Origin of the sequence: Aeromonas enteropelogenes (assembly GCF_020097295.1) — a bacterium.
Taxonomy (GTDB): Bacteria; Pseudomonadota; Gammaproteobacteria; order Enterobacterales; family Aeromonadaceae; genus Aeromonas; species Aeromonas enteropelogenes.
On record NZ_CP083625.1, the window covers coordinates 1,130,001 to 1,183,731 of the forward strand.

The window sequence follows — 53,731 nt, forward strand, 5'->3', positions numbered from 1 at the left end:
AGAGACAGACCACGGGAGGCCAACACGTCCTTGATCTCAGTCAGGGACTTCTTACCGAGGTTAGGAGTCTTAAGCAACTCAACTTCGGTACGCTGTACCAGATCACCAATATAGTGGATAGCTTCTGCCTTCAGACAGTTCGCAGAACGAACTGTCAGCTCCAAATCATCGACAGGACGCAGCAGAATCGGATCAAACTCGGGTTTCTCTTCTTTCTTCTCGGGCACGCTGACATCGCGCAGATCCACGAAGGCTTCCAGTTGCTCGGCCAGAATGGTGGCAGAACGACGGATGGCCTCTTCAGGATCCAGGGTACCATTGGTCTCCATGTCGATGACCAGCTTGTCCAAGTCGGTACGCTGCTCCACACGTGCTGCCTCAACATTGTAGGCAATACGAACGATGGGGCTGAACGCGGAGTCCAGCAGCAGGCGACCGATAGGACGCTCTTCATCATCGTTGTGAACACGAGCAGAAGCAGGCACATAACCACGACCGCGCTGAACTTTCAGGCGCATGCTGATTTCAGCATTGGCACCAGTCAGGTGGCAGATTACATGCTCCGGGTTTACGATCTCGACTTCATCACCGTGAGTGATATCACCAGCGGTAACGGGGCCTGTTCCAGACTTGGTCAGGGACAGAGTTACCTCGTCCTTGCCTTCCAGCTTCACAGCGATACCTTTCAGGTTGAGCAGGATTTCAAGAATGTCTTCCTGTACACCTTCTTTGCTGCTGTACTCATGCAGTACCCCGTCAATTTCGACTTCAGTAACTGCACAACCGGGCATAGAAGACAGCAAAATACGACGCAGGGCGTTGCCCAGCGTGTGACCAAAGCCACGCTCGAGTGGCTCAAGAGTCACTTTCGCATGAGTCGGGCTAACTTGCTCGATGTCAACTAGCCGCGGTTTAAGAAAATCTGTTACAGAACCCAGCATTGTGTCCTCTCTTTAGAAGCTAGCTTTACTTGGAGTAAAGCTCGACGATCAGCTGTTCGTTAATGTCGGCAGACAGGTCGGAACGCTCCGGCAGGCGCTTGAAGGCACCTTCCATTTTAGCGGCATCAACCTCTACCCAAGTCGGCTTCTCGCGCTGACCAGCAACCTCAAGGGCAGCTTTGATACGCGCTTGCTTCTTAGCCTTCTCACGAACGCAGATCACGTCCTCAGGGGAAACCTGGAAAGAAGGAATGTTCACAACGCGACCGTTGACCATGATGGCCTTGTGGCTCACCAGCTGACGAGACTCAGCACGGGTAGCGCCGAAGCCCATACGGTAAACAACGTTGTCCAAACGACCTTCCAGCAGCTGCAACAGGTTTTCACCGGTGTTACCCTTTTGACGGGCAGCGTCGCGGTAGTAGTTGCGGAACTGTTTTTCCAATACGCCGTAGATACGACGAACTTTTTGTTTCTCGCGCAGCTGAACACCGTAGTCAGACAGACGCGCTTTACGCGCACCGTGTTGACCAGGAACGGTGTCAATCTTGCACTTAGAATCAATCGCACGAACACCAGACTTCAGGAAGAGGTCGGTGCCCTCACGACGGCTAAGCTTAAGCTTAGGACCGATATATCTTGCCATCTTCTTTCTCCAACAATCCTAGACCAAGTAGCTAAACGCGTTACACGCGGCGCTTCTTGGGAGGACGACAACCGTTGTGCGGGATCGGAGTCACATCAGTAATGTTAGTGATGCGGAAACCAGCCGCGTTCAGAGCGCGGATGGAAGACTCACGACCGGGACCCGGACCTTTGACCATGACTTCCAGGTTCTTCACGCCGTATTCTTTGGCGATCTCACCAGCGCGCTCAGCAGCTACCTGGGCAGCAAACGGAGTGGACTTACGGGAACCACGGAAACCGGAACCACCAGAGGTAGCCCAAGACAGAGCATTGCCCTGACGGTCAGTAATGGTCACGATTGTGTTGTTGAAAGATGCATGAACGTGCGCAATACCGTCGCTCACTTGCTTTTTAACGCGCTTGCGAGCACGAGTCGGAGTTTTAGCCATTTTCTACCTTCCCGTTACTTCTTGATAGCCTTGCGCGGACCCTTACGGGTACGAGCGTTGGTCTTGGTACGTTGACCACGAACAGGCAGGCTACGACGGTGACGCAAACCACGGTAGCAACCCAGATCCATCAAACGCTTGATGTTCATGGAAATCTGACGACGCAGGTCACCTTCAACGGTGAATTTACCTACTTGTTCACGCAGACTCTCGATCTGAGCTTCGTCCAGGTCTTTAATTTTCACATTCTCAGCGATACCGGCTGCGGCACAGATGGCCTTGGAGCGGGTACGACCGACGCCATAAATAGCAGTCAAAGCGATGACGGCATGCTTATGGTCAGGAATGTTAATGCCAGCGATACGGGCCACTATTCACTCCTACATATAGTAGATTACGACCACCACAAAGCCCGTGAGCGGATACGTGGCGGTCAACCAATACACAACAAAAGTTGGCTGGCTATATTAGCCAGCACAACTATTTGTTGCAAGTACTAACCGTAAAAAATTAGCCTTGGCGTTGCTTATGCTTAGGCTCGCTGCAAATCACACGCACCACACCGTGACGCTTGATGATTTTGCAGTTACGGCAGATTGCCTTAACGGAAGCACGAACTTTCATTGCTTAACTCCGTAACTACGCCGACCTTTAGCGGCCGTAGCCCTTCAGGTTGGCCTTCCTCAGGACATCACCATATTGATGAGACATCATATGGGTCTGAACCTGAGCCATGAAGTCCATGATAACTACCACGATAATCAGCAGCGAAGTGCCACCGAAGTAGAACTGTACGTTCCAGGCAGTCATCAGGAACTGGGGTACCAGACAGATAAAGGTTATATAGAGTGCACCTGCCAATGTCAGGCGAGTCATAACCTTATCGATATAACGTGCTGTCTGCTCGCCCGGGCGAATCCCCGGGATAAAGGCTCCACTCTTCTTCAGGTTGTCTGCTGTCTCGCGCGGATTGAACACCAGCGCAGTATAGAAGAAGCAGAAGAAGATAATGGCTGCTGCATACAGCATCTCGTAAAGCGGTTGACCCGGCTGCAGGACCATAGAGACCTGCTGCAGAATATCAGCAACTTTACCCTCACCCTGACCAAACCAAGAGGTGATGGTCCCCGGGAACAGGATGATACTGGATGCGAAAATCGCAGGAATCACACCAGCCATATTTACTTTCAACGGCAGGTGTGTGCTTTGCGCTGCGAATACCTGGCGGCCTTGTTGACGCTTGGCATAGTTCACGACGATACGACGCTGACCACGCTCCACGAACACCACAAAGTAAGTCACTGCGAAAACAATCAAGCCCAGCAACAACAACAGCAGGATGTGCAATTCCCCTTGACGTGCCTGTTCGGCCGTAGCGCCAATGGCATGCGGCAGACCGGCAACGATACCCGTGAAAATAATCAGCGAAATACCATTACCAATCCCACGCTCGGTAATCTGCTCACCCAACCACATCAAAAACATGGTACCGGTGACCAGACTCACAACGGCTGTGAAGTAGAAGCCAAGACCCGGATTAGTCACGAGTCCCTGCATCATGTTCGGCAGACCGGTTGCGATACCAATGGCCTGGAAAGTTCCCAAAACCAGCGTGCCCCAACGGGTATATTGGCTAATCTTGCGACGGCCGGATTCACCTTCTTTCTTGAGTTCAGCAAGAGCGGGGTGAACCACTGTCAGCAGCTGGATAATAATCGATGCCGAAATGTACGGCATGATCCCCAACGCAAGAATAGAAGCACGCGAGAGTGCACCACCACTGAACATGTTGAACATCTCAATGATGGTGCCCTTCTGTTGCTGGAACAACTCGGCCAGTACGGCGGCGTCAATACCAGGAATCGGCACATAAGAGCCTGCACGGAAAACGATAATCGCCCCGAGAACGAAGAGCAGACGGCTCTTCAGTTCACTCAGACCACCCTGTGCTTTAACATCCAATCCTGGTTTCTTAGCCATTGTACTGATTATTCCTCGATTTTACCGCCAGCGGCCTCGATGGCTGCGCGTGCACCTTTGGTGACGGACAGACCACGAACAGTCACAGCACGGTCAATGTTGCCAGACAGAACAACTTTAGCGAACACGATGTTTTTGGTAACAACACCGGCTTGCTTCAGAGTGCTCATATCGACCACATCACCTTCTACCAGGGCGATTTCGTTCAGGCGCACTTCGGCAGAAACCAAAGATTTGCGAGAAAAGAAACCGAACTTCGGCAGACGGATTTTCAAAGGCATCTGACCACCCTCGAAACCGTTGCGGACTTTACCGCCACCGGAACGAGAGGTTTGACCTTTCACACCACGACCACCAGTCTTGCCCAGACCGGAACCGATACCACGGCCCGGACGGTGCTTAACGCGCTTGGAACCAGCGGCCGGAGACAGAGTATTCAGACGCATGCTTAGCCCTCCACCTTAACCATGTAGTAAACCTGGTTGATCATACCGCGTACGCAAGGAGTATCTTCCAGCTCAACGGTGTGACCAATGCGACGCAGGCCCAGACCACGCAGAGTCGCCTTATGCTTGGGCAGACGGCCGATAGAGCTGCGAGTTTGAGTTACTTTTACAGTGTTAGCCATGTCACATTACCCCAGAATTTCTTCAACGCGCAGACCACGCTTGGCGGCGATCTGTTCCGGTGATTGACCGTGAACCAGAGCGTCTACAGTAGCGCGAACGACGTTGATTGGGTTGGTGGAACCGTAGGTCTTGGCCAGCACGTTGTGGATACCAGCAACTTCCAGAACGGCACGCATAGCGCCGCCTGCGATGATACCAGTACCTTGGGAGGCCGGCTTCATGAACACGGTAGAACCGGAGTGAACACCTTTCACCGGGTGGTGCAGGGTGCCGTTGTTCAGCTCAACCTTGTTCAGGTTACGCTTGGCCTGTTCCATTGCTTTTTGAATAGCAGCCGGAACTTCACGGGCCTTACCATAACCGTAACCTACACGGCCGTTACCATCACCCACCACGGTCAACGCGGTGAAGGACATGATACGACCACCTTTAACAGTTTTCGAAACACGGTTTACTGCAATCAGCTTTTCTTGCAGTTCGCCGGCTTGAGATTCGACTTTAGCCATCTTCGACTCCTAGCTTAGAACTGAAGACCAGCGTCACGTGCAGCAGCTGCCAGAGCAGCGATGCGACCGTGATACTTGAAACCGGAACGATCGAAAGATACGTTCTGAACGCCTTTGGCAATAGCACGCTCAGCGATAGCTTTACCTACAGCGGTAGCAGCGTCTGCATTACCGGTGTATTTCAGAGCTTCACTGATGGCTTTCTCTACTGTGGAAGCAGAGGCCAGAACTTCGGAACCGTTGGCTGCAATAACCTGCGCATAGATATGACGCGGGGTACGGTGCACAACCAGACGGGTGGCTCCCAGTTCCTGCATCTTTTTCCGAGCACGAGTAGCACGACGGAGACGAGCTGCTTTCTTGTCCATAGTGTTACCTTACTTCTTCTTAGCTTCTTTAGTACGCACTTGCTCGTTGGCATAGCGTACACCCTTGCCCTTGTAGGGCTCCGGAGCGCGGTAAGCACGGATATCGGCGGCGACTTGGCCAACCAGCTGCTTGTCAACGCCACGCAGAACAACTTCAGTCTGGGACGGGCACTCAGCGGTTACACCAGCCGGCAGCTCATGCTCTACCGGGTGAGAGAAGCCCAGAGCCAGCGCGACAGCATTGCCCTTGATGGAGGCTTTGTAACCTACACCAACCAGCTGCAGCTTACGCTCGAAGCCTTGGGTAACACCGATTACCATGTTGTTGACCAATGCACGGGCAGTACCGGCCTGAGCGTCAGCACCAGCGATGCCGTCGCGCGGGGCGAACTTCAGTACATTGTCTTCTTTGGTCACTTCTACAGCGGCGTGGATAGAACGAACCAGGGAACCTTTACCACCTTTGATGGACAGTTCCTGACCGTTCAGAGTCACTTCTACGCCAGCAGGAATAGTGACGGGTGCCTTAGCAACGCGAGACATTTCCGACCTCCTATTAAGCGACGTAGCAGATGATCTCACCACCCATGCTTGCTTTGCGAGCAGCACGGTCGGTCATCACACCTTTAGACGTGGACACGATAGCAACACCGAGACCACCCATTACTTTCGGCAGATCGGTAGTGCGCTTGTAAATACGCAGGCCAGGACGGCTCACGCGTTGGATCAGTTCTACAACCGGCTTGCCCTGGAAATATTTCAGTTCAATTTCCAGTTCCGGCTTCACGTCACCAGCTACGTTGTAGCCAGCGATGTAACCTTCTTCTTTCAGCACTTTGGCAATAGCCACTTTCAGCTTGGAAGAAGGCATGGAAACCGCAACTTTGCTCGCCGCCTGACCGTTACGGATGCGGGTCAGCATATCCGCGATCGGATCTTGCATGCTCATAGTCTAACTCCCGAGATTCTTTACCAAGAGGCCTTTTTCAGGCCCGGAATTTCGCCCTTCATGGCATGCTCACGCACCTTGATGCGAGACAGGCCAAACTTGCGCAGGAAACCGTGCGGACGACCAGTAATATTGCAACGGTTACGCTGGCGGGACGGACTGGAATCACGGGGCAGCTGTTGCAGTTGCAGAACAGCATCCCAACGCGCTTCTTCAGAAGCGTTCATGTCAACGATGATAGCTTTCAGCTCGGCACGCTTGGTCGCGTACTTGGCTACCAGCTTGGCACGCTTTGCTTCGCGCGCTTTCATGGATGTTTTAGCCATAACCCTAACCTTACTTGCGGAATGGGAAGTTAAAGGCAGCCAGCAGAGCACGGCCTTCTTCATCGGTATTCGCGGAAGTGGTGATGGTGATATCCAGACCACGGACGCGATCGACTTTGTCATAGTCGATTTCCGGGAAGATGATCTGCTCACGCACGCCCATGGAGTAGTTACCACGACCGTCGAACGCTTTAGCGTTCAGGCCACGGAAGTCACGGATACGCGGTACGGAGATGCAGATCAGCCGTTCCAGGAACTCCCACATACGCTCGCCACGCAGGGTTACTTTACAACCTATCGGGTAGCCTTCACGAATCTTGAAGCCCGCAACAGATTTGCGAGCTTTGGTGATCAGCGGCTTCTGACCGGAAATGGCAGCCATGTCGGCAGCAGCATTTTCCAGCAACTTCTTGTCAGAGATCGCTTCACCAACACCCATGTTCAGGGTGATTTTCTCGATCCGAGGGACTTGCATGATAGTCTTGTAACCGAACTGCTTGGACAGTTCATTTACTACATCGGATTTGTAGTAATCATGCAGTTTCGCCATCGTTAAACTCCAATTACTTCACAAGTTCGCCGGTGGATTTGAAGAAACGAACTTTCTTGCCGTCTTCAATCCGGAAACCAACGCGGTCAGCTTTGCCAGTGGCAGAGTTGAACAGCGCTACGTTAGATACATCGATGGGGGCTTCTTTGGTGACGATACCGCCAGCCTGACCCAGTGCGGGTACCGGCTTCTGGTGCTTCTTCACCTGGTTGATGCCTTCCACGATTACCTTACCTTTGGCAATCAGGACCTGGGTGACTTTGCCACGCTTGCCCTTGTCTTTGCCGGTAAGAACAATCACTTCGTCTTCGCGACGGATTTTAGCTGCCATCGTTCGACTCCTTACAGTACTTCGGGTGCCAGGGACACAATCTTCATGAACTTCTCATTACGCAGTTCACGGGTCACCGGGCCAAAAATACGAGTACCGATTGGCTGTTGGTTGTTGTTAAGCAACACAGCCGCATTGTTGTCGAAACGGATGACAGAGCCGTCCGGACGACGAACGCCTTTACGGGTGCGTACGACCACCGCGTTATACACATCACCTTTCTTCACTTTACCGCGAGGAATGGCTTCCTTGATGGAAACCTTGATGATGTCGCCGATGCCGGCGTAACGGCGGTGCGAGCCACCCAGAACCTTAATACACATTACACTGCGAGCGCCGGAGTTGTCGGCAACACCCAGCATACTTTGCATCTGGATCATCTTAGTGCTCCGCTTTGTTTACTTCTTATCCCCAACGGGATCTGGCTGCCTTCAAAAGGCGCGAAACTATAACACAGGATTTTTAGAAAAGGTAGCCTAAAAAACAAACGGCCCCTGGAAGGGGCCGTTTGGGCAAAAAAGTACCGATTAGGCCTTTTCTACGACAGCAACCAGGGTCCAGGACTTGGTCTTGGACAGCGGGCGGCACTCGCGGATTTCCACGAGATCGCCAGCTTTGCACTCGTTGTTTTCGTCATGTACGTGCAGCTTGGTAGTACGCTTGATGATCTTACCGTAGATCGGGTGCTTTACCTTGCGCTCGATGGCAACAGTGATGGACTTGTCCATCTTGTCGCTGATTACACGACCCTGCAGAGTACGGATTTTGTCAGTCATTACGCACCTGCCTTCTCAGTCAGTACAGTCTTGATACGTGCGACGTCACGACGCACTTGTTTCAGAGTGTGAGTCTGAGCCAGCTGGCCGGTGGATGCTTGCATGCGCATGTTGAATTGCTCACGCAGCAGGCCCAGCAGTTCCTGGTTCAGTTCTTCGACGCTCTTTTGACGCAGATCTTGGGCTTTCATCACATCACCGTCTTAATTACGAAAGTGGTCTGAACAGACAGCTTAGCTGCGGCCAGGGCAAACGCTTCACGCGCCAGAGCCTCAGGTACACCGTCCATCTCGTACAGAACCTTGCCAGGCTGGATCGGGCAAACCCAGTATTCCACGTTACCCTTACCTTTACCCATACGAACTTCCAGGGGCTTCTCGGTGATGGGCTTGTCCGGGAACACACGGATCCAGATCTTACCTTGACGCTTAACGTGACGGGTCATGGCACGACGGGCTGCTTCGATTTGACGAGCAGTCAGCTGACCACGAGATGTCGCCTTCAGGCCAAAGGTACCGAAGGATACTTCGTTACCAGAGTTGGCCAGACCGCGGTTACGACCTTTGTGGGTCTTGCGGAATTTAGTACGCTTAGGTTGCAACATTTACCGAATCTCCTTACTTGGCAGCGCGGCGCTTGTTGTCACGCTTGGGCTTCGCAGGAGCTTGCTCTTGAGCAGCGGCAGCGTTGACAGCAGCCAGACCACCCAGAACTTCGCCCTTGAAGATCCAAACTTTAACGCCGATCACACCGTAAGTGGTGTGGGCTTCAGAAGTTGCGTAGTCAATGTCGGCACGCAGGGTGTGCAAAGGCACACGACCTTCACGGTACCATTCGGTACGCGCGATTTCAGCGCCGCCCAGACGACCGGAAACTTCCACTTTGATGCCCTTGGCACCCAGGCGCATGGCGTTCTGTACGGCGCGCTTCATAGCACGACGGAACATTACACGACGCTCCAGCTGGGAAGTGATGCTGTCGGCAACCAGTTTGCCATCCAGCTCCGGCTTGCGGACTTCGGAAATGTTGATCTGAGCAGGCACGCCAGCAATTGCGGCTACAGCTTTGCGCAGTTTCTCAACGTCTTCGCCTTTCTTACCGATCACAACACCCGGACGAGCAGTGTGAATGGTCACACGGATGCTCTTGGCCGGACGCTCGATGGTGATCTTGGACAAGGACGCGTTTTTCAGTTCCTTGGTCAGGAACTGGCGTACTTGAAAATCGCTGTACAGGTTGTCAGCGAAGTCTTTGGTGTTCGCGAACCAGGTAGAATTCCAAGGCTTGGTAATACCCAGGCGAATGCCATTAGGATGTACTTTCTGACCCATTGCTTATCTCCCAGCCTTAGCGTCGGATACCACTACAGTGATGTGAGCGGTACGCTTGAGGATACGATCCGCGCGACCTTTGGCACGAGGACGGATACGCTTCATGGAGGGACCTTCGTCAACCATGATAGTGGCAACACGCAGTGCGTCGATGTCGGCGCCTTCGTTGTGCTCAGCGTTGGCAATGGCAGATTCCAGCACTTTCTTCACCAGAACAGCAGCCTTTTTCGGGCTGAAGGTCAGGATGTTCAGAGCCTTGTCTACGGACAGACCACGTACTTGATCGGCTACCAGACGAGCTTTCTGGGCAGAAGTACGGGCATAACGGTGTTTAGCGATAGCTTCCATCATTTATCCCTTAGCGCTTCTTAGCCTTCTTATCAGCAGCATGGCCGCGATAAGTACGAGTAGGTGCGAATTCACCCAGTTTGTGACCGATCATTTCTTCGGTAACGAAAACCGGAACGTGCTGACGACCATTATGGACAGCGATGGTCAAACCGATCATGTTCGGGATGATCATTGAACGACGGGACCAGGTTTTAACCGGCTTTTTATCCCCGCTTTCCACCGCTTTCTCTACCTTCTTCAGCAAGTGCAGGTCGATAAATGGACCCTTCTTGAGAGAACGTGGCATGGTGATTCCTCTATGTTAACAATTACTTGTTACGACGACGTACGATGTACTTGTCGGTACGCTTGTTCTTACGGGTCTTGAAGCCTTTAGCCTTCTGGCCCCATGGGGACACAGGCTGCATGCCCTTGTTACGACCCTCACCACCACCGTGCGGGTGGTCTACCGGGTTCATCGCCATACCGCGAACGGTCGGACGAATACCACGCCAGCGGTTTGCACCGGCTTTACCCAGTTGACGCAACATGTGCTCGGAGTTACCAACTTCACCGATGGTGGCGCGGCACTCGGCCAGAACTTTACGTACTTCGCCGGAACGCAGACGCAGAGTTACATAGTTACCTTCACGAGCCAGGATCTGGATGAAAGTACCAGCGGAACGAGCCAGCTGGGCACCTTTACCAGGCTTCATCTCAACGGCGTGAACGGTAGAACCGACCGGGATGTTGCGCATCGGCAGGGCGTTACCTACCTTGATGGCTGCATCAGCACCAGAAGCGATAGCGTCACCAGCTTTCAGGCCTTTCGGAGCCAGGATGTAACGACGCTCACCGTCTGCGTACAACACCAGAGCGATGTTCGCGGTACGGTTCGGATCGTATTCCAGGCGTTCTACTTTGGCCGGGATACCGTCTTTGTCGCGCTTGAAGTCGACGATACGGTAGTGTTGCTTGTGACCACCGCCGATGTGACGGGTGGTGATGCGGCCGTTGTTGTTACGACCACCGGACTTGTCTTTCTTGTCCAGCAGAGCTGCAAAGGGCTTGCCCTTGTACAGGTCTTGGTTGACGATCTTGACGACGTGGCGGCGGCCCGGAGAAGTAGGCTTGCACTTAACGATTGCCATTTTTCAGAACTCCTCTTACTCGGCTGCGCCCATGAAGTCGATGTCCTGACCAGCTTTCAGGGTCACATAAGCCTTTTTCCAATCGGAACGACGGCCTACGCGTGCACCTGCGCGCTTGGTCTTACCCTTCATGTTCAGGGTACGGACGGTCTCAACTTCGACCTCGAACAGTTTCGCAACTGCAGCTTTGACTTCCGCCTTGGTGGCATCAACAGCAACTTTGAACACGATAGTGTTCTGCTTTTCTGCAACCATGGTGCTCTTTTCAGAGATGTGCGGAGCCTTCAGAACTTTCAGCAGACGCTCTTCACGGATCATGCCAGCATCTCCTCGATTTGCTTAACTGCGTCAGCAGTCATCAGAACCTTGTCGAAAGCGATCAGGCTGACCGGGTCGATACCGGCAACGTCACGCACGTCAACTTTGTACAGGTTACGAGCAGCCAGGAACAGGTTCTCATCGACTTCAGCAGTCACGATCAGAACGTCAGACAGTTCCATTTCTTTCAGCTTGGCGATCAGTTCTTTGGTTTTCGGAGCTTCGATGCCGAACTTCTCAACAACGATCAGGCGCTCTTGACGTACCAGCTCGGACAGGATGCTACGGATAGCGCCGCGGTACATCTTCTTGTTTACTTTCTGGCTGTGATCTTGCGGCTTAGCAGCAAAAGTCACACCACCGGAACGCCAAATGGGCGAACGGATGGAGCCAGCACGGGCACGACCAGTACCCTTCTGACGCCACGGCTTTTTGCCGCCACCAGACACTTCAGAGCGAGTCAGCTGCGCACGAGTACCCTGACGGGCACCAGCGGCATAAGCAACGACAACCTGGTGAACCAGAGCTTCGTTGAATTCGCGCCCGAAGGTAGTCTCGGAAACTTCAAGAGCGCTCTTGGCGTCTTTCATTACCAATTCCATTACTATCTCCTCAGACGTTACGCTTTGACGGCAGGTTTAACGATCACGTTGCCGTTGGTTGCACCCGGTACTGCACCTTTGATGAGCAGCAGGTTGCGTTCAGCGTCAACACGAACCAGTTCCAGGTTCTGAGTCGTTACACGCTCAGCACCCATGTGACCAGCCATCTTTTTGCCCTTGAATACACGGCCCGGGGTCTGGTTTTGACCGATGGAGCCAGGTACACGGTGGGACAGAGAGTTACCGTGGGTCATATCCTGGGTGCGGAAGTTCCAGCGCTTAACAGTACCGGCAAAACCTTTACCCTTGGATGTGCCGGTAACGTCTACCAGCTTAACGTCAGCGAGAAGATCTACTTTCAGCTCGCTACCAACAGTGAAAGTTTCACCGTTGTTCAGGCGGAATTCCCACAGACCGCGACCGGCTTCTACACCAGCTTTGGCGAAGTGGCCTGCTTCCGGCTTGGTTACACGGCTAGCTTTCTTGGAGCCAGTGGTAACCTGAATAGCGTTGTAGCCGTCGGTTTCTACAGATTTGACCTGAGTTACACGGTTAGCTTCAACTTCGATAACAGTCACCGGGATAGAGACGCCATCTTCAGTGAAGATGCGAGTCATACCCACTTTGCGACCTACAAGACCGATTGTCATTGTTATCAACCTCTTTCCGTAATTAACCCAGGCTGATCTGGACGTCTACACCAGCTGCCAGATCCAGACGCATCAGGGCGTCTACGGTCTTGTCAGTCGGCTCAACGATGTCTACCAGACGCTTGTGAGTGCGGATCTCGTACTGATCACGCGCGTCTTTGTTAACGTGCGGGGAGATCAGGACGGTGAAACGCTCTTTGCGAGTCGGCAGCGGGATAGGACCGCGAACCTGCGCGCCAGTGCGCTTAGCAGTTTCAACGATTTCCGCAGTGGATTGATCAATCAGGCGATGATCAAAAGCCTTCAGGCGGATACGGATTCTTTGGTTCTGCATTGACAGAGCTCCAATAGATAAAAGAACATAAATCAACACCGCCCGACCGAGATTACTCCCGCCAGAGGTGTGATTTTTCACGTTTCCTCCCATATCGGGAGGACTGTATGGCTGGTGCCCGTAACCGGGGAAACTCAGCAAGCAGACATATCGTCTGGCTTACCTCATGGGTAAGCGGAGGGGATTATACGGATTTTTCAAATTTGCGCAAGGGAAAGCGAACAGATTGTGCGCAATTTTATGTGACAGATGGATCTCGCACTAACCTGCTCGTTTGGCGCACGAACGGGAGCCACGACAACCTCGCAAGCTGGCTGATACACTGGCCCCCGCCTTCGTCAACGGAACGACTTTCAATGCTTAAAGATCAAAAGAAAGCCTATCAGTACGGACTCTGCGCCGTGGCCCTCTGGTCGACGGTCGCCAGTGCCTTCAAGGTCTCCCTCACCTATTTCGAACCGGTTCAGTTGCTGCTGGTTGCCGCCTTCACCTCGACGCTGACGCTGACCGCCATCGTTGCCAAACAAGGCAAGCTGGCACTGCTGCGGGATTACATCAAAGCTCGCCCCCTCTACTATCTGGCGCTTGGAGTACTGAACCCTTTCCTCTATTACCTGCTGCTGTTCAAAGCGTACGACCTGTTGCCGGCCCAGCAGGCACAGACCCTCAACTACACCTGGGCCATTACGCTCAGCCTGCTGGCCGTCCCCTTCCTCGGCCAGAAGCTGCGCCGCCGCGATGGCGTCGCCATCGTGCTGGGCTACTTCGGTGCCCTGGTGATCGCCACCAGGGGGGATGTCTTCTCCCTGCAGTTTGATAGCCCGCTCGGGGTGACGCTGGCACTGGTGTCCACCCTCATCTGGGCCAGCTACTGGATCCTCAATACCCGTAATCAGGGGGATCCCGTCGTCAGCCTGCTGCTCGGTTTCATCATCAGCCTGCCGTTCATTGTCGTGGCGACCTGGCTGCTCTCCGATTTCGCCATGACCGCCTGGCAGGGATGGGCAGGCGCCATCTATGTGGGGCTGTTCGAGATGGGGTTCGGCTTTGTGCTCTGGTTGATGGCCTTACGCCATGCCACCAACACGGCCCCCATCAGCAACCTCATCTTCATTTCCCCCTTTGCCTCCCTGGTGCTGCTCAACCTGCTGATCGGCGAGACTATCCACCCGGCAACCCCTATCGGGCTGGCGCTGATCGTGGCGGCATTGCTGATCCAGCAGCTGAAATACGGCAAGCGCTATCGCAAGGCGAGCGAACCTCAAGCCTGATAATGCAAGGGGCGTATCACTCGATACGCCCCCTTTTCAATCCATCCACTCCTGCGGCTGATGCTTCGGCAAGCGGATCTCCACCTGCAGCCCTCCCCACTCCGAGCACCCCAGCCGGATGGTACCGTGATGCTGGGCCACGATCCGGGCGACGATGGCGAGCCCAAGGCCGCTCCCCCCTGCGGTGCGCGCCAAATTGCCCTGGGTAAATGGCTTGAGCACTCGAAAGTGGTCCTGCTCCGGGATCCCGGGCCCATCATCAGAGAGGCGCAAGCGCACCCAGTGGCCATCATCCTTCAACTCGCCAAGCAGCCGGGTTGCTCCATAGCGTAATGAGTTACCCGACAGGTTACTCAGCACCCGGCGCATGCTGACCGGATTACACGCCACCCTCACCGCCTCTTCCGGCAGGGCCAGCTCGACCTCCAGCCCCTGCTCGGCATGCATCAGCAAGGCATCGTGCACCAGCTGGGTCAGGTCGACAGGGTCTAGGTTCTTCACCTCGTCCGGACGGATGTAGTCGATGAACTGATCAATGATGGCGTTGGATTCGTCGATATCGGCGTTGATGCTCTCCTTGAGGTACTCATCCCCGGACGACATCATCTCGGTCGCCAGCCGAATGCGGGTCAGCGGCGTGCGCAGATCGTGGGAGACACCGGCCATCATCAGGTTGCGCTCCTCAATCAACCCCTTGATGGAGCTGGACATGTGGTTGAAGGTGCGGGTCAACCGACGCACCTCCCGCGATCCCTGCTCCCCGAGCGCATCGGGGAAGTTACCCCGCGCCACCGAGACAGCCCCGGCTTCCAGATCTTCCAGCGGCCGCACCAGCTGGCGAGCGAAACGCCAGGCGGCAAACAGGGTGATCACCAGCAAGACGCTCATGTAGAGGATCAGCGGCTCTATGTCATCGTCCTCGATCTCGGTCAGGGGAATACGCACCCAGATTTTGCTGGCCTGAGGTGGCTGGATCCAGATGATGTAGTGATCCTGGATCTCGACCCGCACCTTGGTCGGGCCACCCAGCTCCTCGCTGATGTTCTCTGCCAGATAACGATAGGGCTTGGACTCCTTGAGCCCATGTTGTTCCGCCTCGCTCTGGGTGTAGATGTCGCTACCGGTCGCCACATAGACCAGCGCCTCGGCATCGTCGCTCAACTCCAGCTGGTTGCTCTCGACCGGAAAAATCAGTTTGACCTGATTGGCCAGTAAGTGGCTGATCTGCTTGACGGTCGGCGCCAGCAGATAGTTGTAGAAAGTGGCATAGGAGACGATCTGATAGACCACCAGCACGGCAGCCAGAAACCAGAGCATGCGGGAGAACATACTACCCGCTTTTTTCATGTGCGTTCACCGTCCGGGACGAAGACGTAACCCAATCCCCAGACAGTCTGCAGATAGCGAGGCTGGGCCGGATCCTGCTCCAGCATGCGCCGCAAGCGGGAGACCTGCACGTCTATGCTGCGCTCGGTCGCCGTGTATTCGCGCCCCCTGGCCAGATTCATCAATTTGTCGCGGGAGAGCGGCTCGCGAGGGTGACTGACCAGCACCTTGAGCACCGCAAACTCTCCGCTGGTCAGGGCCATGGGCTCGCCATCACGACTCAGCTCCCGGGTCGCCAGATTGAGCTGGTAACCGCCAAAGCTGACCACTTTTTCGGCCGTAGAGGGCGCCCCCGGCAACTCGATGGTGTGGCGGCGCAGCACGGCGCGGATCCGGGCCAGCAGCTCGCGCGGATTGAACGGCTTGGGCAGATAGTCGTCGGCCCCCATCTCGAGCCCGACGATGCGATCCACTTCATCCCCCTTGGCGGTCAGCATCAGCACAGGGATCTGGTTGCCCCCCTCGCGCAGACGACGGCAGATGGAGAGGCCATCTTCGCCCGGCAGCATCAGATCGAGCACCATCAGGCTGAAATTTTCGCGCGTCAGCAGACGATCAGCCTGCTCACCATTGGCCACACCGCGCACCACGAACCCCTGTTCGGTCAGGTAGCGCTCTAGCAGGGAGCGTAATTTCAGATCGTCGTCCACAACCAGGATCTTGTATTGCTGCTGACTCATCGCTTTGCCTCTCAATATCATCTGCCTCAATACTAGGGGCCGTCAGTACGGGAGAAAAGCATAAATGTGTTACCGGTTATTACCTGGAACCTACTTCCCCACCGGGACAAAGTAAACTCAGCCCCCTGGCCACGGACCACGATTTCCCTCGACAGCAGGATGACAAAAGCTAATATTCCCGTGCAGTTAGACTCGACCTCCTCCATTTGACCAGATCACGGATCACCATGAAGACAAAGCTGATCACCCGCGAAGGTTATAACAAGCTGAAGGAAGAACTCGATTTCCTGTGGCGTCAGGAGCGCCCCGAGGTCACCAGGAAGGTGGCATGGGCGGCCAGCCTGGGGGATCGCAGCGAAAATGCTGACTACCAGTACAACAAGAAGCGGTTGCGAGAGATCGACAGGCGGGTGCGCTATCTGCGTAAATGTCTGGAGGAGCTGGGGATCGTCGACTATTCCCCGGCCCAGGAGGGCAAAGTCTTCTTCGGCGCCTGGGTGGAGGTGGAGAGCGAAGAAGGCGAGATCAAGCGCTTTCGCATCGTCGGCTATGACGAAATCTTCGGTCGCAAGGATTACATTTCTATCGACTCCCCCATGGCCCGCGCCCTGCTCAAGAAAGAGGTCGGCGACGAGGCCATTGTGCGCACGCCGGTCGGTGATGCCTGCTGGTATGTCAACGAAATCAGCTACACCAAGTAGCACGCAGGGGAAGGAGCCACTTCCCCTAATCTTGTTTCCCCTTCCCCAGCCGGTGACATATCTCCCAATCAGCTCGAAGCGACGACGCCCGATCCCGGCGTGACAGGGTGGCATCCACCTGCGTGACCCCATATAGTGCTCACACTCGGCGCCGGATGGCGCGAATCGATCAACAGAGGCGCTCAATAGATACCATGACGCAAAGCATTGAGAGACAGATCGCCAGCGAGTTGAACGCTCGCCCGCAACAAATCGAAGCCGCCATTCGTCTGCTGGATGAAGGTGCCACCGTTCCCTTTATCGCCCGTTACCGCAAAGAGGTCACTGGCGGCCTGGACGACAGCCAGTTGCGCACCCTGGAGAGCCGTCTCGGCTACCTGCGCGAGCTGGCAGACCGCCGCCAGGTGATCCTGCGTTCCATTGAGGAGCAGGGCAAGCTCACCCCCGAACTGATGCGCGAGCTGAACGAAGCCGACAGCAAGACCCGGCTGGAAGACCTCTACCTGCCCTACAAACCCAAGCGCCGCACCAAGGGACAAATGGCCATCGAGGCCGGGCTGGAACCGCTGGCCAATCTGCTACTTGATGACCCGATGCGGGATCCGGAGCAGGAGGCCACCGCCTTCCTCAATGCCGAACAGGGCATTACCGACAGCAAGAGCGCCCTCGACGGTGCCCGTTACATCTTGATGGAACGCTTCGCCGAACAGGCCGATTTGCTGGAAAAGCTGCGCGACTATCTGTGGCAGAACGCCACCCTGCGCGCCCGCGTGGTGGCCGGCAAGGAGCAGGAAGGGGCCAAGTTCAAGGACTACTTCGAGCACGACGAGCCGCTGCACAAGGCCCCCTCCCATCGGGTGCTGGCCATGTTGCGCGGTCGCAACGAGGGTGTGCTCAACCTGGCGCTGGTCACAGGCGAGGACGAGAGCGCCAGCCCCTGCGAGGGGATCATCGCCCACCATCTCAAGCTCAATCTGCAAAACCGCCCCGCCGACAAGTGGCTGCAGGGGGTAGTGAGCTGGACCTGGAAGATCAAGCTCTCACTGCAGATGGAGACCGAGCTCATCGGTCGTATCCGTGAGTCGGCGGAAGAGGAGGCGATCAAGGTGTTCGCCATGAACCTCAAGGATCTGCTGATGGCGGCCCCGGCCGGCATGCGTTGCACCATGGGGCTGGATCCCGGCATCCGCACCGGGGTCAAGGTGGCCGTAGTCGATACCACCGGCAAGCTGGTCGATACCGCGACCATCTATCCGTTCGAACCGAAATGCCAGGTGGATCAGAGCATCAAGACCCTGAGCGAACTGTGCCAGAAGCACAAGGTCGAGCTTATCAGCATCGGTAACGGCACCGCCTCGCGGGAGACCGACCGCCTGGTGAGCGACCTGTTCGAACGCTACCCCGCCGCCAAGGCCCAGAAGATTGTAGTGAGCGAAGCCGGGGCCTCGGTTTACTCCGCCTCCGAGCTCGCCTCCCTGGAGTTTCCGGATCTCGATGTCTCCCTGCGTGGCGCCGTCTCCATCGCCCGCCGCCTGCAAGACCCGCTGGCCGAGCTGGTCAAGATCGATCCCAAGAGCATCGGTGTCGGTCAGTACCAGCACGATGTCGGCCAGAGCCAGCTGGCCCGCCGACTGGATGCCGTGGTCGAGGACTGCGTGAACGCGGTGGGAGTGGATGTGAACACCGCCTCGGTCGCCCTGCTCAACCGGGTGTCCGGCCTCTCCCAGACCCTGGCCCAGAACATCGTCGCCTATCGCGATGAACATGGCGCCTTCCAGAACCGTCAACAGTTGCTGAAAGTGAGCAGGCTCGGGCCCAAGGCCTTCGAACAGTGTGCCGGCTTCCTTCGCATTCGTGGCGGCAGCAACCCGCTGGATGGCTCTGCCGTGCACCCGGAATCCTACCCCGTGGTGGAGCGGATCCTCGCCAAACTGGAACAGACGGTGGATAACCTGCTCGGCAACAGCAGCCTGCTGCGCAGCCTGAGGCCCACCGACTACACCGACGAGCAGTTTGGCGTGCCCACCGTGACCGACATCATAGGCGAGCTGGACAAACCTGGTCGCGACCCTCGCCCCGAGTTCAAGACCGCCACCTTCAAGGAGGGCGTGGAGAAGTTAAGCGATCTGGTGCCCGAAATGGTGCTGGAAGGGGTGGTTACCAACGTCACCAACTTCGGCGCCTTCGTCGACATCGGCGTCCATCAGGATGGCCTGGTGCACATCTCCTCCCTGACCGATCGCTTCGTCAAGGATCCCCGCGAGGTGGTCAAGGCAGGCGACATAGTGCGGGTCAAGGTGCTGGAGGTGGATGTGCCACGCAAACGGATCAGCCTGACCATGCGTCTGGACGAGAAGGCCGGCCAGCCGGCACGCAAACCGACACAGCCGCATCACCACCAGGGTGGCAATGCCAAGCCCAGACACGAATCGCGTCAAAATGCCCCTATGGGCGGCGCCATGGGCAACGCCTTTGCTGCAGCCCTCTCCAAGACCAAGAAATAAAGCGCAGCCAGAAAATGCAAAAAGCCCCGCGAGGGGCTTTTTGCACCAGGCGCGAGCTTACTGACTCAAGGTGTTCAGGATGCTCTCGGGATCCTGGTGCTGGGCCAGCACCTCCCGCAGTCGATTGAATGCCTTGCAGGCCTCCTGTGGATACTTGCCATAGGAGACTACACCGGTATGGCTCCAACCCGCCGCCAGCATTACCTTCTTCTTGAAGTGGGTCCCCTCGGTCCCGCCGCCACCCAGCTGCATCAAAAACTGCTCCATCTGGAGGTGAGGCGGAGGAACACGGGAGAAGGTGGTGAAATCTTCCGGTTTGACTTCATCAAAGTGCATGACAGCTCCTGTTAGATAGGATGGGCCTGACCTTCAGATTAGTTGCAAAACCGGGGAACAAAGAAAAGTATCGCGCAGGGAATTCAGACCTGGAGATTAAGGGAGTGGCCAGCCGCCGGACTGACCGCCTGCTGGTAACGACCGGCTATCACCTGATTGCGTCGATCCATGTAAGTACTCAGCACGCCCGTGATCGCGGGATCATGCTCGGCCATCAGCGCCTTGCGGGCCTTGGCCTCTGTTGCGGCCGCACTGCGGGCCACGCTCAAGTCCTGGGCAGAGGGCTCGGCAGGAGCAAGGGCCGCGGCACGAACCTGTTGCATCTTGGCAATGGTGGCTTCGGGATCTCCCGCCACCTCACCAGTATCGATAGACACTTCACCGCCGGTCGCATAACGCTTGCCATCCGGCCCCAATGAAAATTGGTAGGTAGGCGCACCGGCATAAGCGCCCCCCACAGACTGGTGCGCCTGCTCATGGGTACGCACCTCCTGATCTCGGTCACTCAGCTCCTTGACCTGTTGCTCCTGCCGTTGTTGCTGTTCCTGCTGCTTGCGCTGCCCATCTTCACTGGTCGCCTCGACAAAACGGTGATCCAGGGCATGGGGAATCGTGGGTTGAGTTGACTCACGATTGTTCTGGGCCGGCGAGGTGCTGCTGGCCGTCTGGCCGGCTTTCGATTTCTCTTTCTGGGAACCGACTTCGGTTTCGGCGCTGGATGCCTGTCCGGACCGGGTCTGCGGGATCAGCTCGGCCCGGCGATTATCCGTCCTGGCCGCTTCCACCTGGGGTTGCAGCTGGGTAGGGATCAGCGTGGGCAGGCTGACATTGACGTTCATATCACACCCGGATATCGATCAGGGTGCCCATCATATCGCTGGCGGTCTGCATCACCTTGGTGGAGGCGCCGGCCTGAATCTCCGCCACCTTGAGGTTGACCAGCTCATCCGTCACTTGCACCTGATCACCACTCGGGGTGTTGAGGCGGGCGATCTGGCTGGACGCCCGATCGGCGATCTGTTCAGCTCGCTGGAACCCCTGCACCCCGCTGTTGAAGGCAGATTCAATACGCATGATGTAACTCCTCTGGGAACAGATTAATTATCCGTCACCCGGGAGGATTAATGAAGCTTTCAGGCTGTTTTTTAGCCAATAAAATGCCTAATGGCTTCAACAAACTCCGTTGGATGGGAGATAAAAGGCGCATGCGAGGCCTTGTTGAAGGTCACGCTGCGACTGGCGGGGTAACGCTCGTCCAGTAGGGGAATGACCGCCTTGGGCACCAGTGAATCCAGTCGGCCATAGACCCGCAGCCAGGGCAGTGAAAGCGACGCCAACTCATCGCGCAGATCGATGTCGGCCAACAAACCGAGCCCGGCCTCCAGCGCGGCCAGTTGCGGAGCCGGCCGTTCAGCCAGCCAGTGGCGCAGCTGACGGATATCGTCGCGGGCATGTTCGCTGCCCATCGCCTGGATCGCGAGGAAGCGCTCTATGGTCTGGCGAAAATCCCCTGCCAGCATCTGGTTGAAACCGGTCAACACCTTGGGGGCGATCCCGGGCCACTCGTCGCGGGCCATAAAGCAGGGGGAACTGGCTACCGTGATAAGGCTTGCGACATGCTCGGGATGGTTCAGGACAATCTGGCTGGCGACCAGACCACCAAGGGACCAGCCGAGTAGATGGCATTTTTCCGGCAATACGGCCGCAACCTGCTCAGCTAGCCAGGAGAGGCTGTAATCGACCCCATCGGCCAGCGGGCTGTTGCCAAACCCCGGCAGATCCACCAGATGTACCCGGTAATTTTCCGCAAATGACGGAACAATGCCATGCCAGACGGCACCGTTCATCCCCCATCCGTGCAACAGCACCAGATCGGGCCCCTGACCAAACCGCTCTACCGATACGCTCATCTAGACTCAAGATCCTTGTTCATGTCTCTGGGGTCAGCATGTTAAAGCGACTGCTCGTCAAAGCAAGTCCGCTGCTCGGCAGCCATAGTGATTGGCAAGGGAGTTGTCTGCTCTGCCATCAGCCCTGTGATGCCGAGCCCTTGCTGTGCAGCTGGTGCCGAGAGGCACTGCGGCAGCCTCATCCCAGATGCCGCCTGTGTGCCGCGCCCTTGTCGGAATATATGAAAGAGAGCCAATGGGTGTGCGGCCGCTGCCAGCGTCGCCCTCCCCCCTGGGAACGGTTACAGGTCATTGGCGACTATCAGACGCCTTACCCCCTGCTTATCCCCCGGTTGAAATATGCAGGCCAGACCTTGCTGGCCCCCTTGCTCGCCCGCCTGTTGGCGGACCATCTCGATCAAAGCGATCCGCCGGAAGCCATCATCCCAGTGCCCCTGCACTGGTGGCGTCACTGGTGGCGAGGCTTCAACCAGGCGGAAGAGATTGGTCGCGCACTCGGCGAGATAACCGGCATCCCGCTCGACCAGCGGTTGCTGCAGCGCATCAAGGCCACCCCGCAGCAGACCCGGCTCACCGCAGGCCAGCGACGGCGCAATCTGCGCGGCGCGTTCAGAGTCTCTTCCCATCAATATCGTCACGTCGCCCTGCTTGATGATGTAGTGACCACAGGCGCCACCGCGGGCCAGCTCACCCGCCTGCTCCATGAGAGCGGCATCACAAAGGTTGAAGTGTGGGCAATATGCCGTACTCTCAAGCACATCAAGTAACCCTCTGCATGCTACCCAAGCCCGGATAACCGCGTTATCATGAATACCCTAGTCGTACACTCAGGTTTGTGAGGATAGTGATGATCAGCATTTCCGACGCCGCCCAGGCACATTTCCGTAAACTGTTGGAAAAACAGCCTGACGGCACCAATATCCGGGTGTTTGTGGTCAATCCGGGAACCCAGAATGCCGAGTGTGGCGTCTCCTATTGCCCGCCCGATGCAGTCGATCCGGAAGATCAGCACCTGCCCTTCAGCGGTTTCGACTGCATGGTCGATCCCCTGAGTGCCCCCTTCCTGGTGGATGCCACCATCGATTTCGTCACCGATCAGATGGGTTCCCAGCTGACCCTGAAGGCCCCCAACGCCAAGATGCGCAAGGTCGCCGACGATGCCCCGCTGATCGAACGTATCGAGTACGCCCTCATCTCCGAGGTGAACCCCATGCTGGCCGGTCACGGCGGCAAGGTGACCCTGACCGAGCTGACCGAAGATGGTTACGCCATCCTGCAGTTTGGCGGTGGTTGCAACGGTTGCTCCATGGTCGATTACACCCTGAAAGAGGGGATCGAGAAGCAGCTGCTGGAGAAGTTCCCGGGCGAGCTCAAGGGCGTGAAAGACGCCACCGAGCACCAGCGCGGCGACCACTCCTACTACTGATGACGCCTTGCCTTAGTGGCAAAAAAAGGCCCCGCCAACTGGCGGGGCCTTTTGCATCGGGCAATCGGCAGATTACTCGTCCCTCTTGTCTCGTGACAAGAGAGCGATGGCAGCCTCTTTCGGGTTTTTCCCCTCGTAGAGCACCTTGAAGATCTGCTCGCAGATGGGCATCTCGACGCCGCAGCGGGCCGCCAGCAGATGCACCTCCTTGGTATTGCGATACCCCTCCACCACCTGACCGATCTCGGTCATGGCTGTGTCCACATCCTTGCCTGCCCCGAGGGCCAGACCGAAGCGGCGGTTGCGCGACTGGTTGTCGGTACAGGTGAGCACCAGGTCCCCGAGCCCCGCCATCCCCATGAAGGTCTTGCCATCGGCGCCAAGCGCGGCGCCCAGGCGCTGCATCTCCACCAGGCCCCGGGTGATGAGGGCGGTTCTGGCATTGGCGCCAAAACCCAGCCCGTCGGAGAGACCGGCCCCGATGGCGATGACGTTCTTGACCGCCCCGCCCAACTGCAGGCCGACGAAGTCCGGATTGGTATAGACCCGGAACGAGCGGCCGCAATGGAGCAGTTGGGAAAGATCCTCGGCAAAGTCATCGTGGGTCGAGGCGACCGAGATGGCGGTCGGCAGACCGGCGGCCAGCTCTTTGGCAAAAGTGGGGCCGGAGATCACCGCCAGCGGCATGGCATCACCCAGCACCTCGCGGGCCACGTCCTGCAGCAGACGGCCGCTGTCCGGCTCCAGACCCTTGGTGGCCCAGGCGATACGGGTGTCGGGGCGCAGGAAGGGTTTGACCTGGGCCAGCACCTGGCCAAACACATGGCTCGGCACAACCAGCAGCAAAACGGGCGCGGCCTGCACGGCCTGCTGCAGATCTGCAGTCAGCTGCAGATCGGCGGGAAAGGGGACATCAGGCAGAAAAGCCTTGTTGCAGCGGTCCTGTTCCAGCTCGGCGACATGGGCGGGATCGTGGCCCCACAACAGGGTCGGATGGCCATTGCGCGCCAGAGAAATGGCAAGGGCGGAGCCGTAAGACCCCGCCCCCAAGACCGAGATAGCGATCTGGTCAGCCATTATCAGGCTTCCGCGGTCGCCTGCTGGGCCTGAGCTTGCGCCATGTGCTGGGCAAACAGGGCATCGAAGTTGACCGGTGCCAGGTTCAGCTGCGGGAAGGAACCCTTGCTCACCATGTTGGCCACGGCTTCACGGGCATACGGGAACAGGATGTTCGGGCAGAAGGCAGCCAGGCAGTGAGCCAGCTGCGGCTCAGGCAGGTTGCCGATGGTGAAGATGCCAGCCTGCTGCACTTCGCACAGGAAGGCAGTCTCTTCGCCCAGCTTGCAGGTGACGGTCAGGGTCAGTACGACTTCGTAGACGCTGTCGGCCAGGATGTTGGTCTTGGTATCCATGTCCAGCTTGACGTCCGGCTGCCACTCTTTCTGGAAGATGTGCGGAGTGTTGGGCGCTTCGAAGGAGACATCCTTGGTGTAAACACGCTGGATGTGGAATTCCGGTTGTACTTCCTGGTTGTTGATCTCGTCAGCCATTTCGTTTGATTCCTTTTATATGGATAAGTGGGCACAGGCCCTTACATCAGCGTTTCTTGGTGACCGGCAGATTCTCTGCACGCCACTGGGCCATGCCACCGCCGAGCACATATACCTGCTTGAAGCCAGCCTTGCTCAGCTGACGGCCGGCGCCGCCCGCAGTCATTCCCGACTCGCACACCACTATGATGGGGGCATCTTTATGCTTTTCAACCGGACCCAGGTTATTGCTCTGGATCTGGGCGAGCGGCAGGTGCTGGGCACCGGCCAGATGACCCTTGGCATAATCTTCCTGACTACGAATATCCACCACTGTGGCATTCTCACGGTTGATCAGCAGGGTGGCAGTGTGATTGTTGACGGTTTTCACCGGAGACAAACGGGCACGCACAGTGGTGTAAACCAGGGTGCCCGCCAGGCCCAACCAGGCTGCCGTCAGCAGCGGGTTGCGGGCCGCAAAATCCAAATACTCTTGCATCTTCTACTATCCAGGGACCAAGACAAGGGCCCGAGTATACATGGGGGTGTGGCTAAGATCAGCCATCTTGGCGGCAAAGCGCGAGCAGGCTCCCATCATGCGCGAGCCCGATCAGGAGGAGCGGAGAGCCCCCTACTGGACGATGGGAGGCCGCCTTGGCTATCAGGTGACTATTTCGGCAGATGTAGTAATATTACGCTAGTTTCATTTCCCGCATTTTTTCCAATCCGAGAGGACATAGCCTTATGTCAACAGCTAAGAAACCTTTGGTTCTGGTCATCATGGACGGTTGGGGCTACAGCACCAAGCAAGAGCACAACGCCGTCGCCGCCGCCAAGACTCCCAATCTCGATCGTCTGGCTCGTGACTACACCAGCACCCTGATCTCCGGCTCCGGCCTGGACGTGGGCCTGCCGGATGGCCAGATGGGCAACTCCGAAGTCGGCCACGTCAACATCGGTGCCGGCCGCATCGTCTATCAGGAGCTGACCCGCATCTCCAAAGACATCCAGGATGGTCCTTTCTTCAACAACGTCGAACTGGCCAAGGCTGTTGACGCTGCCGTGACCAATGGCAAGGCCGTGCATATCATGGGTCTGATGTCCCCGGGTGGCGTACACAGCCACGAAGAGCACATCATGGGCATGATCGAGATGGCTGCCAAACGTGGCGCCGAGAAGATCTACTTCCACGCCTTCCTGGATGGCCGTGACGTGCCGCCGCGCTCCGCCCAGTCCTCCATCGAGCTGTTCGATGCCCTGTTCGCCAAGCTGGGCAAGGGGCGTTTCGCCTCCATGATCGGCCGTTACTACGCCATGGACCGCGACAACCGCTGGGATCGCGTACAGCAGGCCTATGACCTGATGACCCAGGGCAAGGGCGAGTTTACCGCTGCTTCCGCCACCGAGGCCCTGGCTGCCGCCTATGCTCGCGACGAGAACGACGAGTTCGTCAAGGCGACCCGCATCGGGGAAGCCGCTCCCATGGTTGACGGCGATGCCCTGATCTTCATGAACTTCCGTGCCGACCGCGCCCGTGAAATCACCCGCTCCTTCGTTGATACCGACTTTACCGGCTTTGCTCGTGCCGCCGAACCCAAGCTGAACTTCGTGATGCTGACCGAATACGCGGCCGACATCAAAACCGCCTGCGCCTACCCGCCGACCGCCCTGGTCAATACCCTGGGTGAGTGGCTGGCCAAGCAGGGCAAGACCCAGCTGCGCATCTCCGAAACCGAGAAGTACGCTCACGTCACCTTCTTCTTCAACGGCGGCGAAGAAGCCTGCTTCACCGGCGAAGATCGCGAGATCGTGGCAAGCCCGAAAGTGGCTACCTACGACCTGCAGCCGGAAATGAGCTCTGGCGAACTGACCGACAAGTTGGTCGCGGCCATCAAGAGCGGCAAGTACGACGTCATCATCTGCAACTACCCGAACGGCGACATGGTTGGCCACACCGGCGTGTTCGATGCAGCCGTCAAGGCGTGTGAAGCCGTCGACCACTGCATCGGTCGCGTTACCGACGCGCTGGCCGAAGTGGGTGGCGAGTGCCTGATCACCGCCGACCACGGCAACGCCGAGAAGATGATGGACGAAGAGACCGGTCAGGCGCACACCGCCCACACCAACCTGCCGGTTCCGCTCATCTACTTCGGTCGCAAAGCCGAGGTGGTAGAAGGTGGCAAACTGTCCGATCTGGCTCCCACCATGCTGACCCTGATGGGTCTGCCTGTGCCGCCGGAAATGACTGGCAAGCCCCTGATGATTCTGAAATAATCCTTCCCCATGCGGGGATGCGAAGTTATTTCACAGAAAACCAGTCGCGTCGGCCTGTTGGCCGGCGCGCTGTTTTTTTGCCTGTTTGGCGGCACGGGCCAGGCCTGGGCAACCAACCAGCAGCTGGGTACCATGCAGACCCAGATCAAGGAACAGCAGAAGACCATCAAGCTGAGCAAGCAGGAGCTGACCAAGCTCAATGCCCAGCTCAAGGCCGATGAGCAAGCCATCTCGGCCGCTGCGGCCAAGCTCAACCAAACCAAACAGCAACTCAAGCAGAACCAGCAGAAGCTGGCTGGTCTGCAGCAAGACAAGCTGGATCTGGAAGAGCAGGCCAAACATCAGAAGCAGTTGCTGGCCAGGCAGGCGGAAAGCGCCTTCCAGGCGGGCAGCCACGACTACCTCAAGCTGCTGCTCAACCAGCAGGACCCGGCCAAACTGAGCCGCTCCCTCGACTACTACGACTACCTCAACAAGGCCCGTATCGAAGCCATTGAGGCGCTGCGCGCCACCCGCGCCAAGTTGGCGAAAAACCAGCAGGCCACCAAAGAAACCGAGAGCCGGCTGCAGGCCCTGCTGAGCGAACAGCAGGAACACCACCAGGCCCTGTTGGCCAGCCAGCAGAGCCGCGCCAAGGTGCGCAACCAGTTGCAACAGTCGGTGCAGGATGACGAGCAGAAGCTGGCCAAGCTGGTCAAGGCGGAGAAAGCCCTGAAAGCCCGGCTGGAGGAGCTGCGCCGCAAACGGGAAGAGCAGGAGCGCCGCGAGCGGGAACGCCTCGCCAAGCTGAAGGCCGAGCAGGAACGCCAGCGCAAGCTGGCGGAGCAACGCCGCGCCGAGGAGCAGGCCAGTCAGCAGCAAGTGGCCAGCAAAGAGCCGGAATCCAGCTCCAGCATCAGCGGCGCCGGCCACTACAGCGGCCTCAAGACCAATGGCAATCTGCGCTGGCCAGTGCAGGGCCCCATCCTCATCTCCTACGGCTCACCCCGTACCGCTCAGCTCAAGTGGAAGGGCACCCTGATCGGTGCCAGCGAAGGGACCCAGGTCAAGGCAGTAGCGCCGGGCCAGGTGGTCTACGCCGACTGGCTGGACGGCTTCGGTATGCTGCTGGTGATCGACCACGGTCGAGGCTATATGAGTCTCTACGGCCACAACCAGTCGCTGCTGCGCCAGGTCGGCCAGAATGTGGAACAGGGTGAACCCGTGGCTCTGGTCGGCGACAGTGGCGGCCAGGACAGGCCCGGCCTCTACTTCGAGATCCGCTATCAGGGAGAAGCCATCAACCCCGCCAAATGGCTGGCCAAACGCTGACCAGGGATCCCGGCCTCGCGCTCCCATCGAAAGCGGCGACCCAGGAACGACAAAGCCTGCATAGTGCAGGCTTTTTTATTTGCCACGTGCGGCACAAGAGGCGGTAAAGTGATGAAAAATTACCTATTTTTCGGCCCGCTCAGGGAAAGACAACAAGCCCGATCTGCTCCAGCAGGGTCTGCTGCTGATCTTCATTTATCTGCACCCCGGTCAGATCGACCCGCCGCAGATCCAGCCCGGGCAGATCACACTGGCGCAGGTCACAACCCTGCAGCTTGAAACTGGCCCACTCTATCTGGCCAAACTCGGAACCGCTGAGATCGGATCCCGCCAGCGAAGCCCCCAGCAGGTTTGCCCCCTGCCAGCGGTTGCCGCTCAATTCACATTTTTCCAGCAGGCAACCCTCGAAGCTGGCGTAGCTGAAGTTGTTGCCGGTCAGATGGGCTTCGCAGAAGTAGCTCCTGGCGGTGATCTGGTTGGCAAAGCTGGCGTGACCAAAGTTGATGCCCATCGCCTGACAATCACGCATCTCCAGCCCCAGACACTGGCTGCGGCTGACATCCGCCAGGGTGAGATCGCAGCGCAGGAAGCTTGCCTCCCTCAGATCGCAGCCCTGTAACTGGCAACCCAGCTCGCGCTCCCTGTCATAGAAGCAGCAATCGACGAAGCGACACTCGCCCAGATCCAGCCATGAGAAGTCACACCCGATAAAGTGACACCCGGAGAAATGCTCGCCCTCCACATCCTGTTGCTCGAAGCGAGCCCCTTCGAAATGTTTGCCTCTGATCATCGGAAAATCCTTCCACTACGGTTTCATATGCTGACTTTGTCCGGTAAAAACGGTAATGTTACACGTAACATCCACGCTGGACACCGACATGACGACCACCCGCAAGCGCCGCCCCACCCTGCAAGACATCGCCGACCTGACCGGCGTGACCAAGATGACCGTCAGTCGTTACTTGCGGGATCCCCAGACCGTGGCCGAGGGGACCCGGGAGCGGATCGCGGCGGCGGTGGAGGAGCTCGGCTACATCCCCAACCGGGCGCCGGATATTCTCTCCAACGCCACCAGCAAGGCGATCGGCATTCTGATCCCCTCCCTCTCCAACCAGGTCTTCTCGGCGGCGATCCACGGTATCGAGTCGGTGACCCGTCCCGCAGGCTACCAGACCCTGCTTGCCCACTATGGCTACAACCCGGAACGGGAAGAGGAGCAGGTGGCCTCCCTGCTCTCCTACCATGTGGATGGTCTCATCCTCTCCGACAGCCAGCACACCGAGCGCACCCGCAAGATGATCGCCACCGCCGGCATTCCGGTGGTGGAGACCATGGATCTGCCACAGGCTCCCATCGACATGGTGGTTGGCATGGATCACAAGGCCGCTGCCCGGGCCATGGTAACAGAGATGCTGCTGCGCGGCCGCCGCAAGCTGGTCTATCTCGGGGCCCGCCTCGACGTGCGCACCCAGTTGCGGATGGAGGGCTACTACCAGGCGATGGCGGATTTCGGCCTGGAGGGGCGGCACCTGCTGACCGAGCAGTCTTCCACCTTCACTCTGGGGGGCGAGCTGCTGGATCTGGCACTGGTGCGCTATCCCGACCTGGACGGCCTGTTCTGCACCAACGATGACCTGGCGGTCGGCGCCCTGTTGCAGTGTCAGGCGAAGTGGATCCCGGTCCCCCAGCAGATCGCCATCGCCGGCTGCAATGCCCTCGACATCGGCCATGCCATGACCCCCAAGCTGGCCAGTATCGCCACCCCCCGCGAGGCGATCGGCCGCGAGGCGGCCACCATGCTGCTGGCGCGGCTCGATGGCAAAGCCCTGGCGGAGACCCGCAAGGACATGGGGTTTACCCTCTATCTCGGCGAGAGCCTGGGATAAATCGCCCGCACTGCGCCATAAACAGAACAGGCCACCCGAGGGTGGCCTGTCAGCTTGGCAAGCATGATTATCTGTCAGCGTGTCACCAGTTCAACCGCTTCGCGGGAGAGGCGGGTCACCTCCTCCCAGTTGCCGCTCTTGAGCGCATCGGCCGGCAGCATCCAGGAGCCGCCAACGGTGGCCACGCATTTCAGCGCCAGATAGTCGGCCACATTCTTCGGACCGATACCGCCGGTGGGGCAGAACTTCACCTGGGGCAGCGGCGCGGCGATGGCGGCCAGCGCCTTGGTGCCGCCATTGGCCTCGGCCGGGAAGAATTTCAGGTGGTCATAGCCCGCTTCCAGCGCCTGCATCACCTCGGACGGAGTGGCTACCCCCGGGATCAGCGGGGCCGTGCTGTTGGCCGCGTGGGCCAGCAGCGCCGGGGTCATGCCCGGGGAGATGACGAAGCGGGCACCGGCGGCCACGGCGGCATCAAACTGAGCGCAGTTGAGCACGGTACCGGCACCGACCATGGCATCCGGCATCGCCTTGGCGATAAGGGCAATCGCATTGAGCGCGACCGGGGTGCGCAGGGTGATCTCGAACACAGAGATGCCGCCATCGAGCAGCGCCTTCGCCATCGGCAGCGCCTGCTCAAGTTCGTTGATGACCATCACGGGTACCAGCGGGGAGGCGGCAAACACCTCGGCCGGGGTCACTTTCCAGTTCTGCATAGCTCTTCCTTAGTCAAAGATGGTGGCGCCACACTCGGCGCTCGATACCGCGCGACGCATCACGCTAAACAGTTCACGGCCCCACCCCTCTTGCTCCAGAGTGAGGTCAATCTCGGCCTGGGTACGGCCGCTCAAATCGGTCAGGCAGTCGAGACGGCCGGATTCGGCATCCACCCGCAGCAGATCACCGTCTTGCAGCAGGCCGATGGCCCCGCCGTGCAGCGCTTCCGGGGTGACGTGGATGGCGGCCGGGATCTTGCCGGAGGCGCCGGAGAGACGACCGTCGGTGACCAGCGCCACCTTGTGGCCCGCCTTCTGCAGGTTGCCGAGCACCGGCATCAGCTTGTGCAGCTCCGGCATGCCGTTGGCGGCCGGGCCGTTGTGGCGCACCACGATAACGGCATCCTGATTGAGATCCCCCGCCTTGTAGGCCGCCTCCACCGCATGCTGGGAGGAGAAGACCCGGGCAGGCGCCTCGATGACGCGGTATTCGGGGGCGACCGCAGAGACCTTGACCACGGCGCGGCCCAGATTGCCCGCCAGCAGCTTGGTGCCGCCGGTGGCCTGGAATACGGCCCCCGAGGGGGACAGCACGCTCGGATCCCGGCTCTCGCCGACCGGTTGCCATACCAGCTTGCCATCGACCAGTGCAGGACGAGTAAGGTAGTCCGCCATCTCGCCAAATACCGGCACGGCGTCCATGTTGAGCAGATCGGCCTCGGCCAGCCGGCGCATCAGGCCCGGCACGCCACCCGCCTGTTCGAAGGCGTTCACGTCAGCCGGACCATTCGGGTACATGCGAACCAGCAGTGGCACAACATCGGAGAGATCACTGATATCGTCCCAGGTCAGCACCAGGCCGGCGGCGCGGGCCAGCGCCACCATGTGGATGCTGTGGTTGGTGCTGCCGCCGGAGGCAAGCAGGGCCACCAGGCCGTTGACCAGGGAGCGTTCGTCGATCACCTTGCTCAGCGGACGATAAGCCGCAGAGCCCGGGATCATGGCGCTGATGCGGCGGGCGGCCTCCTCGGTGAGGGCCCGGCGCAGCTCGCTGTGGGGATGCACGAAGGCGGACCCTGGCAGCATCAGGCCCATGGCCTCAAATACCAGCTGGTTGGTATTGGCGGTACCGTAGAAGGTGCAGGTACCGGCCGAATGGTAGGCGCCGCACTCCATCTTCAGCAGGGCATCGCGGCCCACCTCGCCGGCGGCGTACTGCTGACGCACCTTCACCTTCTCGTCGTTACTGATGCCGCTCGCCATCGGGCCAGCCGGCACGAAGGCGGTCGGCAGATGGGCATGGGAGAGCGCCCCCATGATCTGGCCCGGCGCTATCTTGTCGCAGATGCCGAGCAGCAGGGTGGCATCAAAGGTGTTGTGAGACAGCGACAGCGCCGTCGCCTGGGCGATCAAATCGCGGGAGAAAAGGGACATGTCCATCCCCGGCTGGCCCTGGGTCACGCCGTCACACATGGCGGGCACGCCGCCGGCTACCTGGGCGCTGTGGCCCAGCTCGGCCAGCGCCGCCTTGATCTGATCCGGATAGCCCTGATAGGGCTGATGGGCGCTCAGCATGTCGTTGTAGGCGGTGACTATGCCCACGTTGGCGCGAGTCATGTCGAGAATGCGTCCCTTCTCGTCACAGCTGGATGCAGCGACGGCGTGGGCCAGGTTGCCACAGGCCAGGGCGGCACGGGTCTTGCCCTGCTCGGCCTGACGTTGAATGCGGGCCAGGAAGGCCTGGCGACGGCTGGCACTGCGCTCGCGGATGCGGGCAGTAACCTCTGAGATGACGCTGTGTGTCATTCGGCTTGCTCCAACGCGGTGACGGCGCGGTCAACAACCTGTTCGAAGGTGCCGTCTATATCAATATGGAAGACCCCTGCCTCGCCATCCGGGCGCTCCAGGGTATCAAACTGACTTTGTACCATGCTTTCCCGCATGAAGTGGCCCTTGCGAGCCCGCATGCGTTCGAGGATCAGAGGCTGATCGCCATCCAGGAACAGGAAGCTGACCGACTCGTTACCCTCGCGGATCTGGTCGCGGTACTGCTTCTTGAGGGCGGAGCAGACGATGACACCCACCTCGTTCTTCTGTTCCAGGCTGTAGGCCGCATCGCGGATCCGCTCCAGCCAGGGGGCGCGATCCTCATCGTTGAGAGGGGTACCACCGGCCATCTTCTGGATGTTGGCTTTCGGGTGCAGATCATCGCCATCGATGAACTTGGCCCCCAGTGCCTCGGCCACCTTGAGACCGACGCTGGACTTGCCGCTGCCACACACTCCCATCACGATAATGCACTTACCCGCCATAATTTGACCTCTGTCCCACTTTTCAAAAAACCAGCTGTTGATGGGTTCTAATCTAACACGTTACCGGTAACATGTTACCGGTAACTACAAAAAATGTGAAGCCGGCCACAGACAGTAACCCATACTCTCCGGCCTCGTGCTAAATGCCACAGACCAAAACATATCTATAAAAAAATCATGATGTTATGTTTGGTGCTGAGTCCTGCGGCATTGCCACTGAACAACTAAAAAAGGAACAGAGAACAATGTCGGATATCTCTTTGATCATGACGGCAGCCGGATCCATCGTGCTGCTGCTCTTCCTGGTGATGAAGGCCCGGTTGCACGCCGTCGTCTCCCTCATCCTGGTCTCCATGGTGGCGGGTCTGGCCGCCGGCATGAACCCGGCCGATATTGCCGCCACCATCCAGAAAGGGATGGGCGGTACTCTGGGCTTCGTGGCCGTGGTGGTGGCGCTCGGCGCCATGTTCGGCAAGGTGATGGAAGTGACCGGCGCCCTCGACCGGGTGGCACATACCCTGCTTGGCAAGTTCGGCGTCAAGCGCGCCAACTGGGCCATGGCGCTGACCGGCTTCGTCTGTGCGCTGCCGCTCTTCTTCGACGTGGCCGTGGTGCTGCTGATCGGGGTGGCGTTTGCCATCGTGCGTCGTGGCGGCGGCAGCGTGGTGAAGATCGGTATCGCCCTGCTGGCGGGTATCGCCACCTGCCAGGCCTTCCTCATTCCGGCGCCGGGCCCCATCCTGGTGGCCTCCCAGCTGGGTGCCGATTTTGGCTACATGATCCTGTTCGGCCTGATCGCCGCCGTGCCGGCACTGATCCTGGCAGGCCCGTTGTTCGGTGAGTTCATCAGCAAAATCGTCGACGTGCCGCTGCCCGCCGATGCCCAGAACAGCGTCCATGACGACAGCAAGTCCCTCCCCTCCTTCGGGCTGGCCATGGGCCTCATCGGTCTGCCGCTGCTGATGATCGGTCTCAAGACCATCGTCGGGCGCTTTGTCGAGACAGGTTCCACCCTGCACGGCTGGCTGGAATTTGTCGGCCACCCCTTCACCGCCATCATGGTCGCCTGTCTGGCCGCCTTCTATCTGCTGGGCATTCGTCGCGGCATGTCCCGTGACGAGGTGATGAGTGTCTGCAACAGCGCCATCCAGCCCGCCGGCGTCATCATCCTGGTGACCGGTGCCGGTGGCGTGTTCAAGCAGGTACTGGTGGATTCCGGTGTGGGCGCGGCTCTTGGCAACATGCTGGCGGACTCAGGCCTGCCGATCGTCGCCCTGGCCTTCATCCTGGCCGCCGCGGTGCGGGTCATCCAGGGTTCTGCCACCGTGGCCATGCTGACCGCCTGCGGCCTGGTGCTGCCGATGCTGGAGCCGCTGGGTCTGAACGGTGCCCAACTGGCCGCCGTGACCATCGCCATCGGCGGTGGTGCCATCGTGCTCTCCCACGTCAACGACTCCGGTTTCTGGCTGGCTAACCGCTATCTGGGCCTCTCCGAGAAGCAGACCCTGCAGACCTGGACCGTGATGGAAACCATCATCGGCACCACAGGCGGCGTGATGGCGATGATCATCTACAGCTTCCTCTAAACGTTGCTGTCATCCCCCGGAAAAAGGCCTCCTTCGTGAGGCCTTTTTCATCTTTCTGACGATTCTTTCTTTGGCTGGAAGGGCGAGATTGCTAGAATCGCCTATTCATCGCTCCGAGTGGAACGCTTAACCCCGTGATTTCAGGTTTCTCTATGCATTCATCGGCCCATTATCGACAACTGCTTGCACGCCTGCCCCAGATCGCCGTCGCGGCGGATCAGTTTGAAGTGCTCTACAGTGCCCAGGATTTCAAGCGCCGCATTCTTGCGCTCATCGCCAGCGCTACCCGCCGCATCTATCTGGTCGCGCTCTATCTGCAGGATGACGAAGCCGGACGGGAGATCCTCGCCGCCCTCTACGCCGCCAAACAGCGCAACCCCGCCCTCGACATCAAGGTGTTCGTCGACTTCCACCGCGCCCAACGCGGCCTGATCGGCAAGGGCAAGCAGGGGGGCAACCACCTGATGTATCAGGAGATGGCCGACCGCCACGAGCACAAGATCGAAATCTACGGCGTGCCCGTCAAGGGACGCGAGCTGCTCGGTGTACTCCACCTCAAGGGCTTCGTCTTCGACGACGTGGTGCTCTACTCCGGCGCCAGCCTCAACGACATCTATCTGCACCAGCAGGATCGCTACCGCTTCGACCGTTACCACCAGATTGCCAGCCCCGAGCTGGCCCGCAGCCTGGTCAACTATGTGGACGACCAGTTCGTGAAGAGCGAGGCGGTGCAGCGCCTGGATCGCACCGACATCCCCAGCGCCAAGCAGCTGAAGGGGCCAATCCGCCGCTTCAAACAGCAGCTGCGCCGCGGCCAGTACCGCTTCGAAAGCACGCCGGTCAACACCCAGGAGGTGGCGATCACGCCGCTGGCCGGTCTGGGCAAGCGGGGCAACCAACTCAACCAGATGATCCGCAACCTGGTGCGCGCCACCGAGCGGGAGATCTTCATCTGCACCCCCTACTTCAACCCGCCCAAGGAGTTAAACAAGGATATCGAGGAGCTGCTGGCTCGCGGCTGCAAGGTGACGATCGTGGTGGGCGACAAGACCGCCAACGACTTCTTCATCCCGCCGGAGGAGAAATTCTCCACCATCGGCGGCCTGCCCTATCTCTACGAGACCAACCTGCGCAAGTTTGCCGAGCGCAACCAGCATCACATCGATGATGGCCGTCTCAACCTGATGCTCTGGTGCTGCGAGCGCAACTCCTACCATCTCAAGGGGATCTTCGTGGATGACGAGTGGGCCCTGCTCACCGGCAACAACCTCAACCCTCGCGCCTGGGCGCTGGATCTGGAGAACGGCCTGCTGATCCACGACCGTTGCCACCTGCTGCGTCCCCAGTTCAACGCCGAGCGCGAGAACATCCTGACCAACACCAAGCGGATCAGCCACTTCGACCAGGTAGAGCAGATCAAGGACTACCCGGATCAAGTGCGCAAACTGCTGGCCAGGATCCACAGGGTCAAGGCGCATCTGCTGCTCAAGCGCATCATCTGACGCGAGGCGCTACCGCCCCTTCGCAACCTGTCACAAGGCCTGCCATTCCCGGCAGGCCTTGCTCAAAACCGGCCCCTGCCAGCCTCCTCCACCCGTTTCATCCCATCCTTGCCACGGCAACGCGGCTTGCGCCGCAACATCAATAGACCCTATTATCTGGACATATTTACAGTGTTTTCGGGCATCTAATTGATGAAATTGGATAAAATTCCTCTCGATAGCCTCAAGGGTGTCGGCAGCAAGATGCTGGAGAAACTCGAGCGGCTGGGGCTGGCCACGGTGCAGGATCTGCTGTTCCACCTCCCTCTGCGCTACGAGGACCGCACCCAGGTGTGGCCCATCGGCGATCTGCCGCCCGGCCTGCACGGCGCCGTCGAGGGCGAAATCCAGGACACCCAGCTGGTGATGGGGCGCCGCCGCATGCTGGTCTGCCGCATCAGCGACGGCACCGGCACCCTGACCCTGCGCTTCTTCAATTTCACCGCCGCCCAGAAGAACAGCCTGGCCCAGGGCCGGCTGATGCGCTGCTTCGGCGAGGTGCGCCCAGGCAAGTACGGGCTGGAGATGGCCCACCCCGAGTACAAGCTGCTCGGCGACGATCAGGCGGGCCAGACCGAATCGGCCCTCACCCCCGTCTATCCGACCACCGAAGGGCTGCGCCAGCTCACCCTGCGCAACCTCACGGATCAGGCGCTGGCCCAGCTCGATCTCTACGGGGTGGAGGAGCTGCTGCCCGCCGGCCTCTACCCCCATCAGATTGAGCTGGCCGCCGCCCTGCGCCTGCTGCACCGCCCGCCCCCCTCGGTGGCGCTGCCGCTGCTGGAAAACGGCCAGCATCCGGCCCAGCAGCGACTGGTACTGGAGGAGCTGCTGGCTCACAACCTCTCGGTGCTCAAAGTACGCGCCCAGTCGCAAACCCAGCTGGCACGGGCTCTCAAACCGGCCCCCAAGCTGGTCGAACAACTGCTCGGCGCCCTGCCGTTTAAACCGACCGGAGCCCAGAGCCGGGTGGTGGCGGAGATAGGTAAGGATCTGCAGCAGAGCCACCCCATGATGCGGCTGGTGCAGGGGGACGTGGGCTCCGGCAAGACCCTGGTGGCGGCCCTAGCCGCCCTGCAGGCCATCGGCAATGGCTGTCAGGTGGGGTTGATGGCACCGACTGAACTCCTGGCCGAACAGCACGCCATCAACTTCGCCAAGTGGCTGGAACCGCTCGGTATCCAGGTCGGCTGGCTAGCGGGCAAGCAGAAAGGCAAGGCGCGGGAAGAGGCGCTGGCCGCCATCGCCGATGGCAGCGTCAAGATGGTGGTGGGCACCCACGCCATCTTTCAGGAGCAGGTGGTGTTCCAGCGTCTGGCGCTGGTCATCATCGATGAACAGCACAGATTCGGGGTGCATCAGCGCCTCGCCCTGCGCGAGAAAGGGGAGCGGGAGGGGGTGCATCCCCATCAGCTCATCATGACCGCCACCCCGATCCCCCGCACCCTGGCGATGACCGCCTATGCCGACCTCGACACCTCGGTCATCGACGAGCTGCCGCCGGGCCGAACCCCCATCACCACGGTGGCGCTGCCCGACAGCCGTCGCGGCGATGTGATCGAGCGCGTCAAACTCGCCTGCACCGAGGGCAAGCAGGCCTACTGGGTCTGCACCCTGATCGAGGAGTCCGAGGTGCTGGAGTGCCAGGCCGCCGAAGACACTGCCGCCGAGCTGCAAGCCTTGCTGCCCGGTCTGCATATCGGCCTGGTGCACGGCCGGATGCGACCGATCGAGAAGCAGCGGGTGATGGAGGAGTTCAAGGCGGGTATTTTGCAGTTGCTGGTCGCTACCACCGTCATCGAAGTGGGGGTGGATGTGCCCAACGCCAGCCTGATGATCATCGAGAACCCTGAGCGGCTGGGGCTGGCTCAGCTGCATCAGCTGCGCGGCCGGGTCGGCCGGGGGGCGGTGGCCTCCCATTGCGTGCTGCTCTATCATGCTCCCTTGTCCAAAACGGCCCAGAGCCGGCTCGGGGTGCTGCGCGAGACCAATGACGGCTTCCAGATCGCCCAGCGCGATCTGGAACTGCGCGGCCCGGGGGAACTGCTCGGCACCCGTCAGACCGGGCTGGCCGATCTCAAGATCGCCGATCTGGTGCGCGACCAGCCGCTTATCCCCCAGGTACAGAAGATGGCGCGCTTCTTGATGGACAGGCACCCAGATCATGTCGAACCCTTGATCCGACGGTGGCTGGGACTGCGGGATCACTACTCCAACGCTTGAGCAGAGGAAAAAAGGTGGAATGATGTCAAAAGTTCCTGGTGGACAAGCATCCGTTTCATCCCATGTCGACCCGCTGATCCGCCGTTGGCCGGGGCTGCGGGACCACTACTCCAACGCCTGATCACGCAAACAGAAACAGGAGGAAAGCACTCATGAATTCCTGGCTACGCGGCCTGCTCTACACCTTCGCCTTCCTGCTGCTGTTTGTCTGGGTCGCCCTCGGGTTGTTCGACGCCGAACGGGCCAAGGGCCCCATCGCCAGCTGGATCAGCCAGCAGACCGGGGTGCCCGTCAGCATTGGCCGGCTGGTGTTCAACCCGCTCCACCCCTATACCCTGCTGGCCGAACAGGTGCGCTACGGTGATGCGGTCACCCTCGACAAGCTCTATCTGGAGATAGAGAACATTGACTGGCTCAATCGCGACGTGCGCATCGCCCATCTCGATCTCATTCGTCCGACCATCAAGCTGCCGCTACCGAACCGGCTGCCAGACTTGCCGATCCGCTCCCTCACCATCGCCGACAGCACCATAGATCGCCTCAGCCTGCAGAGCGATGCCCTGACCCTGCGCGGCCTCAACGCCACCCTGAGCGACTGGGAGCTTATCGACCCGAAACGCCAGCCACAGGCTAACCTGACCCTCAACATAGGCCAGCTGGAGACACCGCAATTCACCTTCGCCCGCCTCAACCTGAAGGGGCGGCTGGAAGGGGAGGTACTGTCCAGCGACAAGCTGATCACCAACCTGTTCGACGGCCTGCTGGAGACGGGTCTGGTACTGGACTGGCCCGCCCGCAGCCTGCAACTGCGCGATCTCAAGGCACGCGGCATGCGAGTCGAGCTGGGGGATCTGGCACAACATCCCTTCCCCCTGCGCCAGGTCAGCCTGGATCGGGGCCAGTTCGATGAGGTGAGCATCAACGACATCAGGCAGGAGCTCGCCTTCAACAACTTCAGCGGCCAGCTCACCGCCTTCAACTGGCAGACAGGTAGCCAGCCGAGCGGCTATCTGGCCGGCACCCTGGGCGACATGGGGCGTGGCCTGTTCCAGCTGGAAGCCATCAAGGGCAAGCTCGCCTTCTCCCCCCAACAGCTCGAGGGCGAACTGCAGGGCAAAGCCTACGAGGGGGAGTTCAACCTGGAGCTGGCCCTCGATAGCCAGCAGCAGAAGCTGACTTTGAAAGACATGGCCCTGAGCGGCATGGACATCAGCCTGCCCCAGGGGTGGTGGCAGGATTGGCAGAGCTGGCGGCCACAGCAGATCGACATCCGCAAGCTGGCGTTTGACAAGCTCAAGGTACTCTCCTTCGATGACAGCCTGCCCTTGTCGCTGACCGGCTGGCAGCTCTACCTGACCGATTTGAGCCTGCGGGGCAACCAGCCCGGCCCCCTGTTCGGCCGCGCCCGCGTCGAGAGCAAGTGGTTCGAGCTGGTATGGGATGGTCTCAGCGCCCGCAACGGCGAGCTGGATGGGGAGCTGACCCCCAGCACCTGGCAGCTCGACAAGCTCACCAGCTCGCTGCCGGATGAGGGGAGCCTCAACCTGAGCGGCCAGTGGGGACGGGAGCCGGGCCAGCTCAGCCGCCTGCAACTGAACGCCACCAGGCTGGATCTGGATCAGTGGGGCAAGATACTGCACTCCCCCGTCTCCTTCGCGGGCAAGGCGGATCTCAACGCCGATCTGCAGGCGACGCACGGCAAGAGCGCCGGCGAGTGGCGCAGCACCCTGCAGGGAAGCTTCGCCCTCGACGCCGACGAGCCCTTCTGGGACAAGGTGAAGATAGATCCCCTGCTGGATGAGTGGTTCAAGGGGGCAACCCCGCCCACTTTCACCCCGGAGCAACTGTGGCAGGCGATGCAGGAGGGGGATACCCCCTTCTACCGCATCAAACTACAAGGCAAGATCGAGAATGGCCAGCTGAGCGTCGAACAGGCGGGCGCCTCCACCATCACCCACCTGCTGGCCCTGCAGGGGGGGATCGACCTGGTCAACGAACAGTGGCAGCTGGATCTGGGCGTGCTCAATGGCAAGCGCTGCGCCGAACTGACCGGTCAGTGGCGCGGACCGCTCTCGGCGCCAACCCTGACCTGGGCCTTCCCGCAGAAACAGGCGTCATGTGGCTGGGAGGTGGGTGTCCGCTACCCCGCCCAAGGTCGCAGCGCCCCGCTCTGGCGACCGGCTCCCGCGGCAAAAGCCCAGACCGGGCAGGAAGCGCCGGCAGAGCAGTAAACAACAAGGCCTCATCATGAGGCCTTGTTTGCATCGCACAACCGGTTACAGCACCGGTGCCTGACCGCGCCGCTTGATGGGTTGCACCACGTACTGGCCAACGAATTCCACCGCCAGCTTGTCACCGCTGAACAGCTTGATCTTGAGACTGAACTTGGCGGACTCCCCGCTCTTGAGCGGCTCCAGCACAGCGGGCATGCCCTCCCGGGCGACCCGCGCCTCCGGCTCCTCGTCGACCGGGCGGTAGTACTTGATGTTGCCCTCCGCCAGCACTATGTCCCCCATCAGCCCGGCCTCCTTGAGCTGCAGCCAGATCAGGCCCCAACCCGCCAGTACGCACTGGCTGTAGATGCTGCCGGCAAACATGGTGTCGTGCACATTGAGGTTGGCCGCCAGGTTGGCCTTGAGGTGGAAGGTCTGACCGTCGTAGTGGGTGATGTGCATCCCCATCTTCTCGCTGATGGGAATCCCCCTGGACCAGCGGGTGGTGAGATCCTGGCACCACTCGGGGCGGTACTGGATGGTCTGCATGGGGGTCAGGGACTTGATCATCTGACGGTGCGGAATGCGACCGAAGGAGACGGGCCCTTCACCCACCTCGAGAAAGCCGCACCTGCGGTAGAACTCCACCGCCTCCTGACGGGCGTTCATCACCAGTCGTTTGACCTTCTCGCTCAGAGCCAGCTGCTCGAGATCTTCCACCATGCGGGCGCCCAGCCCCTGGCCGCGATATTCCGGGCGCAGCGCCATGAAGCGGATCTGCGCCTCGTCACCGCCGACAAACAGACGACCGACGGCAATGGGAGTACCATCGGGTGCCAGCATCAGGCGGTGAATGGCAACGGAGTCGTATTCGTCCCGCTCGGAACCGAGGGGCAGATTGAAGGGTTTACGCAGTAGTTCCCAGCGCAACTGATAATAGGCATCCAGCTCGTCTGCCGTTTGGGGGGTGACCACCCGGTACATAGTTCCATCCTTGAGTTACACTGGTCGAAAACCATCTTGCCGTGCAAATTCATGGACTTCAATCTGCAAGCGTACCAAGCCGACCACTTATTGCACCTTAGTGTCCAGCCCCGGCGCCGCCTCTCGGTGCAGGAAAATTCCCACCATCGCTGGCTCGAAATCGACGGCGTGGTGCAATCCGCCATGTCACTGAACGACCCTGCGGCCCTCTGCCTGCCCCACCAACAGGTGATCGCCTGCCTGCTGCCACAGCAGGCTGACAACATCCTCGAGCTGGGACTGGGAGGCGGCGATCTGACGCGCCATATCCGGCGCCGCTGGCCCGCGGCCAGGCACGAATGCGTCGAGCTGGACGAGGAGGTGATCACCCTCTATCGCCAGTTTTTCCAGCATCCCGGAGAAGAAGATAACCGCGCCCCCCAGGTGCATCAGGCCGATGCCCTCGCCTTCCTCGAGCAGAGCGAGGCCAGCTACGACCTGGTGCTGCTCGATCTCTTCAGCCAGGATGGCAACCCGCTACAACTGTTTCAGGAGCGGATCTATCGGGCACTGGCTCCCCGCCTGAGCGGGGATCTCATCGTCAACCTGCTGCCCCGCACCCGGCTCGAGCTGAGCCAGGCCCTGCTGCTGCTGGAGCAGTGGGTCGGCCCCACCACCCCCTATCCGGTGCCCGGTTTCGTCAACGTGATCGTCCACACCCGGCCGCGCCAGGGCGACGAATCAGACCTGTAGCCAGAAGGTCACCGGGCCGTCGTTGACCAGCGCCACCTTCATATCGGCGGCAAAGCGCCCCGTCTCGGTCGGGATCTCCCCCGCCCGGGCCTGTGCCACAAAGTAGTCGTAAAGCCGCTCGGCCTCCGCCGGATGGGCCCCGCCGGAGAAGCTCGGGCGCATCCCCTTGCCGGTATCCGCCGCCAGGGTGAACTGGGAGACCACCAGCAGGCTGCCACCGGCCTGGCCCACGTTGAGGTTCATCTTGCTATTCTCGTCGGAGAAGATCCGGTAGCCGCTCACCTTGTGCAGCAGCTTGTCGGCCTTGGCCTCGTCATCTCCCTGCTCCACCCCGAGCAGCACCAGCAGCCCCCGACCGATGGCCCCGGTTACTTCGCCCTCGACGGTCACGCTGGCCTCGGACACCCGCTGAATCAATGCAATCACATCCCTCTCCTCTCAAAACAGAACGACCGCCCTTCGGGAAGGGCGGTCGTCGATGCTACCAATAAAACCGCCGGCAAGGCGACGGCTTAGGCAAGCTCCTCGCTCGCCGGCTTCTCGTATTCACCGAGGCAGGCGGTGGTTTCCGCGCCAAGCAGCACCACCAGCCAGCTCAGATACACCCAGACAAATAGGATCGGAATGGTCGCCAGGGCGCCATAGATGGCCTGATAGGAGGGAAAGTTGGTGATGTAGATGGCAAAGCCGCGCTTGGCCAGCTCAAACAGGGTGGCCGCCACCAGGGCGCCAATGAAGGCGTGCACCAGCCGTACCTTGCAGTTGGGTACCACGGTATAGACCAGCAGGAAGGTGAGCACCGAGAAGAGGAACGGCAGGCTGCGCAGCAGCAGGTAGCCGGCGCCGAACAGACTCTCCTCCGACAGGAAGCGCAGCGACAGTATGTAGGAGGAGATGGCGATGCTGGCCCCGATGAGCACGGGTCCCAGGGTCAGGATCATCCAGTACATGGCGAATGCCTGGGCCAGCGGCCGGCTCTGGGTCGAGCGCCAGATGTAGTTGAGGTTCTTGTCGATGGCCGAAATCAGCATCAGGGCCACCACGATCAGGGCGCCGATCCCCACCGCCGTGGTGTTGGTGGCATTGGCCACGAAGCCGTCGATGTACTCCTTGACCATATCGCCCGCAGTGGGCACGAAGTTGTGGTAGACGAACCGCTCCATCTGCTGCTTGATGCTCTGGAATACCGGGAAGGCGGACATCATGCCGAACACCACGGCGATCATGGGCACTAGGGAGAGCAGAGTGACATAGGCGAGATAACCGGCGGTCACCGTCAGCCTGTCCTGCTGGAAGCGACCCCAGACAAACTGGATGAAGTGGCGGCCATCGTGGCGCAAGAAGGAGAGGGCGTGGGCCAAACGGCCGTGAATTTGCTGCTGCATCTTGATTCTCGTAAGCGTCGTCATGCAGTCATTGTGTCAGAGGGGAGCGCTGTTTGACCACCTCTGCGCCCGGATTGACCTGTCAACACAGGCCCCCTTCACCCCCTCAGCCCAATCCTGCTTATAAAAAAACGGCCCCGATGATGGGGCCGTTTGCACTGACTCAAGAGAGCATATAGTCGGCGGGCAGTTCGGTGCGGGCGACACCGGATTCCACCGCCGCCAGCGCCACGGCGCGGGCGACGCGCGGCAGCAGGCGGGCATCCATCGGCTTGGGAATGACGTAATCCTTGCCGAAGGCGAGCTCGCTCACGCCAGCGGCGGTCAGCACCTCGGCCGGTACCGGCTCCTTGGCCAGACCACGGATCGCCTCGACCGCCGCAATCTTCATGGCATCGTTGATGCGGCTGGCACGGGCGTCCAGGGCGCCGCGGAAGATGAAAGGGAAGCAGAGCACGTTGTTGATCTGGTTCGGGTAGTCGGAGCGACCGGTACCCATGATGAGGTCGCCGCGCACTCCGTGGGCCAGCGCCGGCTTGATCTCGGGGTCCGGGTTGGAGCAGGCGAAGATCACCGGGTTGGGGGCCATCAGGGCCACCGCCTCGGCGGGCAGCACGTCCGGGCCGGAGACGCCGACGAATACGTCAGCCCCGTCGATCACCTCCATCAGGGTACGCAGCGGGGTGTCGTTGGCGAAGCGCTGCTTGTACTGGTTCAGATCGGTGCGACCGGTGTGGATCACGCCCTGACGGTCCAGCATGAAGATGTTGTGCGGCTTGGCGCCACATTTGATCAGCAGCTCCATGCAGGCGGTGGCGGCAGCACCCGCCCCCATGCAGACGATGCGGCTGCTGCCAATCTCCTTGCCCTGCACTTCCAGCGCATTGAGCAGGCCGGCGGCGGTGACGATGGCGGTGCCGTGCTGGTCATCGTGGAACACCGGGATGTCGCAGCACTCGATCAGCGCCTGCTCGATCTCGAAGCACTCGGGAGCCTTGATGTCTTCCAGGTTGATGCCGCCGAAGGTATCGGCAATGGCGGCGACCGTGTCGATGAACTGCTGGCTGGTTTCGTGCTTCACCTCGATGTCGATGGCGTCGATACCGGCAAAACGCTTGAACAGCAGGGCCTTGCCCTCCATTACCGGCTTGGAGGCCAACGGACCCAGATTGCCCAATCCCAGGATGGCGGTGCCGTTGGAGATGACGGCCACCAGGTTGCCCTTGCCGGTATAACGGTAGGCATCGGCCGGGTTGGCGGCAATCTCGCGTACCGGCTCTGCCACACCAGGGCTGTAGGCCAGCGCCAGATCGCGGGCGGTCTCGGCGGGCTTGGTGAGGGCGATGGCAATTTTGCCCGGTACGGGCTGAGCGTGGTAATCGAGTGCTTGTTGACGAAGATCGTGACGCTGATCGGACATGGGTGACCCCGATACGGATGTGAATGAGTGGTGCATTGGCTCGCCGATGGCGAGGGCTGGGGATCATAAAGAAAACCGGCGGGCTTTCACAGAGGAAAGTATCGCCATCATGGCGCCGACAAGCCAGTAATCAGCATGTCATACCAGTCAGTAATACCTATTTAGTTATAGATATGGTTTCAATCCATGACGGGTATCCCCGCCATCGCCTCAGCCTCTCGGGCAATCGCCTCCGTCATCCCCTGAAAGATGAAGAGGTGGAACGGCAACATGGCGAGCCAGTAGGCCAGTCCCCAGGCCCCCTGTGGATGCCAGTGGGCCGTCACCTTGAGCCGAGTCAGGCCAGACTCCTCCGGCAGTATGTTGAACTCAAGCCGCCCGACACCGGGCGCCTTCATGTTGAACAGAAGATCCAGCCTGCGCCCTTCGTCCACCCCGAGGATCTGCCAGGAGTCCAGCATGTCCCCCTTCACGAAACGATCCGGATTGGTGCGACCACGGGTCAGGGCCGGGCCACCGATCAGGTGATCCATCCATTCGCGCACCACCCACAGCTGGTTCATGTAGAAGTAGCGCTTCTCGCCCCCCAGCTGTTGCAACACCTGCCACACCACTTCGGGGGCGGCGAGGCAGATGGCCTCCCCGCTGGCGGTGCGGTCATAGAAGCCGTACTCGGGATGGCGCCAGCGCAGACCGAGCGGCGTCTCTTCCCCCTGCTGTTCGGCCCCGAGCCGCTGCTCCAGCGCCAGGCTCTCCGTCAGCGCCTCGTCGAAGCTGAGCAGCGCTTGCGGCAGCAGGGTCCGCAGCGGACCGTCATCCGCCGGAATATCGTGTTTGAGCCCCCCCACCAGCGCCTTGGCCACCGGCTGCGGCACCGAGGTAACAAATTGCAGCCACCAGGCGGAGAGGCGCGGGCTCAGAAACGGCAGCGGTACTATGGGGCAGCGCTTGCCGATGTGGGCGGCAAACTTCTGCAACTGCTGCTGATAGCTGAGCAGCTCGGGGCCGGCGGCATTGAAGATCTGGCCGTCCACCCCCTCGGCCTCCACCAGCCCGCCCAGATAGTGCAGCAGGTTGGAAAGCGCGATGGGGGGCGTGCGCGAGCGCACCCACTTGGGGGTCACCATCATCGGCAGGTTGAACACCAGATCCCGCATCACCTCGAAGGCGGCAGAGCCGGGCCCTATGATGATGCCGGCGCGCAGCTCCACCGTCGGCACGCCGGCGGCGCGGAACAGCTCGCCGCAGTGACGGCGGGAGTTGAGGTGGCGGCTGTTGCACCGCTCCGGCTGAATGGCGCCAAGATAGATGATGCGGCGCACCCCGGCGGCCCGCGCGGCGGCGGCGAAGTTCTTCACCCCCTGCTGCTCCAACCGGTGAAAATCGGCTCCCGCCCCCATGGCGTGCACCAGATAGAAGACGGTATCTATGCCTGCCAGCGCCGATGGCAGGGTCGCAGGCTTGAGACTGTCGGCGAGACGAAACTCCACTCCGGCTGGCAACCGGCAGGGACGACGCGCCCCGGCAACCACCCTGTAGCCCAGCGTTTGCAGATGAGGCACCAAATAAGAACCTATATACCCCGCCGCACCCATCACCAGACAATCACGCATCACCACCTCCGTCCCGCTCAATTCAGACGCCGCCCAGCCGTCAGCAGAGCTTATACAGGGCGCCATCTCCATACCCGCATGCGGGCCTCACCATCATGCTGTCTGACGGCCACTTTGCAACATCAAGATAACAGAGTCGCCGCTTAGTGCGATTCGGTGTTAATCCCTCTTCTGCATGCGGTCGATAAATGACCAGGTGGATAGCGTCGAGGGCACAGGGATGCGCATCGATCACTACGACCTCCAGGGGGAGGTGCAATACCGGCAGCAACAGGCGCAGGCCCGCAAGGTACGCAACCTGGGGCCCGCGGCTGCGGCTATCAATCCGGCAGGCACGCAAACGCCCGCCACCACCAACGAGGCGCGCACCAGCCTCATGCTGACACAGACCAACTCCCTGATACGGCAAGGGACCAGCCGCGCCGCCACCAGTCAGCCGCAGGCCACCCCCACTACAGCGCTGGCCAAACCCGCCGAAACCGGCAAGAGCGAGGAACAAGACGGCATCCCCAACGACGGACTGGATAACCGCCAGCGCCTCATCAAGCTGATGATCGAAGCCATGGTCGGCCACGAGATCGAGGTGCCCGACCCTATCCAGCAGAGCCATCAGGAGGGGGCAGCTTCCACTCAAAGAGGGTCAACCGGCCAGGCTGCCAGTCAGGATCAGGTGGTGGAGGTGACTGACACCCTGCTGCAACAGGAACAACTCAAGGTGATCGCATCGGCCAGCGTCCAGACCAACGATGGCCAGACCCTGCAGCTGGATCTCGGCTTTGTGCTCGACTGGCGTCAGCTGGAGGTGAGCCAGCGCCGCACCACCCTGAATGCCCTCAAGGATCCGCTGGTGCTCAGCCTGGACGGCAAGATAGCCGATCTGACCGAGGCACGGGTCAATTTCGACATCGATCAGGATGGCAAGGCGGACAGCCTGCCAGGCCTCGGTGAGGGGAGTGGCTTCGTAGCGCTGGATCGCAACGGCAACGGCACCATAGATGACGGAGGCGAGCTGTTTGGCGCCCGCTCCGGCAACGGCTTCGGTGAGCTGGCGACCCTGGATGAAGATGGCAACGGGGTGCTGGACGAGCGGGACAGCCAATTCTCGGCGCTGCAGTTCTGGCAGCCGGAGAAGGCCCCCATCGCCCTGGTGGAGCTGGGGATCGGCGCCATCCTGCTGCGCCCCCTCGATACCCCCTTCAACCACCTCGGCGAGGGCGGCAGTCAGGGGGTGTTGCGCCAGTCCGGCCTCTATGTGATCGAGCAGGGCAAGGGGGGCTGGGTGCAGCAGGTCGACCTGAGGGTCTGAACCCGGATGCAAGATCGCAAGCTTGGCCACTGACGAGACGTGCCAGTGACCGCTTGAACCGGCTTAGCTCAGCTCGGTGGGATCGATATCCAGACTCCAACGCACCTTCTTGGTCTCGGGCCAGCCCTCCAGCTCTTTCACCGCCCAATCCAGCAGCTGGGCCAGGGTTGCCCGGCTGGGCCCCTGCACCAGCAACTGCATGCGGAACTTGCCCGCCTTGCGCTCCATGAAACCGCTGATGGGCCCGAGCACCTGCAGATGGGGATAACGGGCGCTGCGTAGCGTCTCGGCGAGACGGGTAAGAAACAGCTGCACCTCGTCACGGCCGTTGGCCTCGGCCCGAAACAGCCCCTGATAGCTGAACGGCGGCAGCCCCAGCAGGCGACGCTCTTTCAGCGCCGTATCGGCAAAGTGGCCATAGCCATTCTGGGTCAGATCCTGCAGCAGGGCGTGCTCCGGGTGATGGCTCTGCAATACCACCAGCCCCGGCTTGCTGGCGCGACCGGCACGACCCGCTACCTGGGTATAGAGCTGGGCCAGCTTTTCGGCGGCCCGAAAATCGGCGCTGAACAGGGCGCCATCCACATCCAGCAGTCCTACCAATGTCACGTCCGGAAAGTGATGGCCCTTGGCCAGCATCTGGGTACCGATCAGGATCTTGTACTTGCCCGCCTTGATGTCGCCGAGATGGGCCTCCAGCTCCCCTTTGCGGCGGGTGTTGTCCCGATCGATGCGCACCACAGGGTATTGCGGAAAAACCGTGGTGAGCAGCTGCTCAAGCTGCTCGGTGCCGACACCTGAGCCGATCAGTTCGCTGCTGCCACACTCGGGACAATGATGGGGTAAAGGACGAATACTGTCGCAGTGATGACAGTGCAGCCGTCGTCCGGCCTGGTGCCAGGTGTACCAGGCATCGCACCGCTCGCAGGCGGCGCTCCAGCCACATTGATGGCAGATGAGGGCCGGCGCATAGCCGCGGCGATTGAGAAACAGCATCACCTGATTGCCAGCGGCCAGATGTTCCGCCATCAGCTGCTCCAGCTGGGGGGAGAGCCCGGCCTGCAGCCGCACGTTCTTGATGTCCAGGATCACCTGGCGAGCAGTCTGGGCGTTACCGGCGCGGCGGGTCAGGCTGAGGTGGTGATACTTGCCGCTGCGGGCGTTGTGCAGCGTCTCCAGCGAGGGGGTGGCCGAACCGAGCAGGATGGGAATGCCGGCCCGATGGGCACGCATCACGGCGAGATCCCGGGCGTGGTAGCGAAAGCCGTCCTGCTGCTTGAAGGAGCCGTCGTGCTCCTCGTCGATGATGATGATGCCGAGATGCTTGAACGGGGTGAACACGGCGGAGCGGGTACCGATCAGGATGGCGGCGCCCCCGTCACGGCAGGCGAGCCAGGCGTCGAGACGCTCCCTGTCGTTCATGGCGGAGTTCATCGCCACCACGGGCACGTTGAAGCGGCGGCGAAAGCGATTGATGGTCTGCGGGGTGAGGCCGATCTCCGGCACCATCACCAGCGCCTGCTTGCCCGCCTTGAGCAGGGGTTCGAGGATGCTCAAATAGACTTCGGTCTTGCCGGAGCCGGTGATGCCATCCAGCAAAAAGGCGCCGAACTTGTCGCTCTGGCTGGTGACGGCGGAGACCGCCAGCGCCTGCTCACCGTTGAGGCGCAGCCCCTCGCCCGGCTCAAAATGGGTAGCCCAGTCACCGTCGTGGCTCGGCTCCAGGCTGCGCTTCTCCAGCAGCCCCTTCTTCTCCAGCGCAGTGAGGGCAGCGCTCTGGATCTCCTCCTGCTTGAGGGCGGAGGGGGTCTGCGGCCCCTTGCGCAGCAGTGCGAGGGCCTGCTGCTGCTTGGCCGCCCGCTTGAGCTCATTGAGATCGATTGCCATACCGGCCTCGGTCGCAAACCAGAACTCCAGCTCCCGATAGGCGGCGGGCTCTCCCTTGCGCACCAGCACCGGCAGGGCATGGGGCAGCACCTCGCCCAAGGGATGCTGATAGTAGCCGGCGCTCCAGTTCATCAGCGCCAGTATGTCCGGCCCCAGCACCGGCGTCGCATCGAGTACGCGCTTGATGGGCTTGAGCTTGTTGCGGGGCACCTGGCTCTCGGCCGGGTGATCCACCACCAGACCGACCAGAGTCTGGGGGCCGAAAGGGATCTCGACCCGGCAACCGGGTTCGGGCAGAGGCAGGGGGGAGAGATAGTCGAAATGACGGCGTAACGGCACCGGCACAGCCACACGAACCAGATCCAGCGTTTGGGAAGAATTCACCAGGGGTTGCCTATTTTTTCTGCGAAGCCACTTGCCTGATCTCAGGCATTTCCTATATTATTCGCAGCCTTTGAAACTGTGTTCAACAATCGTGTGGTGTCCGACAAGAGATCGGATGGCGACACGGCCTATTAATTGAGGTTGTCCATGAAAGCTGGTATCCATCCTGACTACGTAGCCATCACCGCCAAGTGCTCTTGCGGTAACGTCATCAACACTTTCTCTACCGTTGGTAAAGATCTGAACCTGGACGTGTGCTCCGAGTGCCACCCGTTCTACACCGGCAAGCAGAAAGAAGTTTCTAGCGGCGGCCGCGTAGACAAGTTCAACAAGCGTTTCGGTGCGATGACCACCAAGAAGTAATCTTACTTCTGAAGAATTCTGAAAAAGGCGCCCGTTGGGCGCCTTTTTTACATCCCAAATTCACCTACCAGATAACCGGATCATTGTCCGCGTTCTTCGCTCCGGCGCAGATAGACGTATCCCTCTCCCGGGCTGCCCCAGCGCGCCTTGCCTTTCAGATCATATGCCCGATCCAGCAGCCTGACGCTGTTCGGCCCAATCCAGATATGCTGCACCAGGGTCGCAGCCCCGCCAAAGTTGGTGGCGCAGTGCCCGACCCGGGTATGGCCGGCATATTCGCCGGCGGAGGTGCGCGCCAGCCAGATCTCGCACCCCTGGCGCAAGGAGAGCTGCTGAGGCGTCAGGGTGTCTAGCAGGGCAGGATTGTGCCAGGCGCCGGCAAAATCGATCGCCATCGGCATGGTCAGCTCGGCCATCAGGATGCGTCCGTCGGGCGCAGGCGAGAAGCGGTAGATGCGCTGGCGAAAAGGACGCACCGCACGCTGGGTCAGATATTGCTCGGCATATACCCAGCGATAGCCTTGGCGGCCGCGCCAGATCTCCATCAGCCGCAGTTCAGCGCTGGTAAAGCGGCTATCATAGCTGGCCTGCTCCTTGCTCGAGAACTCTCCGCTGAACCAGGAGAGCAGGGGCTCCATGCTCGACGTGGGCGAACCATTCCCGGGGGATATTCCTGCCAACGCCAGACAGGAGCAGAGCAGCCCGAGTACGGCCGCCAGCAACTTTGCCATCGAATCCTTCCGAATCATCATAGTGGCGGCGATTATATGAGCGAATCCCGTCAATAACAGCCATCAGGATCAAATCCTGGCCACTCTGGGGCAAAAACCTTGCGGGAAGAGACATACGGATATGATGACAATCCCCTTCCCCGCCAATATTGGTCGGCCAGACAAGAAAGCGACACCGGCTGGCAACATGGTGCAGGTGCTGGCACAAAAGCGGGAGCGTGCCGGCCTGTTCAAGGAATATTCATTGAAATGCCGGGCTCACTCCTTATACTGGATCCACCTGTTTCCGGCGGTGGATTTGACACAATGGAATACAACACTTCAGAACTGTGCGACATCTATCAGGATATGGTGGATGTGCTCGAACCCATGCTCTGCTCCTTCGGCGGCCGCGCCTCTTTCGGCGGCGTCATCACCACGGTCAAATGCTTCGAATCGAACGGCCTGATCCGTGAAATCGTCAAAGAGAACGGCGTCGGCCGCGTGTTGCTGATCGATGGCGGCGGCTCCATGCGCCGCGCCCTGATAGACAGCGAGATCGCCACCACGGCGGCCGAAAACGAATGGGAAGGGATCGTCTGCTACGGCTGCGTGCGCGAAGTTGACATCCTGGAAGATCTGGATATCGGCATTCAGGCACTGGCGGCTATTCCCGTGGGTGCCGACAGCAAGGACGTAGGCGAGACAGATCTGCCGGTCAACTTTGGTGGTGTCACCTTCCTGCCGGATGACCATCTCTACGCGGATACGACTGGGGTGATTCTCTCCCCCGAGGCGCTCGATATCGAGTAAGCCGCAACCAGAGTGACAACGGGAGCCAAGGCTCCCGTTTTTTATGGCCGCTTTCCGCCAGACGCAGACAAAAAAAGAGGGCCAGTAAAAACTGGCCCTTTAACTGGAAGCAATGTGAGCAATGTCGTGCCTTCACAAGAAGTCCATCACGTTGGAACAAATGAAGTCTTTCCCGGAAAACAAGTTAACAATAATCATTCTCATTTAACTGTGCAACCCTTATTTGCCAAAAAAGCAAAAAAATTGACCACCGCTAAGGGTGGTCAATTTCGTCAGGCTTGTCGTGTGGCCGTCTGCAGGCTGGCCAATCCAGCCTCGCCCACCAGCTTACGGCTGAGGTAACGCAGCAATACACCATAGAGCGGAACGAACAACCCCAGGCTTATCAGCAGCTTGAATACATAGTCCACGGTCGCGATCTCGACCCAGTGTTCAGCCATGAAGGGGTCCGTGCTGCGCCAGAAGGCGATGCTGAAGAAAGTGATAGTATCCACCAGATTGCCAAACAGGGTGGAGGCAGCCGGCGCAATCCACCAGTGCTTGAGCAGCCGCAACCGGTTGAACACCACCACGTCCATGAACTGCCCCACCAGATAGGCCATAAAGCTGGCCAGGGCGATGCGTGCCACAAACAGGTTGAACTCGGCCAGATGGCTGACCCCCTGGAAGCTCCCTTCAAAGAAGAGCACCGAGAGCACATAGGAGATAGCCAGAGCGGGCAACATCACGGTCTGGATGATCTTGCGCGCCAGGCCGGCACCGAAGATCCGCACCGTCAGATCGGTAGCCAAAAAGATAAACGGGAAGCTGAACGCACCCCAGGTAGTGTGAAAGCCGAAGATGGTGATCGGCAGCTGAACCAGATAGTTGCTGCTGGCAATGATCAGGATGTGGAACAACGAGAGACGCACCAGCGCCGTCTGGTGCTGAGCAGGGGTCAGATTCATATTGTGACCTTTTTGGTTAATGGGGTTAGGGAACCCATACCGCCACCATTGGCGATAATTGAGGGGCGGCATTATACCGCCCCCTATCGATAGTTCAATCTTTATGCTGTTCAGCAAGCCAGAACAGCACCTCCTGATCGGCCGGGTGAACCGCGGTCAGCCAGCAACCGCTGTAGTGTTCATACTCGAGTCGCAGCCGGCTGCCTTCAAATTCCAACAGCCAGCTGTGGCGGT

At 59.7% G+C, this 53,731-nt stretch carries 65 protein-coding genes (2 of these 65 only partly in view); 16 read left to right on the plus strand and 49 right to left on the minus strand.

The annotated features are described in order from the left end of the window. The 27 genes from LA321_RS05275 to rpsJ all read right to left on the minus strand — a co-directional run. Positions 1-941: the 5' portion of a DNA-directed RNA polymerase subunit alpha gene (locus LA321_RS05275; protein WP_005307997.1), read on the minus strand. Its footprint begins 49 nt before the window's first position; only the first 941 of its 990 coding nucleotides appear in the window; the start codon lies at positions 939-941; its stop codon lies beyond the left edge, outside the window. A gap of 25 nt (positions 942-966) precedes the next feature. Continuing rightward, on the minus strand, positions 967-1,587 hold the full coding sequence (gene rpsD / locus LA321_RS05280; RefSeq protein WP_005307996.1) for a 30S ribosomal protein S4: 621 nt from the start codon (positions 1,585-1,587) through the stop codon (positions 967-969). Between the two features lie 40 nt (positions 1,588-1,627). Continuing rightward, the gene (gene rpsK, locus LA321_RS05285; RefSeq protein ID WP_005319702.1) at positions 1,628-2,017 is read right to left on the minus strand and encodes a 30S ribosomal protein S11; all 390 of its coding nucleotides are present in this window, start codon (positions 2,015-2,017) and stop codon (positions 1,628-1,630) included. 14 nt (positions 2,018-2,031) lie between these two features. Further along, positions 2,032-2,388, minus strand: coding sequence for a 30S ribosomal protein S13 (rpsM, locus tag LA321_RS05290; RefSeq protein ID WP_005307991.1), 357 nt, complete (start codon positions 2,386-2,388; stop codon positions 2,032-2,034). Between the two features lie 139 nt (positions 2,389-2,527). Continuing rightward, positions 2,528-2,641: a 50S ribosomal protein L36 gene (rpmJ, locus tag LA321_RS05295; RefSeq protein WP_005319705.1), complete on the minus strand. Its 114-nt coding sequence runs from the start codon at positions 2,639-2,641 to the stop codon at positions 2,528-2,530. A 27-nt stretch (positions 2,642-2,668) separates the two neighbouring features. After that, positions 2,669-3,997, minus strand: a complete 1,329-nt coding sequence (gene secY / locus LA321_RS05300; protein WP_026456047.1) for a preprotein translocase subunit SecY — start codon at positions 3,995-3,997, stop codon at positions 2,669-2,671. A gap of 8 nt (positions 3,998-4,005) precedes the next feature. Beyond that, the gene (rplO, locus tag LA321_RS05305; RefSeq protein WP_026456046.1) at positions 4,006-4,443 is read right to left on the minus strand and encodes a 50S ribosomal protein L15; all 438 of its coding nucleotides are present in this window, start codon (positions 4,441-4,443) and stop codon (positions 4,006-4,008) included. Between the two features lie 2 nt (positions 4,444-4,445). Next, complete coding sequence (gene rpmD / locus LA321_RS05310; protein WP_005307985.1) at positions 4,446-4,625, minus strand: 50S ribosomal protein L30; 180 nt, start codon at positions 4,623-4,625, stop codon at positions 4,446-4,448. A 6-nt stretch (positions 4,626-4,631) separates the two neighbouring features. After that, positions 4,632-5,132: a 30S ribosomal protein S5 gene (gene rpsE / locus LA321_RS05315; protein WP_005342686.1), complete on the minus strand. Its 501-nt coding sequence runs from the start codon at positions 5,130-5,132 to the stop codon at positions 4,632-4,634. A 14-nt stretch (positions 5,133-5,146) separates the two neighbouring features. Continuing rightward, positions 5,147-5,500, minus strand: a complete 354-nt coding sequence (gene rplR, locus LA321_RS05320; RefSeq protein ID WP_005340606.1) for a 50S ribosomal protein L18 — start codon at positions 5,498-5,500, stop codon at positions 5,147-5,149. Positions 5,501-5,509: 9 nt separating this feature from the next. Then, positions 5,510-6,043, minus strand: coding sequence for a 50S ribosomal protein L6 (rplF, locus tag LA321_RS05325; RefSeq protein ID WP_026456045.1), 534 nt, complete (start codon positions 6,041-6,043; stop codon positions 5,510-5,512). 13 nt (positions 6,044-6,056) lie between these two features. After that, a complete protein-coding gene (gene rpsH, locus LA321_RS05330; protein WP_010672564.1) occupies positions 6,057-6,449 on the minus strand; it encodes a 30S ribosomal protein S8 in 393 nt (130 codons plus the stop codon). A gap of 20 nt (positions 6,450-6,469) precedes the next feature. After that, positions 6,470-6,775, minus strand: coding sequence for a 30S ribosomal protein S14 (gene rpsN, locus LA321_RS05335; protein WP_005340609.1), 306 nt, complete (start codon positions 6,773-6,775; stop codon positions 6,470-6,472). Positions 6,776-6,785: 10 nt separating this feature from the next. Continuing rightward, positions 6,786-7,325, minus strand: coding sequence for a 50S ribosomal protein L5 (rplE, locus tag LA321_RS05340; RefSeq protein ID WP_005331162.1), 540 nt, complete (start codon positions 7,323-7,325; stop codon positions 6,786-6,788). Between the two features lie 13 nt (positions 7,326-7,338). Beyond that, a complete protein-coding gene (gene rplX / locus LA321_RS05345) occupies positions 7,339-7,656 on the minus strand; it encodes a 50S ribosomal protein L24 (protein ID WP_005307977.1) in 318 nt (105 codons plus the stop codon). Positions 7,657-7,667: 11 nt separating this feature from the next. Next, positions 7,668-8,036, minus strand: coding sequence for a 50S ribosomal protein L14 (rplN, locus tag LA321_RS05350; RefSeq protein ID WP_005307975.1), 369 nt, complete (start codon positions 8,034-8,036; stop codon positions 7,668-7,670). A gap of 147 nt (positions 8,037-8,183) precedes the next feature. Continuing rightward, positions 8,184-8,432, minus strand: coding sequence for a 30S ribosomal protein S17 (rpsQ, locus tag LA321_RS05355; RefSeq protein WP_005307966.1), 249 nt, complete (start codon positions 8,430-8,432; stop codon positions 8,184-8,186). After that, positions 8,432-8,623 carry a 50S ribosomal protein L29 gene (gene rpmC / locus LA321_RS05360; protein ID WP_005307965.1) on the minus strand — a complete coding sequence of 64 codons (192 nt, stop codon included), beginning with the start codon at positions 8,621-8,623 and terminating at the stop codon, positions 8,432-8,434. Before rpmC ends, rpsQ begins: the two co-directional genes overlap by 1 nt. Continuing rightward, a complete protein-coding gene (gene rplP, locus LA321_RS05365; protein WP_005307963.1) occupies positions 8,623-9,036 on the minus strand; it encodes a 50S ribosomal protein L16 in 414 nt (137 codons plus the stop codon). The genes rpmC and rplP overlap by 1 nt, the downstream gene beginning before the upstream one ends. A gap of 13 nt (positions 9,037-9,049) precedes the next feature. After that, the gene (rpsC, locus tag LA321_RS05370; RefSeq protein ID WP_005331168.1) at positions 9,050-9,763 is read right to left on the minus strand and encodes a 30S ribosomal protein S3; all 714 of its coding nucleotides are present in this window, start codon (positions 9,761-9,763) and stop codon (positions 9,050-9,052) included. Between the two features lie 3 nt (positions 9,764-9,766). Then, positions 9,767-10,111 carry a 50S ribosomal protein L22 gene (gene rplV, locus LA321_RS05375; protein WP_005319741.1) on the minus strand — a complete coding sequence of 115 codons (345 nt, stop codon included), beginning with the start codon at positions 10,109-10,111 and terminating at the stop codon, positions 9,767-9,769. 10 nt (positions 10,112-10,121) lie between these two features. Then, on the minus strand, positions 10,122-10,400 hold the full coding sequence (rpsS, locus tag LA321_RS05380) for a 30S ribosomal protein S19 (RefSeq protein WP_005307960.1): 279 nt from the start codon (positions 10,398-10,400) through the stop codon (positions 10,122-10,124). Between the two features lie 22 nt (positions 10,401-10,422). Beyond that, positions 10,423-11,244 (minus strand): 50S ribosomal protein L2, encoded by an 822-nt coding sequence (gene rplB / locus LA321_RS05385; RefSeq protein ID WP_026456043.1) that lies wholly within the window; start codon positions 11,242-11,244, stop codon positions 10,423-10,425. A 15-nt stretch (positions 11,245-11,259) separates the two neighbouring features. Beyond that, a complete protein-coding gene (gene rplW / locus LA321_RS05390) occupies positions 11,260-11,562 on the minus strand; it encodes a 50S ribosomal protein L23 (RefSeq protein ID WP_005307955.1) in 303 nt (100 codons plus the stop codon). Further along, positions 11,559-12,164 (minus strand): 50S ribosomal protein L4, encoded by a 606-nt coding sequence (gene rplD / locus LA321_RS05395; protein WP_005307949.1) that lies wholly within the window; start codon positions 12,162-12,164, stop codon positions 11,559-11,561. The genes rplW and rplD overlap by 4 nt, the downstream gene beginning before the upstream one ends. A gap of 17 nt (positions 12,165-12,181) precedes the next feature. Further along, positions 12,182-12,814: a 50S ribosomal protein L3 gene (gene rplC / locus LA321_RS05400; RefSeq protein WP_005307947.1), complete on the minus strand. Its 633-nt coding sequence runs from the start codon at positions 12,812-12,814 to the stop codon at positions 12,182-12,184. Between the two features lie 22 nt (positions 12,815-12,836). Next, a complete protein-coding gene (gene rpsJ / locus LA321_RS05405; RefSeq protein WP_005307944.1) occupies positions 12,837-13,148 on the minus strand; it encodes a 30S ribosomal protein S10 in 312 nt (103 codons plus the stop codon). A 356-nt stretch (positions 13,149-13,504) separates the two neighbouring features. Between rpsJ and LA321_RS05410 the strand changes: the two genes are divergently transcribed. Beyond that, on the plus strand, positions 13,505-14,419 hold the full coding sequence (locus tag LA321_RS05410; RefSeq protein WP_026456042.1) for a DMT family transporter: 915 nt from the start codon (positions 13,505-13,507) through the stop codon (positions 14,417-14,419). Between the two features lie 36 nt (positions 14,420-14,455). Here LA321_RS05410 and envZ read toward each other — a convergent pair whose 3' ends face one another. Continuing rightward, a complete protein-coding gene (gene envZ / locus LA321_RS05415) occupies positions 14,456-15,766 on the minus strand; it encodes a two-component system sensor histidine kinase EnvZ (protein WP_042070558.1) in 1,311 nt (436 codons plus the stop codon). Further along, positions 15,763-16,485 carry an osmolarity response regulator transcription factor OmpR gene (ompR, locus tag LA321_RS05420; RefSeq protein WP_026458451.1) on the minus strand — a complete coding sequence of 241 codons (723 nt, stop codon included), beginning with the start codon at positions 16,483-16,485 and terminating at the stop codon, positions 15,763-15,765. Before ompR ends, envZ begins: the two co-directional genes overlap by 4 nt. A gap of 227 nt (positions 16,486-16,712) precedes the next feature. Between ompR and greB the strand changes: the two genes are divergently transcribed. Together greB and LA321_RS05430 are read left to right on the plus strand one after the other, a co-directional pair. Then, entirely contained in the window at positions 16,713-17,186 is a 474-nt protein-coding gene (gene greB / locus LA321_RS05425; protein WP_042027321.1) for a transcription elongation factor GreB, read from the plus strand. A gap of 194 nt (positions 17,187-17,380) precedes the next feature. Beyond that, positions 17,381-19,690, plus strand: a complete 2,310-nt coding sequence (locus LA321_RS05430) for a Tex family protein (protein ID WP_042070559.1) — start codon at positions 17,381-17,383, stop codon at positions 19,688-19,690. Between the two features lie 57 nt (positions 19,691-19,747). Here the strand turns inward: LA321_RS05430 and LA321_RS05435 are convergent, their stop codons facing one another. From LA321_RS05435 to bioH, 4 genes are all read right to left on the minus strand, one after another. Further along, complete coding sequence (locus tag LA321_RS05435; protein WP_042070561.1) at positions 19,748-20,026, minus strand: hypothetical protein; 279 nt, start codon at positions 20,024-20,026, stop codon at positions 19,748-19,750. A gap of 83 nt (positions 20,027-20,109) precedes the next feature. Continuing rightward, positions 20,110-20,865, minus strand: a complete 756-nt coding sequence (locus tag LA321_RS05440) for a putative metalloprotease CJM1_0395 family protein (RefSeq protein WP_042070563.1) — start codon at positions 20,863-20,865, stop codon at positions 20,110-20,112. A 1-nt stretch (position 20,866) separates the two neighbouring features. Beyond that, complete coding sequence (locus tag LA321_RS05445; protein ID WP_042027316.1) at positions 20,867-21,100, minus strand: flagellar hook protein FlgE; 234 nt, start codon at positions 21,098-21,100, stop codon at positions 20,867-20,869. A 71-nt stretch (positions 21,101-21,171) separates the two neighbouring features. After that, on the minus strand, positions 21,172-21,936 hold the full coding sequence (bioH, locus tag LA321_RS05450; RefSeq protein ID WP_042070565.1) for a pimeloyl-ACP methyl ester esterase BioH: 765 nt from the start codon (positions 21,934-21,936) through the stop codon (positions 21,172-21,174). 38 nt (positions 21,937-21,974) lie between these two features. Between bioH and LA321_RS05455 the strand changes: the two genes are divergently transcribed. Both LA321_RS05455 and nfuA read left to right on the plus strand, forming a co-directional pair. Beyond that, positions 21,975-22,703, plus strand: coding sequence for a ComF family protein (locus tag LA321_RS05455; protein ID WP_042070566.1), 729 nt, complete (start codon positions 21,975-21,977; stop codon positions 22,701-22,703). Positions 22,704-22,783: 80 nt separating this feature from the next. Next, a complete protein-coding gene (gene nfuA / locus LA321_RS05460) occupies positions 22,784-23,362 on the plus strand; it encodes a Fe-S biogenesis protein NfuA (RefSeq protein WP_026456827.1) in 579 nt (192 codons plus the stop codon). A gap of 72 nt (positions 23,363-23,434) precedes the next feature. Here the strand turns inward: nfuA and gpsA are convergent, their stop codons facing one another. Genes gpsA through LA321_RS05475 form a run of 3 tightly spaced genes read right to left on the minus strand, consistent with a single transcriptional unit; the run spans position 23,435 to position 25,390 of the window. Continuing rightward, positions 23,435-24,439: an NAD(P)H-dependent glycerol-3-phosphate dehydrogenase gene (gene gpsA / locus LA321_RS05465; RefSeq protein ID WP_042070567.1), complete on the minus strand. Its 1,005-nt coding sequence runs from the start codon at positions 24,437-24,439 to the stop codon at positions 23,435-23,437. A 2-nt stretch (positions 24,440-24,441) separates the two neighbouring features. Next, a complete protein-coding gene (secB, locus tag LA321_RS05470; protein WP_026457218.1) occupies positions 24,442-24,912 on the minus strand; it encodes a protein-export chaperone SecB in 471 nt (156 codons plus the stop codon). Between the two features lie 46 nt (positions 24,913-24,958). Beyond that, positions 24,959-25,390 carry a rhodanese-like domain-containing protein gene (locus tag LA321_RS05475; protein ID WP_042027311.1) on the minus strand — a complete coding sequence of 144 codons (432 nt, stop codon included), beginning with the start codon at positions 25,388-25,390 and terminating at the stop codon, positions 24,959-24,961. A gap of 245 nt (positions 25,391-25,635) precedes the next feature. On the opposite strand from LA321_RS05475, the gene gpmM reads away from it, so the two are divergent. Together gpmM and envC are read left to right on the plus strand one after the other, a co-directional pair. Next, positions 25,636-27,165: a 2,3-bisphosphoglycerate-independent phosphoglycerate mutase gene (gene gpmM, locus LA321_RS05480; RefSeq protein ID WP_042070568.1), complete on the plus strand. Its 1,530-nt coding sequence runs from the start codon at positions 25,636-25,638 to the stop codon at positions 27,163-27,165. A gap of 9 nt (positions 27,166-27,174) precedes the next feature. After that, on the plus strand, positions 27,175-28,476 hold the full coding sequence (envC, locus tag LA321_RS05485; protein WP_042070570.1) for a murein hydrolase activator EnvC: 1,302 nt from the start codon (positions 27,175-27,177) through the stop codon (positions 28,474-28,476). Between the two features lie 139 nt (positions 28,477-28,615). Here envC and LA321_RS05490 read toward each other — a convergent pair whose 3' ends face one another. After that, positions 28,616-29,266: a Qnr family pentapeptide repeat protein gene (locus tag LA321_RS05490; RefSeq protein ID WP_042070571.1), complete on the minus strand. Its 651-nt coding sequence runs from the start codon at positions 29,264-29,266 to the stop codon at positions 28,616-28,618. Between the two features lie 88 nt (positions 29,267-29,354). On the opposite strand from LA321_RS05490, the gene LA321_RS05495 reads away from it, so the two are divergent. Then, positions 29,355-30,362 (plus strand): substrate-binding domain-containing protein, encoded by a 1,008-nt coding sequence (locus LA321_RS05495; protein ID WP_042070573.1) that lies wholly within the window; start codon positions 29,355-29,357, stop codon positions 30,360-30,362. 74 nt (positions 30,363-30,436) lie between these two features. On the opposite strand, the gene LA321_RS05500 is transcribed toward LA321_RS05495, so the two are convergent. Genes LA321_RS05500 through LA321_RS05510 form a run of 3 tightly spaced genes read right to left on the minus strand, consistent with a single transcriptional unit; the run spans position 30,437 to position 33,390 of the window. Next, a complete protein-coding gene (locus LA321_RS05500) occupies positions 30,437-31,078 on the minus strand; it encodes a bifunctional 4-hydroxy-2-oxoglutarate aldolase/2-dehydro-3-deoxy-phosphogluconate aldolase (RefSeq protein ID WP_042070574.1) in 642 nt (213 codons plus the stop codon). A 9-nt stretch (positions 31,079-31,087) separates the two neighbouring features. Beyond that, entirely contained in the window at positions 31,088-32,884 is a 1,797-nt protein-coding gene (edd, locus tag LA321_RS05505; RefSeq protein WP_042070576.1) for a phosphogluconate dehydratase, read from the minus strand. After that, entirely contained in the window at positions 32,881-33,390 is a 510-nt protein-coding gene (locus LA321_RS05510) for a gluconokinase (RefSeq protein WP_026456630.1), read from the minus strand. The genes edd and LA321_RS05510 overlap by 4 nt, the downstream gene beginning before the upstream one ends. Before the next feature lie 245 nt (positions 33,391-33,635). On the opposite strand from LA321_RS05510, the gene gntU reads away from it, so the two are divergent. The 4 genes from gntU to LA321_RS05530 all read left to right on the plus strand — a co-directional run bounded on the left by gntU (position 33,636) and on the right by LA321_RS05530 (position 40,971). Beyond that, positions 33,636-34,976, plus strand: coding sequence for a gluconate transporter (gntU, locus tag LA321_RS05515; RefSeq protein WP_042070578.1), 1,341 nt, complete (start codon positions 33,636-33,638; stop codon positions 34,974-34,976). Between the two features lie 152 nt (positions 34,977-35,128). After that, positions 35,129-36,478 (plus strand): CDP-diacylglycerol--serine O-phosphatidyltransferase, encoded by a 1,350-nt coding sequence (pssA, locus tag LA321_RS05520; protein ID WP_042070579.1) that lies wholly within the window; start codon positions 35,129-35,131, stop codon positions 36,476-36,478. 192 nt (positions 36,479-36,670) lie between these two features. Further along, complete coding sequence (gene recG, locus LA321_RS05525; RefSeq protein WP_042070580.1) at positions 36,671-38,740, plus strand: ATP-dependent DNA helicase RecG; 2,070 nt, start codon at positions 36,671-36,673, stop codon at positions 38,738-38,740. Positions 38,741-38,892: 152 nt separating this feature from the next. Beyond that, entirely contained in the window at positions 38,893-40,971 is a 2,079-nt protein-coding gene (locus LA321_RS05530) for an AsmA family protein (protein ID WP_042070582.1), read from the plus strand. A 45-nt stretch (positions 40,972-41,016) separates the two neighbouring features. Here the strand turns inward: LA321_RS05530 and LA321_RS05535 are convergent, their stop codons facing one another. Next, a complete protein-coding gene (locus tag LA321_RS05535; RefSeq protein WP_042070583.1) occupies positions 41,017-41,937 on the minus strand; it encodes a bifunctional GNAT family N-acetyltransferase/hotdog fold thioesterase in 921 nt (306 codons plus the stop codon). A gap of 51 nt (positions 41,938-41,988) precedes the next feature. Here LA321_RS05535 and LA321_RS05540 point away from each other — a divergent pair, with 51 nt between their 5' ends. Next, positions 41,989-42,669 carry a spermidine synthase gene (locus tag LA321_RS05540; RefSeq protein ID WP_042070668.1) on the plus strand — a complete coding sequence of 227 codons (681 nt, stop codon included), beginning with the start codon at positions 41,989-41,991 and terminating at the stop codon, positions 42,667-42,669. Here LA321_RS05540 and dtd read toward each other — a convergent pair. From dtd to LA321_RS05560, 4 genes are all read right to left on the minus strand, one after another. After that, positions 42,658-43,095, minus strand: coding sequence for a D-aminoacyl-tRNA deacylase (gene dtd, locus LA321_RS05545; protein WP_042070585.1), 438 nt, complete (start codon positions 43,093-43,095; stop codon positions 42,658-42,660). The two genes, LA321_RS05540 and dtd, sit on opposite strands and share 12 nt — an antisense overlap. An 86-nt stretch (positions 43,096-43,181) precedes the next feature. After that, on the minus strand, positions 43,182-44,054 hold the full coding sequence (locus tag LA321_RS05550; protein ID WP_042070586.1) for a virulence factor BrkB family protein: 873 nt from the start codon (positions 44,052-44,054) through the stop codon (positions 43,182-43,184). A 163-nt stretch (positions 44,055-44,217) separates the two neighbouring features. Next, positions 44,218-45,474, minus strand: a complete 1,257-nt coding sequence (locus LA321_RS05555; protein ID WP_042070588.1) for a malic enzyme-like NAD(P)-binding protein — start codon at positions 45,472-45,474, stop codon at positions 44,218-44,220. Between the two features lie 179 nt (positions 45,475-45,653). Beyond that, entirely contained in the window at positions 45,654-47,087 is a 1,434-nt protein-coding gene (locus LA321_RS05560) for a DUF2867 domain-containing protein (protein WP_042070589.1), read from the minus strand. Between the two features lie 220 nt (positions 47,088-47,307). Between LA321_RS05560 and LA321_RS05565 the strand changes: the two genes are divergently transcribed. Then, positions 47,308-48,393 (plus strand): hypothetical protein, encoded by a 1,086-nt coding sequence (locus LA321_RS05565; protein WP_042070591.1) that lies wholly within the window; start codon positions 47,308-47,310, stop codon positions 48,391-48,393. 63 nt (positions 48,394-48,456) lie between these two features. Here the strand turns inward: LA321_RS05565 and priA are convergent, their stop codons facing one another. Then, a complete protein-coding gene (gene priA / locus LA321_RS05570) occupies positions 48,457-50,664 on the minus strand; it encodes a primosomal protein N' (protein ID WP_082043386.1) in 2,208 nt (735 codons plus the stop codon). A gap of 147 nt (positions 50,665-50,811) precedes the next feature. Here priA and rpmE point away from each other — a divergent pair, with 147 nt between their 5' ends. Then, complete coding sequence (gene rpmE / locus LA321_RS05575; protein ID WP_005306787.1) at positions 50,812-51,027, plus strand: 50S ribosomal protein L31; 216 nt, start codon at positions 50,812-50,814, stop codon at positions 51,025-51,027. Positions 51,028-51,107: 80 nt separating this feature from the next. Here the strand turns inward: rpmE and LA321_RS05580 are convergent, their stop codons facing one another. After that, positions 51,108-51,758, minus strand: coding sequence for a chromophore lyase CpcT/CpeT (locus LA321_RS05580; protein WP_042070593.1), 651 nt, complete (start codon positions 51,756-51,758; stop codon positions 51,108-51,110). 306 nt (positions 51,759-52,064) lie between these two features. Between LA321_RS05580 and rraA the strand changes: the two genes are divergently transcribed. Continuing rightward, positions 52,065-52,550 carry a ribonuclease E activity regulator RraA gene (gene rraA / locus LA321_RS05585; protein WP_026456861.1) on the plus strand — a complete coding sequence of 162 codons (486 nt, stop codon included), beginning with the start codon at positions 52,065-52,067 and terminating at the stop codon, positions 52,548-52,550. Between the two features lie 272 nt (positions 52,551-52,822). On the opposite strand, the gene LA321_RS05590 is transcribed toward rraA, so the two are convergent. Both LA321_RS05590 and LA321_RS05595 read right to left on the minus strand, forming a co-directional pair. Then, complete coding sequence (locus LA321_RS05590) at positions 52,823-53,497, minus strand: 7-cyano-7-deazaguanine/7-aminomethyl-7-deazaguanine transporter (RefSeq protein WP_042027298.1); 675 nt, start codon at positions 53,495-53,497, stop codon at positions 52,823-52,825. Between the two features lie 94 nt (positions 53,498-53,591). After that, positions 53,592-53,731: the 3' portion of a DUF3630 family protein gene (locus LA321_RS05595; RefSeq protein ID WP_042070595.1), read on the minus strand. It continues 148 nt past the right edge of the window; only the last 140 of its 288 coding nucleotides appear in the window; its start codon lies off the right edge, out of view; it ends in the stop codon at positions 53,592-53,594.

What these genes read in the sequence shown, in the direction of transcription:
- rpsD (WP_005307996.1), bottom strand. Translation starts at nt 1,587, where the DNA reads ATGGCAAGATATATCGGTCCTAAGCTTAAGCTTAGCCGTCGTGAGGGC.
- rpsK (WP_005319702.1), bottom strand. Translation starts at nt 2,017, where the DNA reads ATGGCTAAAACTCCGACTCGTGCTCGCAAGCGCGTTAAAAAGCAAGTG.
- rpmJ (WP_005319705.1), bottom strand. Translation starts at nt 2,641, where the DNA reads ATGAAAGTTCGTGCTTCCGTTAAGGCAATCTGCCGTAACTGCAAAATC.
- secY (WP_026456047.1), bottom strand. Translation starts at nt 3,997, where the DNA reads ATGGCTAAGAAACCAGGATTGGATGTTAAAGCACAGGGTGGTCTGAGT.
- rplO (WP_026456046.1), bottom strand. Translation starts at nt 4,443, where the DNA reads ATGCGTCTGAATACTCTGTCTCCGGCCGCTGGTTCCAAGCGCGTTAAG.
- rpmD (WP_005307985.1), bottom strand. Translation starts at nt 4,625, where the DNA reads ATGGCTAACACTGTAAAAGTAACTCAAACTCGCAGCTCTATCGGCCGT.
- rpsE (WP_005342686.1), bottom strand. Translation starts at nt 5,132, where the DNA reads ATGGCTAAAGTCGAATCTCAAGCCGGCGAACTGCAAGAAAAGCTGATT.
- rplR (WP_005340606.1), bottom strand. Translation starts at nt 5,500, where the DNA reads ATGGACAAGAAAGCAGCTCGTCTCCGTCGTGCTACTCGTGCTCGGAAA.
- rplF (WP_026456045.1), bottom strand. Translation starts at nt 6,043, where the DNA reads ATGTCTCGCGTTGCTAAGGCACCCGTCACTATTCCTGCTGGCGTAGAA.
- rpsH (WP_010672564.1), bottom strand. Translation starts at nt 6,449, where the DNA reads ATGAGCATGCAAGATCCGATCGCGGATATGCTGACCCGCATCCGTAAC.
- rpsN (WP_005340609.1), bottom strand. Translation starts at nt 6,775, where the DNA reads ATGGCTAAAACATCCATGAAAGCGCGCGAAGCAAAGCGTGCCAAGCTG.
- rplE (WP_005331162.1), bottom strand. Translation starts at nt 7,325, where the DNA reads ATGGCGAAACTGCATGATTACTACAAATCCGATGTAGTAAATGAACTG.
- rplX (WP_005307977.1), bottom strand. Translation starts at nt 7,656, where the DNA reads ATGGCAGCTAAAATCCGTCGCGAAGACGAAGTGATTGTTCTTACCGGC.
- rplN (WP_005307975.1), bottom strand. Translation starts at nt 8,036, where the DNA reads ATGATCCAGATGCAAAGTATGCTGGGTGTTGCCGACAACTCCGGCGCT.
- rpsQ (WP_005307966.1), bottom strand. Translation starts at nt 8,432, where the DNA reads ATGACTGACAAAATCCGTACTCTGCAGGGTCGTGTAATCAGCGACAAG.
- rpmC (WP_005307965.1), bottom strand. Translation starts at nt 8,623, where the DNA reads ATGAAAGCCCAAGATCTGCGTCAAAAGAGCGTCGAAGAACTGAACCAG.
- rplP (WP_005307963.1), bottom strand. Translation starts at nt 9,036, where the DNA reads ATGTTGCAACCTAAGCGTACTAAATTCCGCAAGACCCACAAAGGTCGT.
- rpsC (WP_005331168.1), bottom strand. Translation starts at nt 9,763, where the DNA reads ATGGGTCAGAAAGTACATCCTAATGGCATTCGCCTGGGTATTACCAAG.
- rplV (WP_005319741.1), bottom strand. Translation starts at nt 10,111, where the DNA reads ATGGAAGCTATCGCTAAACACCGTTATGCCCGTACTTCTGCCCAGAAA.
- rpsS (WP_005307960.1), bottom strand. Translation starts at nt 10,400, where the DNA reads ATGCCACGTTCTCTCAAGAAGGGTCCATTTATCGACCTGCACTTGCTG.
- rplB (WP_026456043.1), bottom strand. Translation starts at nt 11,244, where the DNA reads ATGGCAATCGTTAAGTGCAAGCCTACTTCTCCGGGCCGCCGCCACGTC.
- rplW (WP_005307955.1), bottom strand. Translation starts at nt 11,562, where the DNA reads ATGATCCGTGAAGAGCGTCTGCTGAAAGTTCTGAAGGCTCCGCACATC.
- rplD (WP_005307949.1), bottom strand. Translation starts at nt 12,164, where the DNA reads ATGGAATTGGTAATGAAAGACGCCAAGAGCGCTCTTGAAGTTTCCGAG.
- rplC (WP_005307947.1), bottom strand. Translation starts at nt 12,814, where the DNA reads ATGACAATCGGTCTTGTAGGTCGCAAAGTGGGTATGACTCGCATCTTC.
- rpsJ (WP_005307944.1), bottom strand. Translation starts at nt 13,148, where the DNA reads ATGCAGAACCAAAGAATCCGTATCCGCCTGAAGGCTTTTGATCATCGC.
- LA321_RS05410 (WP_026456042.1), top strand. Translation starts at nt 13,505, where the DNA reads ATGCTTAAAGATCAAAAGAAAGCCTATCAGTACGGACTCTGCGCCGTG.
- envZ (WP_042070558.1), bottom strand. Translation starts at nt 15,766, where the DNA reads ATGAAAAAAGCGGGTAGTATGTTCTCCCGCATGCTCTGGTTTCTGGCT.
- ompR (WP_026458451.1), bottom strand. Translation starts at nt 16,485, where the DNA reads ATGAGTCAGCAGCAATACAAGATCCTGGTTGTGGACGACGATCTGAAA.
- greB (WP_042027321.1), top strand. Translation starts at nt 16,713, where the DNA reads ATGAAGACAAAGCTGATCACCCGCGAAGGTTATAACAAGCTGAAGGAA.
- LA321_RS05430 (WP_042070559.1), top strand. Translation starts at nt 17,381, where the DNA reads ATGACGCAAAGCATTGAGAGACAGATCGCCAGCGAGTTGAACGCTCGC.
- LA321_RS05435 (WP_042070561.1), bottom strand. Translation starts at nt 20,026, where the DNA reads ATGCACTTTGATGAAGTCAAACCGGAAGATTTCACCACCTTCTCCCGT.
- LA321_RS05440 (WP_042070563.1), bottom strand. Translation starts at nt 20,865, where the DNA reads ATGAACGTCAATGTCAGCCTGCCCACGCTGATCCCTACCCAGCTGCAA.
- LA321_RS05445 (WP_042027316.1), bottom strand. Translation starts at nt 21,100, where the DNA reads ATGCGTATTGAATCTGCCTTCAACAGCGGGGTGCAGGGGTTCCAGCGA.
- bioH (WP_042070565.1), bottom strand. Translation starts at nt 21,936, where the DNA reads ATGAGCGTATCGGTAGAGCGGTTTGGTCAGGGGCCCGATCTGGTGCTG.
- LA321_RS05455 (WP_042070566.1), top strand. Translation starts at nt 21,975, where the DNA reads ATGTTAAAGCGACTGCTCGTCAAAGCAAGTCCGCTGCTCGGCAGCCAT.
- nfuA (WP_026456827.1), top strand. Translation starts at nt 22,784, where the DNA reads ATGATCAGCATTTCCGACGCCGCCCAGGCACATTTCCGTAAACTGTTG.
- gpsA (WP_042070567.1), bottom strand. Translation starts at nt 24,439, where the DNA reads ATGGCTGACCAGATCGCTATCTCGGTCTTGGGGGCGGGGTCTTACGGC.
- secB (WP_026457218.1), bottom strand. Translation starts at nt 24,912, where the DNA reads ATGGCTGACGAGATCAACAACCAGGAAGTACAACCGGAATTCCACATC.
- LA321_RS05475 (WP_042027311.1), bottom strand. Translation starts at nt 25,390, where the DNA reads ATGCAAGAGTATTTGGATTTTGCGGCCCGCAACCCGCTGCTGACGGCA.
- gpmM (WP_042070568.1), top strand. Translation starts at nt 25,636, where the DNA reads ATGTCAACAGCTAAGAAACCTTTGGTTCTGGTCATCATGGACGGTTGG.
- envC (WP_042070570.1), top strand. Translation starts at nt 27,175, where the DNA reads ATGCGGGGATGCGAAGTTATTTCACAGAAAACCAGTCGCGTCGGCCTG.
- LA321_RS05490 (WP_042070571.1), bottom strand. Translation starts at nt 29,266, where the DNA reads ATGATCAGAGGCAAACATTTCGAAGGGGCTCGCTTCGAGCAACAGGAT.
- LA321_RS05495 (WP_042070573.1), top strand. Translation starts at nt 29,355, where the DNA reads ATGACGACCACCCGCAAGCGCCGCCCCACCCTGCAAGACATCGCCGAC.
- LA321_RS05500 (WP_042070574.1), bottom strand. Translation starts at nt 31,078, where the DNA reads ATGCAGAACTGGAAAGTGACCCCGGCCGAGGTGTTTGCCGCCTCCCCG.
- edd (WP_042070576.1), bottom strand. Translation starts at nt 32,884, where the DNA reads ATGACACACAGCGTCATCTCAGAGGTTACTGCCCGCATCCGCGAGCGC.
- LA321_RS05510 (WP_026456630.1), bottom strand. Translation starts at nt 33,390, where the DNA reads ATGGCGGGTAAGTGCATTATCGTGATGGGAGTGTGTGGCAGCGGCAAG.
- gntU (WP_042070578.1), top strand. Translation starts at nt 33,636, where the DNA reads ATGTCGGATATCTCTTTGATCATGACGGCAGCCGGATCCATCGTGCTG.
- pssA (WP_042070579.1), top strand. Translation starts at nt 35,129, where the DNA reads ATGCATTCATCGGCCCATTATCGACAACTGCTTGCACGCCTGCCCCAG.
- recG (WP_042070580.1), top strand. Translation starts at nt 36,671, where the DNA reads ATGAAATTGGATAAAATTCCTCTCGATAGCCTCAAGGGTGTCGGCAGC.
- LA321_RS05530 (WP_042070582.1), top strand. Translation starts at nt 38,893, where the DNA reads ATGAATTCCTGGCTACGCGGCCTGCTCTACACCTTCGCCTTCCTGCTG.
- LA321_RS05535 (WP_042070583.1), bottom strand. Translation starts at nt 41,937, where the DNA reads ATGTACCGGGTGGTCACCCCCCAAACGGCAGACGAGCTGGATGCCTAT.
- LA321_RS05540 (WP_042070668.1), top strand. Translation starts at nt 41,989, where the DNA reads ATGGACTTCAATCTGCAAGCGTACCAAGCCGACCACTTATTGCACCTT.
- LA321_RS05550 (WP_042070586.1), bottom strand. Translation starts at nt 44,054, where the DNA reads ATGCAGCAGCAAATTCACGGCCGTTTGGCCCACGCCCTCTCCTTCTTG.
- LA321_RS05555 (WP_042070588.1), bottom strand. Translation starts at nt 45,474, where the DNA reads ATGTCCGATCAGCGTCACGATCTTCGTCAACAAGCACTCGATTACCAC.
- LA321_RS05560 (WP_042070589.1), bottom strand. Translation starts at nt 47,087, where the DNA reads ATGCGTGATTGTCTGGTGATGGGTGCGGCGGGGTATATAGGTTCTTAT.
- LA321_RS05565 (WP_042070591.1), top strand. Translation starts at nt 47,308, where the DNA reads ATGCGCATCGATCACTACGACCTCCAGGGGGAGGTGCAATACCGGCAG.
- rpmE (WP_005306787.1), top strand. Translation starts at nt 50,812, where the DNA reads ATGAAAGCTGGTATCCATCCTGACTACGTAGCCATCACCGCCAAGTGC.
- LA321_RS05580 (WP_042070593.1), bottom strand. Translation starts at nt 51,758, where the DNA reads ATGGCAAAGTTGCTGGCGGCCGTACTCGGGCTGCTCTGCTCCTGTCTG.
- rraA (WP_026456861.1), top strand. Translation starts at nt 52,065, where the DNA reads ATGGAATACAACACTTCAGAACTGTGCGACATCTATCAGGATATGGTG.
- LA321_RS05590 (WP_042027298.1), bottom strand. Translation starts at nt 53,497, where the DNA reads ATGAATCTGACCCCTGCTCAGCACCAGACGGCGCTGGTGCGTCTCTCG.